This is a genomic window from Haloferula sp. BvORR071 (assembly GCF_000739615.1).
In the GTDB taxonomy this organism is placed as follows: domain Bacteria; phylum Verrucomicrobiota; class Verrucomicrobiia; order Verrucomicrobiales; family Akkermansiaceae; genus Haloferula.
The window spans coordinates 518,007-575,677 of sequence record NZ_BATP01000003.1 but is presented as its reverse complement, the minus strand read 5'-3'; the positions used below and the strand labels follow the sequence as shown (position 1 = coordinate 575,677).

Genomic DNA, 57,671 nt, shown 5'->3' with positions numbered 1-57,671 from the left:
GGCCGCGATCCGTGCCCGCGACCTCACCCGGATGATCGAGCTGGGGGTGTTGCCCGATAGTTCGCCGGAAATTATCAAGTTGGTGGAGCGCTACGACAAGGGCACCCGCGACGTGCGCCGCGATGTGATCCGCGAACTGCGGAACATGCGTGCCTTCCGCCAGATCCTGAAGCTCTACGCACTGGAGAAGGACCGCGAGACGCTGGCGATGCTGGAGGGCGAGGTGAAGGGCGTATCGCTCGACGCGGCCCGCGAATGCCTGAGTGCGCAGCCGCCGGACCTTGCCGGAGCTTTCGATTACCTGAAGATGGCGCGTCCGGAGCCCGCCGAGTTCATGGCGATGGCCAGCCTGCACCGGACGGCGGGGACCTTGGACAAGGCGATTGCCGATTCCGCCGCGGGCAAGGATCACATGCTACGCTTTTGCCTGCTGGCCACTGCCGGAAGGCTGAACGAAGCGGCAGAGGAGGCGGATCAAGCCGGCTTGGAGCAGATCGGCGCCCGCCTGCGGATGCTGGATGGCAATCCCTTGCCGTGGATCGCCGCCGCGCCGGTGCCGCCGCAAGCGCCTGCCATACCGGGGCTGGCCGCCTACCGCGAGATCAGCGCCAAGCTTTGGAAGGGCGAGCCGGTCGAGGGCGAGCCACTGGCCTCGCTGCGCCGTCTGGCCCGCACGGGCGATGAGGATGACCAGTCGCGGGCCCTGATGCTACTCTTCCTGTCCGGCGACCATCAGGAGGCGGAGACCCTGCTGGCCAAAAATTACATGACGGCGGCCTTCACCCACTTCGAGACGAAGGAGCAGGTGGACCGTGCGCTCAAGGTGCTGGGGCTTGATCCCGCGGCACCGGACTACACTGGTTGGGTGAAGAAGCGCTTCCGGATCTTCATCGAGGCTCCGGACTCGGAGAACGAGGAGATCGCCGAGTTGAAGACCTTGGGCTCCTTCTTGGAGCGCCGCGGTCTATTCAAGGAATTGGACGAAGCCTTCGGGCCGCCGCTGGCGGATCTCGCCGCGAAGAATCCGGACGATTTCCTGACGAAGCTCACGAATCTCTTCCCGCAGGGCTCGGAGGACCACTCCTCGCCGGTGGTCCGGCCGGTGCTGAAGGCGGTGGCTGCCTATGGCGGCGATGACGAGCTGCGCTGGGTGCAGGCCGTGGAGCATCTCTTCGACGGCTACGGTTCGCCGGCGCAGATGTGGAATTGGCTGACTGCGATGGAGCCGGCGATGAGCCGGAGCGAGCGTCTGGATCTGCTGTGCCGCATCCACATGATCCTGCCGGATCCCGCCGGCCAACGGGACGAATTTTTGGACAAGGCCTGGAAGGCGATCGAGAAGGCGGAGAAGATCGAGCGCAAGCGGCTGGTGGAAATGCTCACCGGCGCGCTGGTGCCATCGAAGGATGCCGAACTTTTCATGCGTTGCCTGGTGGAGTTGGAGGCCGCGAATGGCAGCCGCTTCGGCTGGGACCGGATCAAGGGCGATGCGCTGATGACCCAAGGAAAATGGGACGAGGCCGCCAAGCTGTGGCTGGAGAGTGCTTCGCGTGAGCCGGGCGATCCCTTCTACCGCGCGCATGCGGCAGCCTGCCTGCGCCGGGCGGGAGACGAGGCGGCGGCGGGCGAACAGGAGAAGCTGGCCGAGATGCTATCGCTTGGCGAGACCCGGGCCCTCTATCAGTGCGGCCATGCCTTTGCCTCGACCGGCGATTTCAAGCGTGCCCGCGAGTGGTGGCAGCGTGCGGCCAATCAATGCACGAGTGATTCGGGATTCTTTTCTGCGGTGCTTCACCAGCTTGCCGAAGCGGCCTGCTCCGATGGCGACTGGAAGGCCGCGTCATCGCTGCACGAAGCTTGGCTTCTGGATATCGCGACGAGCTACGACAAGACCGCCTACAGTGCCAGCCTGTGCCAGAAGTCGCGGGTGGAAGGTGACATGATCCGTGGCTTCGCGAAGCTGGCGGACGATCGTGCCGCGGGGGTGAAGATCATCCAGCCCTGCCTGGATCAGCCTTATGCGGAGACCGTGCTGGCAGACTATTTCTTCGGGCCGATGCGTGCCGCGGGCTTGACCGAGCTGCATGACCAGACCTTTGAGCGGAATTGGCAGAACATGACGGCGCTGATCGAGCGCTTCCCTGCTTGTGAGAACACCCGGAACTCCGCCGCCTGGCTGGCATCCCGCGCCAACCGCCGTCTCGATGAGGCCGAGAAGTACCTCGCCGAGACGCTAAAGACGAATCCCAATCAGGCGGCTTATCTGGATACCATGGCGGAGATCCAGTTCGCCCGTGGTGACCGCGAGAAGGCGCTGGAATTCTCCGGCCGGGGCCTCAAGGAGGAGCCGGACGACCTGCAATTGATCCGGCAATACCAGCGTTTCAAGAGCGCGCCTTTCCCGCCTAAGTAAAATCGCGCATCTGTCGCTCCGAGCTGCACCAAGGGGGATTTTTTCCGTGGCGTGGGGGCTGCTTGAGTGTCATCACCGCCGTCCCGCGACAGGGTGCCTCATCCCGGGCCGTTTATGGGCAACTCCACGGAATCAAACGGGTTTGATTCCGTGGAAGGGGATTTGGCGCATCGCCGCGGGAACTGGAGCATGAATGGATTCAAGAGATTGTGGGGAGGCGGGGCTGTCCGGTTCGGACTGGCCGCGCTGGCGGGTATCGGGATTGCGGATGCACAGGAAAAGGTGACGAGCCGCTATGCGCCCTATGCCGCAGTGGCGAATCTTACAGAGGGCATCTCGTGGCCGAAGGGGCAGGCTCTGCCGACCTTCGCCACACCCGCACCGAGCCTGGACACGGTGATGGTGCAGGATCTTTCGCAGGATGAGCTGATCACCTTCTCCGCACTGCAGGGGCGGGTGAACCGCAAGCAGCCGCGGATCCTGCTCGCGGAGGGCCGGGCGGAGGAAGGCCCCTTTACGTGGACCGATACGGCGGGGCTCAGCTCGCGCACGGCTTTCGAGCGCGACCGGCGCTACGAGCTGGTGGCGAAATATGCCGGCGAGCTCGACGGCGTGGTGCTCTACGATCCGGCGATCAGTCCGCACTACCGGAATCTCGCCGGGACCGTGGCGGCGCAGATGAATGCGATCCCGGTGAATCCGCAGGTGATGGAGGAGTTCAAGAAGGCCGGGATCAATCTCAAGGTGGCTGCCGATCTAACGGGACTGAAGTTCACCAAGCCGCTGGAGATCTATGGCCACATGCTGGAGCGCTACTGGCCGAAGGCGGAGAAGCGCCTGATCGTGAGCGCACGGCCCACTGACCGCGGAGACTACCACCACACGCGCGACATGGCTGCTGCCACCGGCGCGGCGGTGGTGTGGCTGGACACACGGGTGCCGGAGGAGCGGGATATGCTGCGCAAGTTCTTCTCCGGAATGAAGGCGGGCGAGGGGATCGCGCTGGGCTGGTATGCCACCGAGCGCACCGGCATCACGACTGCATCCGAGTTCGGTATCGGCACCATGCCGGCCGACTTCTTCGTGAGCTCCACCATCTACGCGGGCACGGATCATAAGATCCACATGCCGACCGTACCAAAGATGCCCGCGCTGGAGAACAAGGTCTACGTGGCAGTCGTCATCAGCGATGGCGACAACATCCAGTATACCCAGCACGCGATGCGGAAGAATTGGGATCGCATTGCCGAGAGCCGTGGCAAGGTGGCACTGAACTGGACCATCGCGCCGGGGCTGGTGGACATCGCGCCGGTGATCCTCAACTACTACTACGGTAGTGCCACGCCGCTCGATTGTTTCGTGACCGGGCCCTCCGGGATGGGCTACATGATGCCGACGAACACCCTGAACGAACCCGGCGCGCCCGTCGGGGATTCGCTCAAGGATCCGGCGATGATGGATGGCTACACGCGCATGACGGAGACCTACCTGCAGCGCTCCGGGATCCGGGTGGTGACGATTTGGGACGATGCCTCGCCGCCGCTGCGCAAGGCCTATGAGAAGAACTGCCGCAACCTCTACGGCGTGACGGTCCAGAACTTCAAGGACATGCGTTCCGTGGCGGGCAGCATCGAGAACGGGCGGCTGCCCTTTGACAAGCTGGTGATCCCTTATGCGGGTTCCTACCAGCACATGAGCGACTCGCTGAAGAAGGAGGTCCGCGATTGGGACGGCAAGGCTCCGCTCTTCCTCTCCTATCAGGTCGAGGCTTGGAAGGAAATGCGCGCGGACCGGATCGTGGCGCTACGCGATGAGATGGCCCGCGAGTTTCCCGGCAAGGTGGAGTTCGTGCGCGCGGATCACTACTTCAACCTCCACAACGAGGCCAAGGGCCTGCCCTTCAATCTTTCATTGACGGCTGGAGTCACAGCCAAAACAGACGGCGGCAAGACCGATGCGGCGGTGGTGCTCGATGGCTCGGCCTCCACGCTCTGGACTGCGGAGAAGGAAGGCAAGCAGCAGCTCGATCTGGACCTCGGAGGGGACTACTTGGTCAGCCGTTGTGTGATCCGTCATGCTGGTGATGCAGGCTTGGATCCGGCACTGAACACCCGTGAGTTTGCGCTCCAAGCGAGCACGGATGGCAAAAGCTGGAAGACGATTCACGTGGTGAAGGGCAACAAGGACCGGGTGAGCGATTGGGATCTGCCGCCGGTGAAGGCGAAGCAGCTGCGGGTTCTGATAAACAACGCCGGTGCTGACGGGAAGGCGCGGATCGGCGAGGTGGAGGTCTTCGGGAAGCGGGTTTGAATCCGCTTTCTCGCGCCGCGGAGCAGGTTCATGCTCCGCGCCGTGCAAGAGGAAAGCCCCGCGAGGACCGAGTGCTATATCTTCGCCCACGGCCCTTACCGGCGCGGGGCCTCGCAGGGGTATCAGCTCGCGGACGTTCACCTCTACTGCGCGAAGTCCCTGATTCACGGCCGGCTTTGGCAGGTCGGAGCGCAGGCGCTGCTGGTTCCCGATCCCCGTGGTGACAAAGACGCTCCATGGGTCATGGGGGATATCTACCGCGTTGATGAGGACCGGATCCGGATGATCGATGACTATCACGGGTTTCCGCTTGGTAGCACGGAGGCGGGGCACTTCCGGCGGGTGGAAGCAGAGGTTCAGCCCTTCTCCGGGGCCGGGGTCTCAATGAGGACATGGATCTGGGAATGGACCGGACCGTGGAGGAAGCCGTGGCCGTGCCCTCGGGAGATTGGACGGATGTGGAGCGGCCGAGGCAGCCGCCGACACTCACCAAGTTGGCAGCGGGCTGCTTGCTGGCGGCTCCGCTGTGTTTTGCACTCGCCTCGGTCAGAGCTTTGAGGGAGGAGGCGATGATGTTTGGAGTGATCGGATTGTCGGCACTGCCTGTCGCGGCCTTCGCGTGCTATTTCGCGGGCCGCAGGCGTGAGCAGCGCCCAGGCTTGCGGATCGTGCTGTGGTTCATCTTGGGTGGCATGCCGCTTCTCTTCGTGTTCTACATCTGGGTAGCCTTAGCTTGGTTCGGCAGATGAGATTTCTTGCGGACTTGAAGCTGGCCCGGAAACGGCTACAAGGCCGTATGAGGGACGCGGAGAGAAGGGACTTGGAGAGGTCCAGACCGCAAGTGCCGGCGCTCAAGGCAATCAATCACTGCTTGGATTGCCTTTTCAGTGACCGCCAGCGGGGTCTTTCGGACATGGTGGTGGAGAAGCTGACTTACGACGAGCTGATCGGCGCGCTGCTGGCGGCTCGTGATCTGGCGGACAACGAGGGCCGAGACCCCGGCTATGGGGGTAGTTATGATTGAGGGATGATGATTACTCCGCCATCTTGACTTGGCGGAAGACCGCGATGCTGAGGAGGCTGAGACTGATTGCGATCAGGCCCAGACGGTCGAAGTGCTGGATCTCGCCACCGGCACCTTTCACGACGATCGCTCCGCCGATGGCTGCGGTTGCGCCGGAGGCCAAGTCTCGCGCGCAGGACACGAGGCTCATGTAGGCGCCGCGCCGGGCGGGTGGCACCGCCAGCGAGATGGTGGCCTGGGCAGGGATGAAGCGGCCGCTGGCGAAAATGAAGAAGAGCGCGGCATTCAGCAGCGTGTGCCACAGCGGCAGAGGGCCCGAGGTGGAAAGATGATACACCACCGTGCAGGCGATCGTGATCATGATCGTGAAGACGAGGAAACGCCCGTGGCGATCGGCCATCCGACCGACGAAGGGGCCGGTGAAGATGGTGACGATCCCGCCGACGAGATAGACGAGGAAAAGGTGCTTCTCGGCCAGCCCCACATTCCCGACGAGGTAGGGCGAGAGGTAGGGGATGACCATGAAGTGGCCCATCACGCAGATCATCATCAGGGCGATCCCGGTCCACGCGTTGCCATCCTTCAGCAAGCGGAGGAAATCCTGGCGGTGATCGACATCGACACGGCCAAGATGGCCGCGCACCGGAGGCAAAAGCCAAGCCGAGAGCGACCACACAATTGCTCCAACACCGGCGACGACCAGGAAGGGTGCCTCCCACTTCCACCATTGGGCCATCATGAGGCCCAACGGGACACCCAGTGCGGCCGCGACGGAGAAGGCGGTCATGATGATGCCCATGCCGTGGGCCCGTCGCTCTGCGGGCACCACGTCAGCCACGATCGTGAGCAAGGCCGCGCTGCTGATCCCGCCGAAGGCCCCGCACATCGCCCGCGCGGCCATGAGCATGGCGGGTGAATGAGAAAGCCCGCAGACCAGCGTGCCCAGGGTGAAGCCCGCGTAGCAGAACAGCAGCAGTTTCTTGCGATCGAAGCGATCCGCGAAGGGAGCCATCGCCAGGCCGGCGAGGCCAGCCGCGATCCCGAAGGCCGAGATGATATTGCCGAAGGCTGCCGCCGAGATGTTCAGCTCGCGCATGAGCTGGGGGCCCAGCGGCATCATCACCATGAAGTCCATGATGTGGGTGAACTGCACGCAGGCGAGCAGCAGGAGAAGGGTGCGTTCGGAAACGCCGCGGCTGGAATCCATTATTCAAGCGCCCGTTTGAGCGCGCGGCTTCAGTCGCATTGGAAGAGGCGTGGTGCAAGCCCCGCACTGGTTCTTTTTGGCCAAGGCTGCGGAACAAAATGCCCGGGCCGGGGTTGTAATGCTCATATTTGCCTAACTTACTTGCTCTTGTTGCGACCTTTACCGCCATTTTTCACCCTGCCATGATCCTTCGTTCACTCGCCGTGTCAGCCTTCCTCCTCGGTTCCGCGTTGGCAGCCGATCCCATTTTCTCCGGCCAGCAGCCGGGAGAAAAAACCACGCCCTTCAAGATCGTCGAAATCCTCGGCGCAAACGCGGGCAAGGAGCGCGAGGTGATTGCCGACAACGGCGGTGGAGCTACGGCCTTGGTCTTCATGCACGGCATTGAGCGCTCGATGATGCCGCTGTTGCGGGTGGTGGATGAGTATGGAGCGCTGAGGAAGGATTCGCTGAAGACGGAGATCATTTTCCTGAATGCCGATCGTCTGGAAGGCGAGCAGCGGGCAAAGAACGCGTCGGGTTCACTGAAACTGCAGTCCCGCGTGGGACTCTCGCTGGACGGTGCCGAGGGGCCGGGCAACTACGGGCTCAACAAGGAATGCCTGATGACCATCATCGTGGCGAAGGACAATACGGTCACGGCGAACTTCGCCCTCGCGCAGCCGGGGATCGCCGATGCACCGAAGGTGCTGGAAGCGCTGGCCAAGGTGAGCGGCGACGCGAATCCGCCGACATTGGAGCAATTGAACGAGCGCCAGATGGCCCGCAACGGTGGCGGCCCGCGTGATGGTGGCGGTATGCGTCGCGGCGAAGGTATGGCACCGCCAGCGCGTCCGCCGGTGGATCTGAACCAGTTTGACTTGAACACCGAGGAGGGTCTCCGCGGCGCTGTGAAGGCGCTGATTGGAGAAGTGCAGAGCCTGCGGACCGAGCTTGCTACGCGGCCTCCGCAGCGCCCGGGTCCCCGTCCCGAACCTCAGCCGGCTAGGGCACCCATTCCCGGAGCCGTGCCGAGTGATCCCAAGTTGGAGGGATTGGTGCGGCGTTTCATCCGGCCCACGAACGATGATGCCGCAGTGGACGCCGTGCTGGCCGAGGTCCGCGATTATATCAAGGACAACGCCGATCTCAAGCAACAGGCGATCGACGGTTGGACCCGCGTCTTGCACTTCGAGAACTACGGCACCGAATACGCACGCAAGACGGGCAAGGCCTTCCTTGAGGAGTTGAAAAAATGAGGGCCGCTTGCGCCAATGCCGTTGCCTTGCTCGCGATGAGCTCCATCGCGGCAGTGGCCGCGGAGTCTCCGCCGGTATTCCGCACGGATGTGCTGCCGGTGCTGACCCGGGCGGGCTGTAACGCCGGGGCTTGCCACGGTGCGGCCAGTGGCCAGGGTGGTTTGCGGCTCAGCCTGTTTGGCTTCGATCCCGAGACTGACTTCGAGCGCCTGACGCGGGAATTTGGCGGGCGACGCATCGATCTAGCGAGGCCGGAGGACAGCTTGGTGCTGCGCAAAGCTTCGGAAACGGGATTGGATCACGAAGGCGGGCGCAAGCTGCGGACCGACTCCACCGGCTATGCCGTGCTTCGCGATTGGATCGCTGCGGGCGCTCCGGCAGGGGCGCCTGACCTGCATGTGACGGGTATCGTGGTGGAACCGCCGGATCTCTTGTTAGAGAATGCCGGTGAGTCGCGCCAGCTTCGGGTAACGGCGAGTCTCTCGGATGGATCGCGTCGCGAGGTTTCAGCGCTTGCGCTCTACACCTCCAATGACGATGCGGTGGCGGAGATCAGCAAGTCCGGCGGGCTCACTCTAACAGGGCGGGGCCTCACCAGCATCATGGTGCGCTACAGCGGGCAGGTCGCCGCGGTGCGGGTGGCGGCGCCGCTGGAGGGCACGGGCATGAGCGAGGGTGGCTTTCCTCCGGCGAACTGGATCGATGAGCAGATCCGCGGCGAATTTGTGAGGCTCCGGATTTCCCCCGCGCCACTCTGCGATGATGCCGAGTTCCTGCGGCGCGCATATCTGGACCTTGCCGGGCGCTTGCCAGATGAAGCCACCGTGCGGGCCTTCCTCGAGGAGCCCGCTTCGATGGAAAAGCGCCTGTGGGTCATCGATGAACTGTTAGCCAGCGACGCCTTCGTCGACTACTGGACGATGAAGCTGGCGGATCTGCTGCTGCTGAACGGCCAGGTGCCGGCGGCGAAGGCGTGGCATGCCTGGCTGCGCGAGCAGGTGGCTGGCAAGGCACCCTTCGACCGTGTCGCCCGCGAACTCATCACTGCCTCCGGTGACCCGGCGCGGAATGGTCCAGCCGGATTCATGCTGCTGGCTTCCGACCCCCGCGATCTATCCGAGCATGTGGGGCGGATTTTCCTGGGTTCGCAGATCGGCTGCGCCCGCTGCCATGCTCACCCCACGGACCGCTGGACACAGGAGGACTATCACCGCTTTGCGGCGTTTTTCGCTAGGATCAGCCGGGATGGAGATGTGATTCGCGCTAGTGAACGCGGCGAGGTGAATGACCCGAAGACGGGACGTCCGCTTGAGCCGCGGGCACTGGGTGGCGACGCAGTGGTGATCCCTGAGGGCAGCGACCGACGACTTGCGTTGGCCAGTTGGATGACGGATCCGGTGAATCCCTTCTTCGCCCGCACCATCGTGAACCGGGTGTGGAGACATCTTCTCGGCCGCGGGCTGGTCGAGCCGGTGGACGATTTGCGGCCGACCAATCCCGCCACCCATCCGGCGCTATTGGATGCGCTGGTGGCGGACTTCACGGCGCATGGCTACGACTTGCGCCGCCTCATCCGCCTGATCGTCTCTTCCCGAACCTGGCAGCTCGCCTCACATGGAGGATCTGCCGATGCCGCCGCCGTGAAGCTCTTTGCGCGGGCGCAGCGCAAGGCGCTGCCGGCTGCGGTCTTTGCCGATGCCGTGGCGCAAGTCACTGGCGTGTCCGATGTCTTTGCCGGTTATCCCTCCGGCACGCGCGCGGTGCAGCTCATCAGTCCAGCCACGCCTTCGCCGGCGCTTGATGTGTTAGGCCGCTGCGAGCGCAAGCGCGCCTGCGACAGCTCCTCCAACAGCGGCGGCGGCCTCGCCCAAGCACTGCACCTTTTGAACGGAAGCACCATTAACGACAAGCTTCACAGCGGCTTGGTCGCGGAGCTGCCCGCTCTAAGTAATAGGGCGATTGTCGAGGCCGTCTATCTGCGGGCCTTCGGCCGCTTTCCTTCTGCGGATGAATTCGACGCGTGGAATGCCATGCTGCCTTCGGATGAGCGGCGCGCGGAAGCAGTTGCCGACTTGCTTTGGTCCGCGCTCAACTCCCGCGAGTTCGCGGCCAATCATTAATTTGAGGAGCACGTCATGAATCCACGTTCCTTCCGAAGTCGCTGTGACGGTGTTTCCCGCCGGGATTTCCTGCATCTCGGCGTGTTGACTTCATTCGGCCTGAGTTTGCCAAGCTTATTGCGGATGCAAGCAGCAGCGGCGGAGCCCGGAAAGGGGACTGTGCGGGCGAAGTCGTGCATTCTTATCTGGCTGGACGGTGGGCCAAGCCATCTCGACATGTTCGACCTCAAGCCGGAGGCACCCTCCGAAGTGCGCAGCCAGTTCAAGCCGATCGGCACCGCGGTGTCCGGCGTGCAGATTTGCGAGCATCTGCCGCGGACGGCTGCGGTGATGAAGGATGTCGCGCTGATCCGCTCCCTGACCCATGAGCTGGGTAATCACGACACCGGCTCGCGCTTTCTCCTAACAGGTCATCGGCCGACCCCGGCGCTGGAGTATCCCAGCCTAGGCAGTCTGGTATCCCATGCCGCGGGGCAGGGTGGAACGATGCCGCCTTATGTGGCGATTCCCCATGATGGAGTCGGTGGCGATTCTTCTGCCGCGCGCTCCGGCTACTTGCCCGGGGCTTTTGCTGCCTTCAACACAGGGCGCGATCCATCGCGCGTGGATGGCTTGCAATTACCCGAGGGCGTGGGTTTCGAACGCAGCGCCAAGCGCCAGGCGATGCTGGAGAAGATGGACGCGCTCTCGCGACAAGTTGACCAAGACGCGGGCACCGCGAATCGTGATGCCTTCTATGAGCAAGCGTGGCGTTTGCTCTCATCGCCGGAGGCTAAGGCCGCCTTCGACCTGTCACGCGAATCGGCCCAGACCCGCGAGCGCTATGGCAGTGGAAATATCGGCGGGGGCTGTCTCTTGGCCCGGCGTCTCGTCGAGGCGGGCTCACGCTTCGTCACGGTGGTGGACCCCGGTTGGGACATGCACAGCCAGATCTTCCGCGAATTGCCGGACTCGCGCTTTCCTGGTAGTGGCAAGCTTCCCGCGCTGGATCGCGCCTATGCCGCGCTGCTGACGGACCTGCGCGAGCGTGGCCTGCTAGAGTCCACGCTGGTGGTGCTGATGGGCGAATTCGGGCGCACTCCCAAGCTGAACGCCATCGGCGGGCGCGACCACTGGCCGCGCGCAGGTTCGGTATTGTTGGCCGGTGGCGGGGTGCGGGGCGGGCAAATCATCGGGGCGACAAATGGCTTCGGCGAGTTCCCCGTGGACCGCCCGGTCGGGCCGCCGGATCTGGGCTTCTCGATTTTGAAACTTCTCGGCGTGGATCCGAGCGCCGAACTCATGACTCCCTCGGGCCGTCCAATGAAGATCATGGGCGAGGGGAGCTTCATCCAAGAACTCGTATGAGAGGAGCTGCGCGGTGCATCGTGGTAGGCGTGCTGGGGTGGCTGGCTTGCGGTGCCCGGTTGCAGGCTGTGCCGGTCACGGCGCTCGCCTTCAGTCCCGATGGCGGCGTGCTGGTGAGCAGCGGCGATCACGCCCTTGAGGTGCGTTCGCCGAAAGATGCCGTGGTCCAGCGCCGGATCGAATGCCCGCTGACGAAAGTCACCACCCTCAGCTTTTCCGCCGATGGTCACTGGCTGGCCGCAGCGGGAGGTGAGCCCGGCTTGCGCGGCGATGCGGTGCTGCTCTCATGGCCGGACGGCGTGTTGAGACATCGTTTCGGCAATCACGAGGATCTGGTCATGAGCGTGGCCATTGATACCGCGGGCAAGCGCGTGGTCACAGCCTCCGCGGACCATTCGGCGAAGGTCTGGACACTTGCCGAGGGGGCTGCGCCGGTGGAGGCCCTCACTCTAACTGGCCACTCCGCGGCGGTCCTCGCGGTGGCCTTCAGTCCGGGCAACGGTGACGTGGTGACCGCCAGTGCCGACCGTTCGCTGAAGGTCTGGTCCGCGGCGGACGGTAAACTCCTGCGTTCGCTCGGCCAGCACACCGAGGCTGTACAGGCACTGGCATTTCGGCCCATAGTTGCCGGCCCGCCAACCTGCGCCAGTGCGGGCGACGACCGCACCGTGCGCCTCTGGCAGCCGGAAATCGGGCGCATGGTCCGGATCGTCCGCAATCACGAGGGGCCGGTGCTGGCACTCGCTTGGTCAGGGGATGGCCGCCGGCTCTTCTCGGCCGGTCAGGAAGGCATCATCCGGGGTATCAACGGCGACAGCGACGTCATCGAGCTGCAATGGCGCTCTGGGCCGGACTGGGTCTACTCCCTGGCTGTTAGCCCGGATGGAAGCGCCCTTGCCGCTGGCGATTGGACGGGCAGTGTGAGGCTGCATCCGCTGCGATGATGCCCCGAAGGGAGCTTCAGTAGCGTTCGGACCCAATGCGCGGAGTGAAGAATTCTCCCCAAACCGCCCGAGAGGCCTTCGGGGGATCCTTGATAGCTCAAAGAGCGGAGGGGGTGGGATTCGAACCCACGGTCAGTTTCCCGACTTCGGTTTTCAAGACCGACGCGATAGACCACTCTGCCACCCCTCCTTTTTGTTGATCCTCAATTGCTTGAAGCTTTCCACTTTCCGTCGGTGTATACCTGATTTATGCCACTACCTGCCGCAACGCAGAGTAATCAGATGAAACAGGATGCAACCCGATGGGAAGCGACCGATACCCCCGGACTTTACGTCCGCCGGCCCGGCAACGGGTTTTACGCACGGATCACCGTGAACGGCAAGCGAACTTGGTGGGGCTCACTTGGCGGGGCTCGACAGGGCGTGCGCGGAGTGACCTTGAGCGGAGTGACGCTGCCTGCCAGCGCCCCGATCCCGGAGTTCAGCATAGCGCGCTCGGGAACGAATTGGAGAGTCTCCGTGCCGGCCTTGAGCGGAAAAAGCTATCGCGGATCGACAAGGCGAGGGCGACTGGCTGAGTGAAGAGTCGATTTTCCAAATCCCCGGGGATTTTGACTAGACGTGACGAGAATAGTCGATACGAGAAAAGTCGTGACGATTAGTCCTGTTGAGGTCTGCCGTGCGTTGGGTGATGCCACGCGATGGCGTATTGTCCGTTTGGTGGCGCAGGATGCTCTCTGTGTTTGCGAACTGGCTGAGATCCTGGGGATGCCGCAGTCGTCGGTTTCCAGCCATGTCCAGATCATCCGCCGGGCGGGTTTGCTGGAGTCGGAGAAGTGCGAAAAATGGACCTACTTCCGGATCGAGTCGAAGTACCTGAAGCTGCTGCGTCTTTTAAAGGGTGAGGGGGCCGAGGAGCCCCAATGGGCCAGCGATGACAAGAATGCAGCAGCGCGTCTGGCGGTGCGTGCTGGGAGCTGCTGCCCGGGACCGAAGCGCCTTGCGAAGTCACGAAAGACGGAAAGCGTATGACCCTTGCCCAACTCAAGGCCCTTTTGGCCGGGAATCCTGACCGGTATTTCCGGATCCGTCTCCCGGATGGCTCGCCCGTGCCGCTCTCATTCCACGTGACCGAGGTCGGGTGCGTGCAGAAAACTTTCCTCGATTGCGGTGGCACCTTGCGGGAAAGCGTGAGCTGCCAGCTCCAGGTGTGGGTGGGGCAGGACTACGACCACCGCATCGAGACCCGCAAGATGGCCGCGATTCTCGATAGGGCGAAAGGCTACCTTCCCGATGAAAGTGTTCCGGTGGAAGTCGAGTACGAGGACCGCGTCATTTCCCAATATGCCATTGCGGACCACGAGATCTCGGAGGAGGCCGTGGTGCTGGTGCTGGCCCACAAACATACCGAGTGCCTCGCGCCCGAACTTTGTGGGCTGCCTCCCATCGGTCGCTTGCCGGCGATCGGCTCATCTTCTTGCTGCGGACCCTCCGGATGTTGCTAGACCGACATAAACTCGTTGCCGAGTTCCTTGGCACCTTCGCCCTCGTCTTTGCTGGCACGGGGGCGATTGTCATTCATCAAGAGTTGGGTGGTGCCATCGGCCATGTGGGCATCGCGGCGGTCTTCGGCCTAGTGGTTGCGGCGATGATCTACACCTTCGGGGATGTCAGCGGTGCGCACATGAACCCGGCGGTGACGCTTGGCTTTGCCGTAGCGCGGCGTTTCGCATGGCGGGAGGTCCCGGGCTACATCGTCGCCCAATGCTTGGGAGCGATGGCGGCTAGCGGGCTCCTGCGATTTCTGTTTCCGGCCTCAGCGACCTTGGGGGCCACCTTGCCGGCAGGTTCTCCTGCCCAGAGCTTCGTCTTTGAGGTCGTTCTTACGGCACTCCTGATGCTGGTGGTGCTGAGTGTCTCCACCGGTGCGAAGGAGAAGGGCGTGACCGCCGGGATTGCGATCGGGGCCACGGTGGGATTGGAAGCGCTATTTGCCGGGCCGGTCTGTGGTGCTTCCATGAATCCGGCACGATCGCTGGCACCAGCCCTGATCAGCGGTCATTCTGAGCATCTCTGGATCTATCTGGTCGCCACCGTGGTTGGCGCGTTGCTGGCGGTGCCGCTTTGTTCGATCGTCCGCGGCCCTGGCTGCTGCGGTGGTGCCTGTTCCTCTACCTCATGAATCCCCGTCCACTCGTCCTCATTCTCTGCACCGGGAACTCCTGCCGTAGCCACATGGCGGAGGGCATTTTCCGTGCTGCCGCCGGCGATATCCTCGATGTCCGCAGCGCTGGCTCGAAGCCTGCCGGCTACGTTCACCCGCTCGCGATCAAGGCGCTGGCTGAGATCGGCATCGATATCTCCGCGCACCACTCGAAGCACATGGACGAATTCCTGGAAATGGAGGTAGAGACGGTCATCACCGTCTGCGGCAATGCCGACCAGGCTTGCCCTATGTTCCCGGGGCAGTTGAATCGCCACCACTGGGGCTTCGACGATCCCGCTCATGCCACCGGCAGCGAGGAAGAGCAGATGGCCGTCTTCCGGCGGGTCCGCGATGAGATCCGCCGCCTCTTCGAGGCTTATGCAGCGGGGCGGCGTGATGCGCTGAGATAGTCCCGAACCTCATCGGTAGTGAATCCGAAGGTTTCCTTTCCTGATGGCCCCCGGCGGAAAGGGGAGGGCAGCTCAGCCGCCTGCTTCCCCGGCCTGTTTGATCTCGGCAGCGATCTTGTTTTTGAACTTGGGCGTGACCACCTGGCCGGCCCAGCGGGTCGCCTCCTCCACCTGGCCATTAGCCAGCGCGAGGCGGGCGTAGGTTAGCGCCACAGCTTCATTTTGCTGGGGCGTGAGAGATGAGCCTTTCGCCTCATACCACTTGCGTGCGGCTTCGGCATCGCGTGTCACCCACTCGTTCATCCCGATTTCTATCCAATACGCGGCGTGTTGCGAGCTGCCGGAGACTATTGATTCGACCAGTTGCTGCGGATCATCCTTGGCCTCGGAAGTCACCATCCGCTTCTCCTGCTGCCAGACTTGGCCCTCGGCCTTTCGCCGGACTTCGGGATCTTCGATCTTGCCGACCCATTTCCAGCCTTCGGCGGGTCGGCCGTCTTCTCCCAGGAAGCGGGCGACGCCGTGAGCCACTTGGTCGGCCTCGCTTTTCGGCAGGTCTTTGCCGGTGTCGGCGAACCAGGCCTCCACCGCGCTAATGTCGGAGTTGGCCCAAGTGGCTCCGCCCTCCCGCAGCAGCGCCGCATACTCGCTTTTGCCGCGCATTTCCGTGATGGCGGTAAGTGCGCGCTTGGGGTCTTCGGCGAACATGTATTCGCTCAGCTCCTTCAGGCGCAGGAGCCGCCCATCTCCATCCAGCAGTCGCTCGTAGTGTTCCGACAAGGTCTTCCAGCACTCGAAAGGGGTGACATCGGCAGCCTGCATCAGGAAAGATTGGACCAGCCTCTCCTCCAACTGGGGGTAGGCGGCGCAAGCGTCCTTCAACAGGGCCTCCGCGATGCCGTGGTTGGCCTTCAGGTCCGCGGGGGAGAGTTCTTGAGTGGGTGTCTTCCGCAGATCGATGCTGGAAGAGATTCCGGCCCCGATCGCGTTGGCTTCATCCCCGGAGAGGTTTGGCCTCGCGGCGAGGAACGTTGTGATCTTCGACAAGCCGCCAGACCTGCCGATGTTTTCCTGGATCCCCCATAACAGGGCGTTGCGGTCGGCCTGCGAAAGGGAGGAGTCTCGTGTGCGCTCCAGCAGGCTGGCAAGTGCTTCAGGCGACCCGGCGGTCAATGAGGATACCAAGGCATAGCGCAACTCGCCCTGGCCATAGCTGGTGGCAAGCTTCATTGCCGCGTCAAACTCTCCGAGCTGAGTCAGCCGTTCGATGATTTCTCGCTGGCGCTCGATCTTCTCGTCCTTGCTCAGTCCGGCGGAATCCAGCGACTGCCAAAGGGCCACCAAGTCCGACGTCTGCAGGCGGCTCACTTGTTGCCGGAAGCCGTTGGCGCCACCCTGTGCCGGCAAACTTGTGGCCTGTTGCTTGGAAGCATTCCCTAGTCTCAGCGAAGACTTCTCCCTACCACTGCCGCTGTCACTAGGCTCGGAGTCCGACTTCTTGCAGGAACCCAGAGAGAGCATCGCGATCATTCCTGCGGCTCCGGCAGAGAGGAGGGTTGGCGATTTCATGACCCGTATCAGGATACCTTGTCTTGTGGAGTGAAGTGGAGTCGACCAGCCACTCCGCCGCCGTGGCGATGAAGAGGGGGGTAGTTCTCTGGCGTCGCAGTGTGAAGCTCTGATGTCGGTCTGGTGAATTCCTTCGTCCGGGACAGGCCTAGGCTTGCTGAAGCTCCGGCATCTGCGCGTCGTCTTGGCTTGGCTATCGCAGGGATTTCCTGCCGTTTTGAAAAGCCTTCTCCCGGTGGGGGCGCTCTGTTAGGCTGTGCCCGTCGTGACCGCCAAGCCCAAGCTAACTTTGCTTCTTTGTCTCGTCGGGCTGGTTTTCTTCCTGGTGATCCGCTTTGGGGCTGGTCCGCAGGAGAAAGAGGACGTCGGCGCTCATGGAGTGGGAGTAAGCACGGCTTCCCGGGATTCACACTCGAAGAACGACATGGAGTCGCGGGTCAAGGAGGCCATTGCGGAATACAAGAAATCGGAGCGCCCGAAATATTCCGATGCCGCGCCCTATCACCTCAGTGCCGCCGAGGTGGAGAAATTCCTTCAAGCGAGGGGCCGGACGGCCTCGTCCTTGTATTTCGTCCTGCTGTGCATCGAAGGCCGCAAGCTGGACGATATTGCCGCGCTGCCCGATTCCCCGCTCAAGTTCCAGATCCTGACGACCTATGCCGCCGATAACAGGGAGCGCCTGGCAATGGCACGCAAGTACGTGGAGATCGATCCGGACAACAAGATCGCCCACCTCATGCTCAGCCACGCGCTCTCGGAACTCGGCCTCACCGACGAAGCAGCGGCAGCTCTCCAGAGGTCCTCTTCTGCTCCGGACATCCGCTCAAGCCGGGATGATATCGCCGCCGAATTCAAGGCCGCCTGCGGGATCCTCGGCGACGATCGCGGCTACCAGATGCTGGAACTCCACTGGTACGACTATGCGGTCAATGTCGCGCATCGGACCGCGCGCGAGTATCGGGCATCTTTGGATCCCGCGTCATTTATTCACAGTGGCAAGGCCGATGTGGCGCTAATGATCGAGAAGATGGACGACTTTTTCCGCGACGTCGGCTTCGCCGAGGACAGGCGCGGTAACGAGGTGATGATGGCGGTCCGCTCATCCGTCGTGAGGATGGGGGAAAACAACGGGATCACGAACGCCTCCTTCGAGTTCGACCGCTTGAACCACGAGCTGGACGCCGAATTCATCGCCGGCTTCAAGCGTGCGACGGCCTTTGACAAACTCACTCCCGCGCAGCGGAACCAGCGCTTGGCGGAGAGTTATTTCAGCGGTTTTTGAGGTTTCCGGGGTTCAATAGGATTCGGAACTGCTCAATTGCTCCGCCATTCGTGTTCGGCGGGGTGTTCCTCCACGTGGCGTCGTAGACGGAACTGCCGCCGTAACTTTACTGTTTGTGATCATTCCGGTGCATATCCCGCTCTAACCTGTGCCTTGGCATCTTCCGTCAGCTCCAGCTTTGCCATGATCCTCTCAAAACCGTCTTGGATGCGCTGCCCTGATCTTGGATCGCTGGCCATGAGCTGCCGATAGTTTCCCGCGGCGGATTGGAGCGTGGCTACCTGCTGGTCGACCTTTAGATAACCTAGTGCCTGGATGCTGACCTGTTCTGACATCGGATTCATCCCGAAAGGATCGATGGCGCTCTTGGCTAGAGCGATGCGGTCTTGATCCCGCCGCAGGGCCTCCATTAGGGTTGCCACCCGTTCGCCGGTTCCGTTGCCGCTGGGCAGCAGCCAGCCGATCGCCTCGGCGCGGCGGTCCCCGGGCAAGGTGTCCACTTTGCCGGCGATCCATTGGGCTGCGGCAGCGTCGCCCTTCATCGCCGCCATGCCTTGGAGGATCGCGCCGAAGAGGGTCCCGGAACCGTCCTGAGCGGTCGCGCGTTCGCCCACACCTTGGAAAGCTGCATCGGGGTCACGTGCTGCCCAGAATTTTGCAATCTCGGACAGGGAGATAGGGCTGGCCGTTTCTTTGAGGTAACGCCTGAAATCAAAGTTGTCCGCGATCTCTTCCGGCCGGAAGCTGAAGCTGCCGAGTTGCCCTTCGTATAGCTTCTCGACCTCAAGCATGTCAGCGGCACTCCGGGCTGTGGATCCCTGCCATGCGGTGGCGCAGAACTGCTTCGCCCACTGCTCGCCCTTGGACGGGCGCAGCCGGTCAATCCAGGTTTTCGCAAAAGTTGGTTCTTCCTTAGCCGCGGTCCGCAGCAGTTGCTCTAAAAGGATGCTGCCCTCGGCCCCCAATGCTTCCGCCCACTTGAGGCTGCCTTCTGCATCCCGATGATAGAGTTCGCCTACCGCTGCGTCGCGGAGCGGCTCCCGCATCATCTCTTCGCCCATGCGCTTGGAGGGCTCGGTCGAGCTGGTGGCTTGGGATTCATTCCTGAGGGCGAGCAGCAATTCTTTCAATTCGGGCGCATCCATGCGCTCAATCGCTTGAGGCACTTCACCTGACAGGGTCTTTGCCCGGTCCCAGTGGCGCTTCAGGGACTGAAAATCGCGGGCTGCGCCTACTGCCACATCTTTTGGAGGGAGGGCGGAAACTTGGCGACCAGTCAAGGCGGGGCCGGTGATGGGCGGGTTAGTGGGCTCTCGCATTGCCGCAACCGCGGCCCAGCCCAGTCCTAGACCAGAGATCAGGGCGGCCGCGGCTAGCAGGGATTGTTTGATTGGAGGCGCGGTCATTTGAGGATCCCTTGAAGCCTGGTGATGATGTTCTCGGTCCTTTCCGGCGAGGCACCCCATGAGCCCAGCTTCTCGCGCAGGGAACTCACCTCTTCTGCTGTCATTCTGCCCCTTGGCATCAGCAAGGGGGGCAGGGGTTCGAAGGTTTCCAAGAGATCCAAACGCTGCGCCCCATCTCCATAGGCTTCGAGGTGGGCGAATGCAGTTTTCGCTCCGATCGTGCGAATTCCTCGCAGGGCACCGCTGTGGATTTGGTCGCGATCAGCGGGATCCTTCAAGGTCTTTCCAAGGGTCTCCAGCGCATCAGGGCGAACCAAGCAGGATTTGAGGATATCCTCGATTCGTTCCTCACGCTGGGCTTCGTCCGCGCCGTCGATCCAGCCGGCCAGCAGGGTGGTCCGTTCAGTGACCTCCGCCGCCGGCAGGACGGAGTTGAGCGTCAAGAGCTGTGCGGCGGGATTCTTGCTGGCGGCCGCGATGCAGTCGAATGCGGCGTTGCGGTCCTGCTTTAGCCAGGCCTCGGCGAAGAAAATACCTCGGCCCTTCTTCCAGAGCTCCTCGACCTCCTGACTATTGGCCAAGGTTTGAAAATCGAAATTCGCGGGGAACTGGAGATCTCCGCCGCTGATCGGTAGCTTGCTTTCACGGACCGTCGCTAGACAGGCTACGACGGCTTCCGGGCCGCGTTTGGCGGCGGACTCCAAGGCGCGGTGCACGATCTTCCAAGCGTGTGTGCCACCGTTCCCGGCGAAGAACTCCGGATGAGTCACAGCATAAGCCAAGCCTTCCTCCGCCTTGTCCAAGGGCCAGTAGAAGCTGACCGCGGAAGCCAACTCGCTCCTCATGGTCTCGGAAGGAATGGCCTCGAACCACGCCAAGGCCGATGTCAGATCGCGCCGCATCCACTCCGCGACGAGCATACGGGCCAGGATCTTGGAGGAGCTGCCGTCGAGCACGCAGTCGGGACTGGCCAAGGCCTCGTTGAGCGCCTTCTGCAGCTCGGCGTCGCTCCAGTCCGTAAGTTGTGGTGCCAAAAAATTGGAAGACTCGTCGAGCTCGGGTGCGTCGTTGATCAGATCGATAAAGTTGCGGACCTCCCATTTCTTGGGCGGTGCCTTCGAAACGGGGGACTGCGGGGCGCTAGCGACCCCGGGGACCACTGCCGGGGGGCGATTCTTTTGCCAAGCCACGGCTCCGCCCGTGATGAGACCGGATGCGAAGAGAGGCAGCAGGGCTTTCATGGATTAACTTTGTGGTAGAAAGTTTATTTCCTTTCGTCAATCGTATCGGCGATGAATTGCTCGAAGAGGCAACTTGACGGGGGATGTGCCGTAACTCCGGTTAAACTTTTGATCGATTGACGTTCATCCATTTTTTGCTCAGCAAACAGGTATGAATTTCGCCGGAGGTCTTGCGTCGGAGTAGCTGATGAACTCCGCCTGCAGGACTCCAGCCTGACCTGATATGAGACCCCTCCTTTGGGCCATTCCTCCGCTTCTTGGTGTCATTGGCTACTTCGTGGCGGCTGGCGAAGCTGGCATTTCACCCTCGGCGCCCTTGGAGATCCGGACGGCGGAGCGCGGCGAAGTGGCTGCGCGGAGCGATGTTGCGGCGGCGCTCGGCGAGTTCGAAAAGGAGTGGGATGCACTCCGGAAGGAAGCGGGAACTGAAAACGGCAGCCTCCCCGCCTCCGGGTTGCGCGAAAAGATCGCGGCGTTGAAAAAGGCACTCGCGGCGCTACCGGGAGATACCGAATGGAGCACCAGTGAAGACTTCGAGCAGCGGCTGGCCGCGGCGGCGAAAGAATTGGGCCGGCGTGAAGGAGAGGAAGCCATCCGGTGGCTCGAGACGATCGATCCACAGCTCTGCTTTACCGCGATGGATGGATGGGCGGACGCTGAGCCTGATGCTGCTTTCGAGGCAGTGGTTTCGAGCCAGAGGCCAGTGTTCTGTGAAAAGGATGCCATGCTGCGGATGCTGCAAGGAAAGGCAGCCTCCGGGAATGCTGCATTCCTTGCGGCATGTCGACAGGTTCCTTGGGAGCTCATTTTGGGAGCGCAGCGAGACCCTTTTGATGATGCTGCGCTTTATCTCGACGAGAAACAGGACATCGAACCGTGGCTCAGGAGTGGTGCTGCACTGGAACTCTCGGAGCAAGGGGTGAGAATTCGCAATCTCTTCGATCGTTGGGCCAAGATAGATGCCTCCGAAGCCTTTCAAGCGGCTTTGGCGTGGCCGCGAAGTTCCGATTCGGAGATTTTGGGCGTTCTCGGAGTTGCGATCAACGACCAGGTGAAGGGCGACGAAATCCGCAGTTTGCTCGATACACTACCGCCCGAGCAATTCCGCCAAGTGGCTGTTGCAGTCACCAAGTATTGCAAGCGGCCTTCGACCTTTGGCGAGCGCCTCGCGAGTAACTACCCCATGCTTATATCAGAAGATAGCGGGAAGGAGGCTGAATGAGGAGGTCGATGCAGCGAGTGATCTTTGTGGCCTCCTGCGGCGCGTCGCTGCTTCTCGGCTGCTGGCTGGGAGCGCGACGGTTCTCGACGGTTCCCCCTGTGACCGTAGGGGAGGTCCCTTCGACGCTGTCTTCCTTGCGGCATGAGACCGAACAAAACACCCCCGGAGACTCAACACAGGAGAAGGTCAATACGACAACCCGGCGTTTGGTGTTGCTGCGCCGTACCCTGGCGGCTTGCGAGACCCAAGCTCTGTGGCAATGGCTGGAGCAGAATCCAGAGGGAAAGCCGGAGATTTGCAGTGAGGTGGTCAAGACGCTCATTGACCGGCTCGGTTGGCAGGCTTGGAGCCAAGCGCTGGAGGTCGCGGACCCGAAGGTGCGGGAACGTGTCTCGTACCGGATACTCTACGAATTCTCTCTCCGTGATCCTTGGAAGGCCTACGAGGAGTGGAAGGCTCATCGCGCGGAATTCCCAAGCCCTGCCTGGGCCTCAGGGGTGATCAGCGAGTGCTCTTTGGCTGCCGCCAGCGTGTCTGCGGACAAGCTCATCGAGACTTTCCAGCAAATCCCGCAGGATGACTCCAACGAGATGATGATGGTTGAGTTCGCCAAAGATTTCGACTTCCGCAAGCTGCTGGACTATCTGGCGAACACCGAAAAACTCCCATATACCGAAACCGACGACACGCTGACGGCATGGGCGAAGCGCTCACCGCTGGAAGCAGCGGAGTGGCTGGCGGCCAATCCAAGGTATCTGGAGAAGGAGTATCACGAATCGGAGGTGAGCGGAACCTTGCGGGCCATTGCCAGCGCCGAGATGGATGATGCTTCGCGGCGCCAAGCGCTTGATGCCATTTCGCGCGTGAGGCCGGAACTTGTGGATCAAGCATGGCTCGCGGTGGCGGGAAGCTCGGAAGGGAAAATCTCCGCGCCAGCCCTTCAAACGGTGGACCTTGCGGGCCGACGCGGGGAGTACCTGTTCCAAGTGCTAGAGGAAACGCGCCTTGATAATAAGCTCGATGCCTCATGGGAGCAGGTGTCCTTGCCGGAACGGCAGCAAGTGCTGGCCGCAGTGGAGCATGATTGGGCGGAGCAGAATCCATCTCCGCTTAACGCAAAAATCCAGGCACGCTGGAGCAAGATGGTGAGGGCCGCGTGGGGAATCTCACCGTGAGGTACCTTTCGTCACTCCCTCTCGAAAAGCCCACCCGGGCCGAGAAGTGCTTTCATCCTCTCCAGCTCCTTCACCGTGTTTTCCGGCAGGTTATCCGCCGCCAGCAGGATATCGAAATCGTCTTTGTCGCGGGCATCGCGGGCGAGCGCGAGGACCAGTTGCGAGCGCTCTTCCGGTGACTCCACCGTGGCCAGCAGTTCGCGTTCGATGGCCGGAGTCGTGCCATTCATGGCCTCGCGAATGATCTCCAGTTTTGAGACATCCGCAGGCTCCCAATTCCGCAGCCAATGGATCGCTTCAATGGGATCCGTGTAGAGCCAGGGTTGAAGCGCTTGTGAGTAGACCGCGGCTCGCGCGCCCAGGGCATCGTCGCCCTTTCTGGGAATGGCCAAGCTGCCGGTGCGCGCTTCTGCCAAGTTGTCGTTGATGCTGTCGAGCCATTGCATCGTGGCAGCCGGATTGGCCTTCATCCAGGCTTGGGCCAGCGCAAGGGCAGGGGATGAAAGGTGGCCCGGGCTTTCCTCGATCTCGCAAGATCTGAGCTGGCCGATGGCTTCCTCCCAATCGCTGCCCGGTGGAAGAGACCGGAAATAGGTACCGAGCACCTGATCGGTTCTCTGCGCGGAGTCGAGCCGGCTGATGATTTCCCAAGCCTTGGCAGGGCTCTTCTGCGCAGCTCCTTCGAGGATTGCGAACAAAGGCTTGAGAGCATTGAAGCCGAACTCCTGCTCCGTATCCACGGAGAAGTCTTGCAGGTGATCCTTCCAGAAGGCGAAAGCGGCCTCCGGATCGCCCTTCGCTGCGCCGCGCAGTAGGTCGACGAAATCGAAGACCTTGAACCCAGAATTGTTGGCCGGCTTGTAGGTTTCCAGGTTCAGCACCTCTCCGGGGGCCAGTTCGCCACAGCGCTCGCGGAGGAACGAGAGGGCGATTGCAGCCAAGCCCTCGCCTTGTTGGAGCAGTTCGGAGTCATCTCGCAGCAGGTGAATGTGCTCCAAGTCGAGTTGACCGACGAGTTGCTTGAGGCGCTGGACGTCGTAGATCGATTGCAGGTCCTCCACGGAAGACTTGCCCGCGGTTTCCCGGCATACCCGCCGGATATCCGCGGCTGCCGCCTCTGGAGAAAGCTCCAAGATCGCAAGATTTCCCCGGCTGCGACCGGAGGACTTCGCCGTCTGCCCTCTGCTGGTTGGACTTTTGGATGGCCCGGAAGCGACCGCTCCACCGGCAAGATAGCGCGACTTGACGAGAAGGCATCCCGTCAAAAGCAGCAGGCCCAAACCGGCTTGGAATAACCGGGAACGCATGATCGGCGCGATCATATAATAGCTGTCACCCTAGCCGGATCATAGATGGGATAAAGATCTTACAGGGGAGGGGCCAGGGCCACCTCATTGTGGGAAGTCAGTTTCATGAGGATTTCAAGGGTTTGCTCGCAAAGGGCGGCGCGGATGCGGTTGCCGCGCATGGTGTTTTTGATGGTTTGCTCGGGGAGGGAATTCTCCGGTACATTCTTCATCGCGCGTTCTTCTGGAAGTCTTCTTGCGAGCCATCCGGTCCACTTAATCTGAGCGGATGTTTAGTAGAAGCCCGGATTGATGCCAGAATGAGGTCGCCCTGAGACCGCATACGAGGCTCATTGCTATTTCGAGGTAAATGAATTTATGTATCTAACTTGCAAGCAGCCCTGATCAGCAGTTGTATGAAGCTCAAGCGAACCGCCCGGTGGATCCGGATGGCTTTTGAAAACCATGAATAGAAAATGGAAGGTCATTGTGGCTGCGCTGATCCTTCTCATCAGTTGCGCACTTTTTAAATTCTATGGAGACGGGGTGTTGGCTTCGGCCGCCGGTACCGGGCAGCAGGAAGGAGCTCCAGGTGGAGCCAGCGGAGATCTGGAGTCAGCCTCCGGGGGGAAGGGCTCAAAGGACCAACGAGCGATAAAGTGGGACCAATCGAAGTACAACAAGTGGATTATGGATCTCTGGAAGCCGAAACTTTCGCTCGAGCAGGTCAATCGCTATCTCGATAAGGTTGGCAGGACTCCCTCCGCCTTGGTCTTCGCAACGTCGATCCACTGGAGCCCGGAGTTGATGGCGGAATTGAAAAAGCACTCGGATGATCCTCTGGCGGTCGCCTACGTCGCATCGAAATCGCGCGATCTCTCGGAGCGTCTGATCTGGGCTGAGAAACTCTCCATGCTCGAGCCAGGGAACTCCTTGGGCGGATTCCTGAAGGCGTCGGCACTTGCCGAACTCGGGCGCGAGGATGAATCAAAACTCGCGCTCAAGGCCGCTCTTGAAGTCGGCAAGCTGGATTTCCACGATGCGGAAATCGCCACCCACTACGACGGGATTTCGTCAGATGTGGGGGTGGATGCAGTGAATATGCAGTATCTCGCTTCCGGGAATTCGGTGGCCGGTGAGATTTCGTCTGCCGCAGCGGCACAGTTCTCGGACCGCCGGTTTTCCTCGGTGGAAGATATCGCAGGGTTTCGCAAGGCGTTTGAGCTCAGTAAATCCCTGAAGGAGTCAAATCCTGCCTACGCGGGTGCAACGGTTAGCTTGCAGGCAATCGGCAGCAGGATTCTCAAACGTGCGGACAAGGCGCTTTTGGAAAGCCCGGACGGAAAAGAGCTGGAGCGTTTGATCTCCGAGGCGAACCACGAGAATCCGGAAGAGGTCAAGCGCCAGGACTTCATGATGGAGAACTGGTCGGACAAGAAGCGGATGGCCCGGATCGGCGGAGTCGTAAGGACTCAAGGCTGGCCGAAGGCCGAAGATCTCAAGAATTACTAGCAAGGAACGGGAATGAAACCGATTCCTACAAGATGGATGCTGGCGGCTTTCACGATCCTTGCCGTGTCGCTTCTCGTCGTGCTCGCCAAGGATTGGGGAAAGAGCGGGCCGGACCGGACCGATGCCGCAAGTCCGCAGAGGAGGCCTGAATCGGTGACCTCGCCACCGCCAAGCCGCCAGAGCGATTTCGGCGGTCGGCGGATCGCCATGTCGATGATGGGGGACCGGGTGGCCTTACCCCCAGAGATCGTGGGGAAGATGCGTGAGGAACTGTCGAAAAAGCAGGATGTCGTAGGCCTGGCCTCCTTGTTCCTGCTGAGCGGGGACACTGCCACCCGGCAGCTCCTGAAAGAGCATCCCGAAGATCCGACGGTGTGCCGGGTGCTTGCCCTGGCGGGTGAGACGCCGGAAGACCGGCTGAAGTGGGCGGAGCAATTGCGGAGTGTGGCTCCGGAGGATCCATCGGGCCTTGTCTTCCAAGCCTCCGCCCTGTTTGACGCCGGGCGCACTCAGGAGGGGACGGAGCTCATCTTGAGCATGAGTAGCGATGAAAAGCTAAAGCTCGCGGACCCGGCCTTGCTGCAGATGCAGCAGACGCGGTGGAAGGAAGCGGGTGAGTCCGATGCGGATGCGGGTATCTTGGCGGCGGAGAGCGGCTACGGGCTGCGTTTGCTCAATAACATCTCGACCCTGGTCGCCCGCTTTTCCGCGGAGGGCGGAGATGCCGATTCCGGGCACAGCGCCGCGGTCGCGACCAAGAGCTTGGATTTGATCGCCGGCCTCCGGGAAGAATTCGGCAAGCCGAAGTCGATCCCCGTCGAGAAGCGCTTGGTGGAATCCGAGATCCTGTCGCTGGAAAACTTGCCGCCGGAGATGAAGTATGGGGAGAACATGACCATCGGCGACCGGCTGAAGGAACTGAATCACCGGCGGGCTGGTCTGGATATCGCGCATCAGTTCATCTCCTCGACCCTGATCCAATCGGACTCCAAGCTCGTGGAGGAATTCGCCGAGGAGGTGAATCGGAACGGTCTCTCCTCCGCCGCGAAGAATGTGCTGGGTGCCCCCGATGACGTGGTCAGATCCTTGGCTAGGGATTGACTACAATTCTCGTCCAATCGGCGGAAGGTCTCGTCACTCGGGGTGCCATGCTGCAGTTCAGACCTTCTTGCCAGCCGTCTGGCCCACTTAATCCGAGCCGATGTGTAATATAAGCCCGGGTTGGAGCCAGAATGAGATAGCCCTGGGGGAAGATGCTACCACTCAACGCTGCTTGAGCGCCGGAATTTTCATCGGCGGGTAGTTCATGCTCTCGAACCAAGGATCGCGCGGCACACTGACGGTGCCCGCCTCGCGGTCGATGACAAACGGCTTGCCGGTGTAGGGCTCGTTTGGGATTTCGCCGCCAGCCGCTGCTAGGAACGCTGCTTGAGCAATCGCCGCATCGGTCTGGGCTCTGGTCCAGCCCTTGGACCAGGCGCTGGAGCCAACGAAGAGTATATCCAAGAGCGAAGCGCCATCTTCGGAGATGCCAGTCTTGTCGGGCGGAACTGCGGAAAGCGCCGCCAGTCCACCGAGGTCGGAGGATCTCATCTGAGACATCAGACCGGTGAAGTAGCGGATGTGGGCTTCCACCACGGCGTCCGGATCGCTGATTCCGGTCTTCACGCCGGGAAGATTGGTTGGGTCACCGAGGAGGGCCGGTAGTAAGAAGCTGCGAGCAGTGTGGTTCCATTCGCCGAGGAAGACCCTAGCGAGATCCGCCGGTGTCTCCGGATTCCCGGCGAGGAGATCCTGCCATGCCTGAAGGTCGGATGCAGGCCCTCCCTCCGAAGCGAGCAAGTGGTCGAGGATGGCTTTCCGCGTGTTTTGGCGGATCAGGATGGAAACCGTTTCCGATAGGAGGGAGGGAAGTTCCATCCGGTCCATGTGATCGGCAAGCCCCAGCGCCGCACGTGTGCTCTGCAAGGCACCTGCCTCGTCGCCGCGTTCCATCGCCAAGTGGGCTTGGGCGAGAAGCAGCTTGGAGCATTCATTCGGGAGCCGGGCGCTGAAGAATTTGATCCGCTCCATCTCGATGCCCTTCGCCGATTGCAGGGGAAGGAGGCCGATCGCCATGATCTCATCGATCAGGCCGCGGTTTTCCTCAAGCCACTTCGCCATGATGGCAGCGTCCCATGGACTTTTGCCGCTGACCATGGCACTGATCTCTTCAGGCATCGGGAGCCCGTCCGAACCATATTTGCCGTGGCGCTCGGTGAATTCGAGAAACTTCAAGAAGCCATTCTGCGCGTCCGGTACATCCTTGAAGCTAACAGCCAGTTCCGGATGCTTGGCGAGGATCTGCTGGTACCACTGCTCTGCCAGGCGGTTGATCTCCCTTTCAGATCGTGCCGGTTTGTTCCGCCTTTCATCAAGTTTTCCGGGCAGCAGACCTGTGGTCGCTAGCTTGCCTTGGTGCCGGGATACTTCCGGTGAACCGTCGCTTTCGTTCAAAAGGACGAATGTGCCGGTCGCCAGCAGCAACAGCAGGCCGACTCCTGGCAGGATCGCTCGTTTGGTGGGCCTGATTACCACTCCGCCCGAAGTATCTCCAGCCGAGGCGGCAACTCAAGACAGAAGGATGCCGCATTGAGATGAATGAAGAACTCGTGAAGAGAGCGCCTTAACTTGACCGCATCCAGCTGCTTGCTCCAGTGCGGATCACGGTGAACCCACCTTCTAACAAGCTGGTAATGTGCTGGGCTCTGGCCGCGATGGCGGGAGTCGCTACGGGTCTGGGGATCGCCAGCCAAAAGGGGAAGACCGCTTCTCCCGACACTGCGAAGGCTGAACCGGAGCCCGTCTTGGTCCGGCCAGCTCTACCCGATGATCCGGCCGTACAGAGACTCGCGGCCCTTGCGGGACGCACCGCGGAGGCCCGCTTGCAGCTGGCGGAACTCGTCCGGGCGGGAGCGGATGATGAGCAGATCGTCGAGTTGCTCGCGCCCGTGCTCTTCGCCGATCCGACATGGCTCGATGAGTTCATCCTAACGGTGCCGGAGGAACGCCGGATCGAGCTTGCGCGGCTGGCGATCAGTCGGGTGGGTAGTCTTCATTCGGATGCCTTGTGGGAGCTCATCCGGAAGTCGACCTTTGCTTCCATGGCGGTGCGGGCACCATGGACGCAGGAAAAGCTGAAGGTTCCCCCCGGGATGCTCATGCTCGCCTCTCATATGAATTCGCCCTTGGTGGCCGAAGTTCTCTTCGATCCTGCCGTGGGTTTCAGCAACGAACAGATCGCCGAGTGTCTGAGACGCGGTTCGCGGGATGTGACCACTTGCAAGCGGGTGCTTGAAGAATGGTTCAAGGGCAGGTGGCCGGGAGCCGCCCCCGACTTCGTTCGCACAGCGTGGCTCTCCTTGCGATGGGAGGACGAGTCGGCACTTCGCGAGATGGCGGCCAAGGTGCCCTTCGAGCTGAAGTCGGCCGCGGATGCATTCGAGACTTTCGGACGGATCCGCGAGGTCCTGAAGCCGGTCAGAGGCGAGCCAGCTCTGGAAGACCTTGCCATCCTGAATGGCGGAGAACTGGCCGAACTCATCGAGGACCGAGCCATGGCAGGTGCGCCATTGTCCCTTGCGACACTCGCCAAGCTGCCATCGGATAAACGCTCTGGAGCCTTCGAGGACTACTTCGACTGGCTCTATCCATTTTCGGTGGACCAGGCCCATGCCGCGCTTGAGAGCATTGACGATCTCAATCTGAGTGCTGGTGAGAAGAGCGCCTTGCTCGCCAATGCGGCCAGCCATGAATGGAGTTCCCAAGGGGATTTCCGTCGTGCTTTCGCTTTGGCTGAGAAGATGGTGGCAGGCCCAGGTCGTTCGAAGTTGGAGAACGAGATGATCGAAGAGTTCGCGCAGTATGATCCCCGGGATGCGCTGAACTGGGCGGGGACCCTGCCGCCCGGTGAGCTGCGGGAGAACGTGGAGAAACTCGCCACGGAGGCACTGCCATGAGAAGCTCTGCTATCATGGGCACTCTCGTTCTATTCGTGGTCTCTCTGACGGCGACCTTGGGAGTGGCTCTTTTGCTGGGCCAGAAGGAGAATCCGCGGATGCCGGCGGAGACCGTCGCCGATGCTCCCGCCAAGTCCAGTCATCGCGAGGCCTCTTCCTATGCCATCATCCTCGAACTGCTGCGGTCCGGGAACTTAGACAAGGCCCGCGGGGAGCTTGCCCAGCTCGCCAAGCGTGACCCGCAGGTCTTCTTCGAGCTTCTGGAGAAACTGCCCGGGATGCCGGGGCTCGAGGACTGCATCAAGGAAGCGGCGGCCGGGCTACCGTGGAAGGACATTGCTGCGGCAGGACTTCTCAACCGCATTGCCTCGGCAGAGTGGTGCGATCTTGCGTGGGGGGCCTACACCGGTGCCCGCGTTGGCGTGGTGCCGGATGAAGAGGTCTTCGATGTAGCCGGGCGAGCCCGGGTCGCAACTTCCTTTAGCAATATCCGGTTCTTGCTTGAAGACGCCGCGGCGAAGCGCCCGCGGGAATTCTTCGATATGCTCAATCGCAAGGGCGGGACCTCCTTCCGTGAGGAGTTTATCGAGCTGGTAATGAAGCAGCATCCGGAGCTGGCAGGGGAGCTTTACGCTTCGATTCCCGATGGCAGCCGGGGATGCAACTACGACCGTGCCTATGTGCTCCAGGTAAGGTCCAGGCTTCTGCCCACCGCGGATAACCTGCGCGATGTGTTGGATGACATTGGTGAACGGGGAACCTACTCAAGCGATTTTGCGTTCCTCTTCGTCATGCAGGCTTGCCGGGGTGCTTCGCCTGAGGAGCGCGGCAAGATCACCAACTTCATCTCTACCCAGCCTTCCTTGGCAAAGAACCGGCTCCTCAGCGGCATGCTCGATTTTGATGAGAAGAAGCCGATGCCCGTGGAGGAGTTCACCCGTCTCGTGGGTCTCTACGATTCTGGCTACCTCCAGGCCGAGGCGCTTGGTGGATGGCTTGGCTCCCACAAGGAACTCGAGCCCACCGATCGCGACTGGATCGAGCAGCTACCCACCGAGAAGCTCAAGCTGAAGGCAGCCCAGATGCTCGACGAGCGTGCCGCAGCGGCGAAGGCAAAGTAATGGATGAATTGTGCTCTCGGAGCTGCGCTTGCTCCCTGATAGCCTTCCCCCCCCGGAAGGCTCGATCTCCTGCCCACACAGAGCGCCCGCATCTCTATTCTTGAAGTGTCAGGTGAGGAGCATGCAGGCTGACTGGTAGCAATGAAACGCCGCTCGATTCTCCTCTGCGTTTTCTTTCTTCTGCTCGCAATCCCGCTGGTGGGGCGGCTTTCCCGTGGCGACGGTGACTCTGCTGCGGCGCGATCAGGTGAGGGCAGCCCCGGTGGCCAGTCACCCTCCGCGGCAAATGATGCGGGGAAGGACTCGCGCAGCGGAGACCGCGGCCCGGTCGACTACTCGGCCAAGGCTGCGTCCATGCTGGAACTGAAGGCCGGCGAGTTGGGAGTCCTGCCCATCAAGGCGGACTTGGTGGATGATGTGTTCGGGGGGAATACTGGACCGAAGGATGTGCCACTTCTCCGGGGCTTGATCCACAAGCAAGTGGCCAAAGAGCTTCTTGAGAAGGCTCTCAAGCAAGGCAACTCCGTGCAGGTGAAGATCGGCGAGGGAAAACAAGGTGTGGACTGGAAGGTCGCGGAATTCGGGGTGAAGGCAAGCTTGGGCGGGGATCGGGAGGGGGAGGGCTTTCCGGATCTTCTGGTGGAGTCTTCTCCGGAATGCGGGGAGGTAACCAAGCAATCCGTGACAATAGCTACCGGGACCTGCGCTTTGGTACGCTACCCTTCTGGTGAGTCCCTGCTGATTGTGATTGGCGGTGGATTTCCGATCGGGGGCTTGATGAAGGAGGAACCCTGAATTGGGTGGACTACTCGCGGAGGCCAGAGTTTTGGTTCGCCAGTATGGTTTCTTCGATGCTCCTCTTCGCCTCCACGGAGAGCAGGGGCGAGTTTTGGAGATGCCTGAGTTCTTCGGTCTCCATCCCGTCGCCCATGTTCTTCATGGTTTGCTGCGCGGCGGCCGTCCTCGCGTCGGGGGCGGAGATTAGCTCGAGAAGACCGTCCACCATGCGAATGTCACCAGCGCCGCCATAGACGAGAACATTGGCGAAGAGGCGGTCACGGTCCAACCCATCCGGATTCCAGCTTCCGAGCCACTTGATGGCTTGGGATGGTTCGCGCCACATCCAGCACCGGATGGCATCGAGATAGCCGAAGCTCGAATCCTTGGATGCTGCGGCCAACCATCCGAAGGCAGCATCCGGATCGGAACAGGCCCATCTTCCCGCCAGTGAGCCGGAAGCCCCCTCTTCGAAGCCGGGAAGCCCACTTTTGAGTTGGTCAATCTCCGTAGGCCAGTCGGTCCCCTGCGGAAGTGCGCCGACATATGCGAGGTAGGCCTCGCGTTGTGACAGTTCGGGCATGGAAAGAATTGCCCTGAAAGTCTCTTGCTTGGAATACTTGACGAGCGAGGGCATGAGGCTCTCCAAGCTGTAGATGATCGAGGATTCAGTGACCCTTTCAGGTAGATCGCCTAGGAAGTGAAGTGCCAGAGCCGGGTCGGCTTTGGCCACTCCTATCAAGGCTGATCCCGTGTGCTCGAAACTCGCTTCCGGTTGCGCTCCTATGGTTGCCAGCCGATCAAGCGCCTCCTGTGGCGAGAGCTTGCCGAACTGTTCCCAAAGGAAACTCCCAAGCGCGTCCCGACGAGGATAGACAGGATTTGGAAATCCATCGTCCCGCTCCGGGCCTTGAATGTCCTTGATGAGGGCTGGATCCGATAGCAGCAGCCTGACCGCGCCCAAACCAAGCTGACTGACCATCGCCCGCTGGCGCATCGTTTCATTCTGTCCTTCAGGGCTGGTGTCCTTCAGCCACTGCAGCACGCGGTCAATGCGGGCCGCCTCGTCAGTGGCGAAGGCCATGCTGATTGGGGTGGTGACCGAGGTGTTGCCGGGATGGTGAGTGGCCGCCGAGCTGGCCGGAGGAGCACTAGGTAGCGCGGACGGAGTAGTGGATTGGAAATAGGCTTTGCCTGCCGCTCCAGCAGCCAGAAGCAGAATCACCGCTGCAAGGACCTTTTGAGTGGAGTTCATGGCAGTGAAATAGGAAAAGAAGGAGGCTGACGAGGCGGTGCTGGCAGCAGCGGTGACCGTTGCGCGAATGCCGCTAGAAAGCATGGGAGGCACAGAAGTGACCGCCTGAAGCGGCAGGCTGCTGGCAAGCATTGCGGCGCTCGCCGCAATGCCGCGCGCACCAAATGCCGCTCTCATTTTCTCCAACGCCCGCGCCAGGCGCATGCGGACCGCATCTTCGGATAGGCCGGCGGTCAATCCGATGGACGCCAGCGAATGGCCTGCGAAATAGCGCGCCAAGACCAGTTGCCGGTCGCGGGCCGGAAGACCTTCGATCACCTCATCCAGCATCGCCAAGGCCTCGCCGGACAAGGCTTCGCTATCGTGACTGGCATCTGCCATCGCCGAACGCTCGCGCCGCTTCCGGGCGATCTCCGAGCGGATCATATCGATCGCACGATGGCGGGCGCCACGATGAAGCCATGCCAGGAGGGCAACCTCTTTCTTCATGACGGCGGGTGTGCGAATCAGTTCGAGAAACACGTCTTGGGCCGCTTCGGCGGCGAGTTCGGGACTGCCGGAAACTCGCAAAGCCACGGAGTAGACCAGGGGCAAATGGCGATCCATCAGGGTCCGCAGCGGCCGCTCGTCCCGCGTCCGGAAGAACTCCCGGAGAAGGTCGCCGTCGTCGATGGTCGTGTGTTGGCTCATAGGGAAGGGAGGCAGCAGGTGGCGGCACCCTGAATCTTCAACAGCTACGCGGAGACACTGGCGAAAACCGAACGGAAAAAATCGCCAAATTTTCGGTGGCCACCGGTGCTGCGGCCAATCCGTTGGAATGGCATTGACGCTGCCGCCCTCGCCCGGTTGAAGAAGATGCGATGTGGAGATATCTCTTGGTGTTCGCTCTCAGCGCCTTCGGCGGTGGGATTGTAGGACGTGGGACGGGAGCAAAAACTTCGGTAGATCCTCCCATAGCGCCGGAGCCCGCCCAGCCGCGACGTGAGGCACCCGCCAAATGGGGGAAGGCGGATTTCCAGAAGGCGTCCGCCGAGATGATGGCGGCGCTCAAGGCGCGGACCTATGATCCCTACAAGGATTTGTGGGCCACTTGGACGAATGCCGAAATCCGGGCTGCGCTGGACCAGAGCCTTGTCCATCCGGAGTGCCTGACGACCACCGGAAGTGGCATGGGCGTGGTGAATTCGCTTCTGAAGGAGCTGTTGAAGCGGGATACTGATGCCGCGGTGGCTTGGTTTGACAGTATCGCTTTCGAAGGGGCGAAGAAGCGGTTTGTCTACACCATTCCCTCCGCCTGGCCGGAGGAACGGGCAGCGGCCGGTCTCGACTTTCTGCTCGGTCACCGATCCCTGTTCCCGGGCAGCGTCGGATGGTCGATCCTGGCCAAGAACATCCAGGCCTCAGCCACCCAAGGGCCCGCAGGGGTCGAGGGGATGCTGACGAGGCTCAAGCAGGAGGGGTTCAGCTTGGACTTCGAGAACTCCCTCCGCTTTCCCGAGGGTTTCGACTTCAAGGGCTTGTTTGAGGGACAGGTGTGGCAGGGGCTGGACGAAGGTGGCGTGCGCGAGTCGGCCGTCCGCGCATTCCGCCAGCAGGATCCGGAAGGGGCCTTTGCCTGGCTGCTGGAGAAGCAAGGCGTGGCCGGACTCGGCTTGTCCGAGTGGTATGGTTATGAGGATCCCGGGTCCGAGCGTTTGGCTTGGCTGGGCAAAAGGATTGAAGCGCTGGATGCGACACAACAGTCCGAGTACTTCGAGAAGACGCAGGCAGAGTGGGTCCGGATGCCCGATGCCGCTGTCACGAGTTTCGCCAAGGAAGTCCGCTCGCCGGCCATGCAGGAGCTTCTCCGCAAGGCCGTGGTGCAACAGATCTACGCTGGGAATACCCGCGGCTCCCTGGCCGCGCTTGAGGCCTTGGGCGAACCAGCGGAGCGCCTTCGCGCGCTGGAGGAAGCCACTCCCGGTGAGCTCTTTGCCAGCGGACACCGGCCGATGAGCCCGGCAGATGAAGCATTCATCCGCAGCAAGCTCACCGCATGGAATGCAGATGCGGCGCGCATTCAATCAATCGTGGATCAACTCAAGAAATGAAGCAGGCGATCTCATTCACGGGTGTCGCGGTGGCAGGAGCCTTGGTGGGCTTCCTGGTGATGCGTGCGAAGAGTCCTACTGGCGGGAATCCGCCTGTATCGCCCACCACGCAGTCGAAGGTAGCGGGCAATGCACCGGCCTCGAAGACGGCCGCTGATCCAGACGAAGGACCGGCCAAGCACGACCTTGTCTCGCTCCTGAAGTGGAGCCGGCAGCACGAGTCCTCCGGTAATCCGGTCGCCCGGGAGATGGAGCGTCTCGACAAGGGCGAGCTCCGCGCGCTCTTGGTGGACTTGGCGAGGGATGAACACGCGGATCCGCAGACCTCTGGGATCTCTGCTCAGGCCGCAGCGAAGGAGCTGTTCAAGCGGGAGGGTGCGGCGGCCTTCGACTGGGTGGCGGGATTGGGCGATGGAGTCCGCAAGGCCCTCTATCCCCGGATTCTGCAGGCGGCACTCGAAGCGGATCCGATCGCCTACAAGGCGAAGTTCGACGACTACGCAAAGGAGTTCGGCGAGGGTGCCGCGAAGTCATTCATCTATCCGATGATCGGCGGAGCAACGGATCGTGGTGCGGAGGATTTGATCAAGCTACGGGAGACTTACGGCGACCTGCTGAATCAATTCATGCTGCCCACGGGCACTTTGCCGGAGGACTTCGACTTTCACCGCTTCTTCACTGGCATGCCTCCCGCATTCAAGGAAGGGATGCGCAATACCTTCCAGTATTGGTCGGCGAAGGATAGGGAGGCCGCGTGGTCCGGCTTCAAGGAACTGACCAATAGTGGTGCCGCGGGAGCGGGCGGATATTTTCCCTGTCTCTTCGATGGAGTGGCAGCTGTAGCTGGTCCCGCCAAGGCGGCGGAATGGTTGGCGCCCAAGCTTGCTGAATTGACCTCAGAGCAACGCAACAAGGCGCTCGGCTATTTCGGACTGAATGGCACTTTGGAAGTCGAGACCGTGAGAACGCTGATCCCCTTGTTGGGTAACGATGCGGACCGCATGAAGCTCGCCCAACGAGCCGTGGCCGCCAGCAGCAGCGGCTCGCCGGCAGGTGCTGCGGCGCTGGCTGCCTTGGATTCTGATCAGCGGCGGACCGAAGTCTTGCTCAATCACGTCCGGACCTTCGGATTCGAGAAGATGCCGCCGAGCTCCCGCGACCGGCTCCGAGGGGTGCTCGAAACCATGATGCAGACCGTGAAGCTCCCCGAAGCCATGCGCAATCAGGTGACGGCGGAGATCGAGAGCCGCAGTGGAGGAGGCAAATAGGTTGCAGTTGGGGTTGAGGAAAGGTGCGGGCCTCGATCGGATGTCGTCGCGATCTTTGGCATACGCCGTGCCGGACCGGCCGGATCCTAGGGGTGGGGCATTGTCCGCAGCGGTTTGAGGCAGGCTGGTCGTGTCGGTCAGAAAAGAGGCAGGATCGGAACTCCGTCTCTCGTTGGGGCGGAAGGTGGGACTCCGACCTCCTCGATCAACGGCGCGGCGGCGAATTTCTCCCATGCTTGACCAGCTTCTGTCAGCGCGGCTAGACATGTGGCTGATGTTGTCGTTCCACGGAATGAGGGGTGTGGGGTGGCTTGTCGTCGCTGCTATCCTTTCCGGGCTGCTGGGCTGGGCGGTGGCCCGGAAGTCTCAGCTATCCGCCGCGACCAGTGAAGGCGGTGAGCCGCTGGCGGTCAGATCATCGCAGACCGGTGAGCGCGCCCACCTTACTGCCGGGGAGTTCAGGGAATGGGTGGATCGTCAACTGGCAGAGGGGCCGGGCCGGAAGGAGAGGATGGCGGCTTGGGATGAGAAAGAGCTGAGGTCTGCTTTGGAAGCAGGCATGAAGGATCCTGAGCTTACCCTGAATGGTCCAGCGATCGCAACACTCCAGATGCTACTGGAGGAATGGACCTCCCGGGATCCGGAAGCAGCCGCGGAATGGTGGCAGTCGATTCCTTCCCAGATGACCCGTGCCCGCATGGCTACGGCGATTTCCTCCGGCTGGCCAAGGGAACGAGCCGCGGAAGGATTGGATTTCGTGGCGCAGCATCGCGACGCATTCCTCGGGCCGGATGGGAGCAAATGCGGCGATATCATCGGCAATGCCATGACCGACGCGTTGGGAAAAGGGCCGGAGATGGCCGACGAGTTTTTGGCCCGCCTGAGGGAGGAGAAGCTGCCCTTGATGTCGGGCAATACTGGATTTCCCCCGGGCTTCGACTTCCCTGCGTTCTCCCGGGCACCGGAGATGTCGCGATTGATTGCCGAGAACCGGGCGCGCTTTTTCAATCAGGCATGGCTGAAGCAGGATCCGGAGACCGCCTTTGCCGCCATGATCGAGCTTCATCGCAGTACCGGCGTGGATCCTAAAGAATCGATCTTTGCCGGCTTTTATCCCGGGCTTCGCACCGATAAGCCTGACTTGCCAGAGAATGCCGGAAGACTCGGGAAATTGATCGCCACCCTGGATTCCGACGAGCAGCTCGACATGGCAATGAAGGGAGCCGAGATCATGGGCTGCGAGCCCGCCGCCGTGGAGGCCTTCGTCGAATCCCTGACCGACCCACTCGCCAAGGCTCGCGCTTCGGTGGCCTCCGCGAAGCATGCGATGGGCGAAGACGTGGGAACGGCCATGCGCCTGTTCGCTGCAGAGGGCGATTCAGAGCAGCGCTTGGAGCTGGTTCAGGCAGCTCTTGAATATCGCCGAGATGATGTCGGCAGACCGATCTCCGCGGCGGACGAGCAGGCTCTGCGGAACGCTTTGGCGGGATGGGCTGTAGCACCTGAGCGCATCGACGAATTGGCCGCATTGGCGAAGAAGAAAGGCGGGCACCAGTGAAAAAAGTTTGGCGTCAGGGAGGATTGCTGGTGGTGGCCTGCGGCGTTGGTTTCCTACTGGGTTGGGGACTTGGAGCAATGGTGCCCGCATCACGCCGTGGGGAAGCGGTGATGCCCGATGCCGCGGCAAAAGTCCGTCGCGGGCCGGTGAATTCAAGCGCCCAAAGCAAGGCGCATGACTACCGGACTCTGCGGGCCGACGTGAAAGAACAACTGGAAGGTGGGGAATTGATCGGTGTCATCGAGCGGATGAAGGATACGGAATTGCGGGCTCTTCTGGAAGGATGGGAGGACAAATCATGGCTCGACGTGCAGCTGCGCAAGCGGATGAACATTGCGGTGAAGCTTGCTGCCGCCGAGTTGTTCAAGCGCCAAGGGATTCCAGCTTTGGAATGGGCGGAGCAAAGTGGCAGGCGAGAGATGTTTTCTGCCATGGTGGAGGCCGCCGCGTGCCGGGAGCCGAAGGTGGCGCGAGAATGGGTCGATCGTCTGGCGGCAGCTCACGGTAGGGTCCATGGTGACTACGTTTCGGTAGCGGCCCGGCAGGCGGCCCGCATGCGCGGCAGTTCAGATCTGTTGGAAATCGAGCAACTCTACAATTCCAAGATGTTCGGCAAGGTTCCCGAATTCGCCGATGGCTTCGACTTCACGGGTTACATGCGGAATTCTGCGGATGAGTTCTCGTGCCGCAGCACGCTCCGCTATCTGGCGGCCGCTGATCCAGAGGCTGCGGCACAGTTTCTTAAAGATGGTTTCGCGGAGAAAGGAAAGGTGGATTGGTTGGTTGTAGGTGCGGCGGCACTGGACGGACGCGCCTCCATGACTTCCGAGGAGGAGGCGACCCGTTGGATCGGCGAACTTGCAGGAATGATCGATGAAGGCCGTCGCGGGGCCTTCACTCTCAGCCTGGGAGTCCGCGCGGCGAGCGACGAGCGCATCGGGGCACTGATAAAAAACCTGCCGGAGGATCAGGACCGCTTGGATCTGGCGCAATACTTCATGTTGAAGTTGGAATCCGAGGGCAAGGCTCTTACCGCTTTGCGCGCCATGGACAGTGAATCTTTGCGCGTCCGTGCGCTCGAGCGTCGGCTGCGGTCATATGATCCTGCAGAGCTTGCCGACCCGGCCAAGCGCTCTGAGGTGGGCGGGAAGTTCGAAGCCTTGATGGAGAATCTGCAGATGTCGGATTCCGGGCGTCAGCAGGTGAGGGCGCTTCTGCCCGAAGCTCGATAGGGAATTGTAGCAGGCCGAGACGAAAGGGAAGCCTCTCCTGCCACCATCGCTGCCCGACCGCTTCCGGTCATCCCCAATCAGGGAGGCGATTTAATATTTCCGAGTTGAGGGATCGGTATGTGGCTAGCGGGAATGACCAAGGTCCGGAACAATCTTGTTGCTCACTCAAGTCACTTGTTTGGCTTTAAGCCGTGAGTCGGAGCGGAAGTGGATTGAGATTATAGACGAACCTGCGATCCAGGAAAGGTCGCTAAGCACGCTTGGCTTCTAAGAATTTGCCGTTATTGGGAAGCTGTGGCTTGGCCTCATCAGCCCTCTCTGATGGGTCCCGTGGCCACGCGCCACAGAGGGCGAAGGATGAGGTTAACACGAGGCGCCTTGGGTCTACTGCTTCGCAGACATATTCTAAGGCCGGTGGTTTTAGGAAGGATGAATCACACGACAGCATTATGGCATCATCACGAAGGGGTATCGTTGCGTTCGGAATTCTGGTGGTGAGCGCCGCCTTGGTTGGTCTGTTCCTGTGGCAAAAGGCAGGTAGCGCAAGAACACGGGATGCAGGAATGACTGTAGAGCATTCGTCATCCGCTGGCTCCGGCAAGACCACTGACCGCCCATACGCCAAGCTTGATCACGATGCGATCCGCGAGGCCGCGAAGCGTTGGCACGCCGAGTTGCTGGAGAAGTACCCGGAATTCGCGATCACCTATCGCGACGTTCCCGATGAACAGAACGGCCATCTGCAACTGATCTTGTTCCTGGAGAAACTGGCTGGAGGAGGTTTTCCCGGCTTCGATGCCTTCCGGGATGCCGCTATGGAGGGCAAAGAGTTTGACCAAGCCGCTGCAACCCGATGGTTCGCCGAGCACAAGGACATCCTCGAACAACTCCTGCGAATCGGGGAGCTTCCCTCCCAATCGTGCAAGGGCATCTCGCGCGATCGCTTTGACAGTGCGATGCGTGCGGGCAGGGGAGACCAGGAATTGCTGCTGCTCTTGCACGCCCGCTACGCCGCGGGCGCAGGCGATGCTGGCGCAGCCGCTCGCAGTCAGGCTGCGGCCTTGGGGTTGGCGAACCACTACGATGCGATTGAAGCTCCGTCTTTGAGTGTGGCGGTGACTGCTGCGGGAATCCGGCACCGCGTTGCTCGCGATCTGGTGGAGTTCGGACTACCCGGGCTTGCCGGAGACGCAGAAGGGCTCGCCAGGGCCCGCGAGCTAATGGGCCGCGCATTGAAGGAGGACGCAGATCTCAATCGCATCGCCCTCGGCGAATGGAATGTCGGGATGCTGGAGTACTTCCTGCCGCAGTTTCTCGGTGCAGACCCTTTGGGGACTCAAAAATTCCCGCATCCGGAAGAGATCATCTCTTTTTATTCGGAACAGATGAAGTTGGTCGCGAAGGCTGGGCAGGAGGCCGGTTGGGCACAAGTGGCAGCGCCAATCCTGACAGAAGCTTCCGCAACAAGCCTCACGGAAGACGAGCGTTCCCTTCTCTCGATGAGCTTGGGTGATAGCTTCAATAGCTGTTTCAAGGGCTTTCTGATCGGTCGCTCGCAGCAGGCGATGCGTACCGCGGCCTTGGCCATCGTGGCGGGCGAGGATCCTTCGGTGGAGCCCCTGACGGGTGACCCATTCGTGTGGGATCCGGCAACGCGGACCTTATCGGCACCCGCAAAGTTCAAAGAGGCGAATGCCAGGCTTGAACCGATCAAGGTTCCCTGAGCTGGTCATTAAGCCTCCAGTGGGCGGGCGATGCCCTTCCGCCTGAAGTACCTCACCAGCCAGGGGAGTTGCCAGAGTCCGGCGTAAGCCAAGAGGATGAGCCAGTGCGGTATGGAGACATCATGCCCATAGGCATTGGCCAGATTGTGGGGCGATGCATGGCTGGGGAGCGGGAACCACTGGGCTCCGGGGCGTGGAGCCTGTGTCCGCATCAATAGCTCCCATGAAGCGGAGGATCGGAGGTAGGGCTTGGCCCAGCTTACCGAAACATGGCCTCCCCAATGGGAAAGATGCACGGGCTTACCCGCGATCGACATCTCAAAGAGGGTGGTCCGATACATGGAATCTATCCAGGCCCAGACGAGGAAGACAATGACTGGCAAGCCGAACCAGAAGACGAGGGAACGATACCAAGCGGTGCGCATGAGCCAAGTGAAGTTAAGTTCCCAAAAAATCAGCGGTGAGAAGCGATCCGGGCCTGGCTTCTTGTTGAGGATCCGAAGCGTGGAGAGGCCATGAGAGGTGGTGTTTTACGACCCGCGATAGCCTAGTCATTGAGACGGAAATTTTCCATGCGCCTGGCCAGAGCACGAATCTCAACGATGCTGGGCCACATTGCAGCGTGATATTGAGTGGGCTGTTGCATTGCGACCCAGGACAGGGATTTTAATAGAATATCAGCGTGGGCAGGATGGTTGCGGGAGATCTGAGCGATCGCATCCGCAAATGCCCGTGCGGAAGCAACTCCGGCCCCTGCTGAGTCGCAGGACCAGAGTGCGCAATTCGCCAGCAGATGGCTGCTCTCCCTCTTTGGGTAATCCCTCGCGGGGTCTTGGAGAATTTTCGCCAGTTGGTGCAGCTTGAGGAGCCAATCCTCGAATGTTCCTTTGGCTGAGCAGCCCATCTGTCGAAACGAGAATGACGCTATCATTCGAAGCTGCTCGAAAGTCGGGTCTGTGAAGCTGCCGAAGTCGAGCTTCAGAAGGGCGTCCGAAAGCCGTTCAAAATGGACTCCCGGCGCGGCGTCGGCAGAAAGGTATGCAGCGAGGCCGATCCAAGCCTCCGCTCTCGAAGGATTCTCATGAATGAGGTCGAGGTATTCCGATACTTGAGATTCCACCGCCGTCTTGGAAATTTGATCCAGACTTGCCGCAGGGTTGCCGGCAAAATTGGCTTCAAAGCTGATGTCTCCGAGAAAAGAGCCTAGGCTGTTCTTTGCACCCAGTCGCTGCTTGATAAGAAAGATGAGGGAGTCGGTCGAAAAACACGACTTCTCCAAAAGGGCAAGAAGCTCCAAACGAGCTGCTTCTCCTAGTTGCGCGCCAACTAGGCTAGCTGAAATCCCTGAAACCAGAAAGCGCAGGAAATTGAAGGCTCGAGGATGGGACACATCCGCGGAGCCTTCCTCATCCATGTCAAACATGCGTGCCCCAAGTGTCGGAGTGTTACCGCGGAAAAGTTTGATTAGCTGGGCCGGGTTGTCGCCAACCGACAGCAGTTGGAATAGGCGGGCCGAATGAATCCAGGTCGCGGCGATCAGCGACGTGCTGCGAATCAGTTCTCTTTTCTCACGCAGCCGAAGTTTCTGGATCGTCCACGCAAGAATGGCCTGAAGAAGCAGCCACCTGTCCGCGAGCTCCGGTTGGAAAAGCTTCGAGAGAAGCGCCAGTCCTTGGTTCTGGTCTGCATCACCGCCTCTGAGTAGCAGAAGGGCGCCCTGGAACTTCAAAAGAAGAGAGGTCTCATTGAGGTCCAAGTGGCTCGTGAACTTCTGTTGTGCCTCCGGCCCAAGCTCCTCAAAGGAGGAGTAGATTGCCTGCGGCATTGAAATGGGGAGAGTTGCTGCCCGCGCGAATGCTTCCTCGAAGCCCTCGTCTTGAACGAGCAAGGAGATGCCATCATTGAAGAGTCCAGGAAGCTCGTTGGTGCCGATGGTCGGAGGGAGACGAAGATGGTTAAGGATGGATGCGATACCGTGGGGTTCAGCAGCGGCGAGGTCGATTTGATTCTCTTCTCGGATCTGGGTAAGGAGGCCCTGAATTTGGTTAGTTTCCGAGCGATCTAGCAACGATAGCGCCTCTCTCACCCTCAGGTCGACGCGCCTTGCTTTTGAAATTCTGCGGAAGTGCAGGTCAGCCTGCTTCGAAGATTGATCGAATCTTCGCCGTAGCATCATCATCGATTTGTACCGCGTCTCGCTGTCGTCACTTAGCAGGCCGTGAATCCCGGGAATGGAAGTCTTGAAACCCTTTCCACCGCCCAGCGGGGCAAATGCCAATGACTTATTTCCATCATTAAGAAACGAAAGTGAGAATTGGGAGCCAGAGGGTTGCTCGGATTTGATCGTCTGAGGTTTACCCTTCTGAGCCAGTCGGGCAGCTGGCCAAAGGGTTTTGCCGTCGAAACTGATCTCCCCGAGACAAACGGGATCGAACCTTTTGAGATTTACGAGTTTCAGCTCGGCGGGAGTGAATTCTAGGGCTTCGCTTATCGAGCGGGGAAGATTTTGGAGCAGGCGTGCGGCAATGCTTTGTCGAGCCGCTTCTTCGCCGGGCTTTCCCTTTGTGGCGAACTCGATCAGATCTTTCTTGAAACGAGAGGCGAAGCCAACTGTGCGGGCACCGTCAAGACCCCATCTGGAAAAGACCCATTCTATAAAAGACTTCGATTCCTTGCCGAAGTCCCCACTGAGGAATAGCAGGTGGCTCTCGCTCATGCCATGCAGCTCAGGGTTGGATGGTAGCTTGTTTTGAGTGGAGAGTGCAAATATTGACGCAACGTCGATCCAAAGAGCGTCTAGAATCCAATCGCTTCCCGCACGCCGGGATTCTTCTTTGAGGGACTTGTCCTTCCAAAGGATGCCAATGGCCTCGCTTGCGGCGAGATAAAGGCCGCTCAAGAAAAGGTTTTCTGTTAGTTTTTCTATTTCCGGGGTGCCTGGCGGAAAGCTCTGGAAAGAATCGGAGTCGAGAAGGCATGCGGCCACATAGCGACGGATTGTGGCGAGTTCAGCATTTTCGATGAGTTCACCTCCAGCGACTCGCGCTCTTGTGAGATGAAATACGATCTCGCGGGCTGACAACGGAATGTAGCGGACATTCCCGGCTCTCAGCCGATGAAGTATTTGAAAGAGTTCATCTTCGGGAAGTCGCTTTCGGCGGTGGAGCAGCCACAGAATGTCGAACATGCCGACGATCGGCGATTTCCCGATCGTTTCGAACCTGCCGATCAGACGGTCGTCGCAGCAGCTCAGAGTATCCTTGGCCCGACCTTCGTTCAACAGGTCGTGGAGGCACTTGATGATCGGTGAATCGAGTTCCTCTGCTGCTTTTCCCGCGGCCTCTGGATTGGGTGCCAACCTAAGCTTACCCGTGGCCAGATAGCCCGCGACTTGGTCCTTAAGAGTCCGAATCCACTCTGTGTGGCCTTCCCTTTCCCGTGCTCCGGCCAGTTCAAGACGCATCTGGTTGACTTCGTCCGAGCGCAGGAGAACCCGAACCTTCGACGCAACACGCGTCAGCAGACCTGCTGACGCCAATTGCTCGGCAATCCCGGTTTCCAAGATGATCGAGGAACACTTGCTGAAATCCAGCGTAGTTGTTTGGATCTTCCCGACTTCGCCCAGGCGTTCCTTTGCGAGTTCGATCTGGGTGGCGGTGAGGTCCCCAGTCGCTTCAACGGCTTCGAGTATGTCTCCGGAACTTCTAACGCGGATCAATGCGTCGGAGTCGAGGGTCACAGGTATCATCTTGGCGTCGTTAGACGTCAGTGGGAAGAAATCGACGAGAATGGCTCCGGTTCTTTCTGCAAATTCGAAAAGCTTCGCCCACTCTTCCCCTAGAAGCTCCGCGATTCGCGAATTGGCTGCGGGCGACAGCTCGGCACTTTCCAGAAGGCTAATTTTTCTGTCATCGCACAACCTCAGGACTTCTTCCTTTGGTGGTATCCGCGAAGGCTGGGCTGAGGTAAGCTTCTCAAGTTGATTCCCCAACGACGCGACAACCGATGGGGAGACCTCTACCGAACTGAATTCGCCGATGATTTTCTCCAACAGGTTGAGATGAGCGGCGAGAAGGATGGATGTGATGTCGAGAAAGATGCTGAAGTTTTTGGTAGCCCCAAGCGACTTGGGTCTCCGCTTCGATCCGTGTCTCGCTCGCAAGCTCCATCTTCTGGCCGGAACGGCCTCGCTGGTCTCGATTTCGCTAGGAGCGATGTGGAAGAACAGGGCGAGCGGTTCTCTCAGGCTTTGTGAATAGGCGTGGACAGCAATCCTTCCATTCCGATAGTCCTGCTCAATCGTGGACCTATTGTTCTGCCATTCGCGTTGGTGCTCCAGAAGTTCCTCCATCGTCAATCCGATCATCGGGGAGCCCGGCGTTCCCGCTGAGGCGATCGCTTCCTTCAGGACGCCGGTCACTTGGTCATCCAGCCCCAAGGTGAATCCGAGATTCATTGCGAAGGCGGCCTCCTGAGGAGATTGAAGGCCGCGCCGCATCACTTGGTCGAAAGCCGCTTTTGCGAAGTTCGGGTTTTCAGAACTGAGTTTCCCGGCAACATGCAATAGCATTCCGCTAGTGGCCTCCGGGTCTTGAAGAATGGTGGTAGCCGTGACCGTGGCCTTGGCAACTTGACCAATATCGAGTTGAAGTCCAAACAGGAGGAGTTGGTCTTCCAAGGTGGGGTCGCTTTTTACCAGCAGCTGAAGTTCTTGTTCCGCTTCCAGAAGCCGGCCCTGCTTCCTGAGGCAGATGGCGTGCAGACGTTTCACCTCCAGAGGGAAATCCCCATTTTGGAAGACGGCTCGGTATTGCTCCATCAGTCTTTCGCACAGGCTGTAGTCGGCGGCAGCTGAGGTGGCTTCAATCGCTAGGCGGAGCGCGGGTTCAGTTCCGAATCTTCGCATCAGTTCGTCCGCGTGCTTTACGACGAAAGCGGAAACGCCCGCGCGATGGTGAGCGATACAAGCATCGAATAGGCTTACGTCGGACCCCGTTCGTTCAAACTCGTCGGCTAGTTGGGCAGCTAGCTCGGGTGTCCATCCGTCGTGATCTCCCCGGTAGCGAACGATTGCCCCCTTGGCTTCGGTGATGGCTTCACCGGAGATCCCGCTGACCACTTCCTCCGCCCTTTCCACATCTCCCTTCAAAAGGAAAGCTTGGGCTTGAAAGGCGAGATACACGTCGTGCAGCTCGTCCCGGTCAAAGACAGATTTCTGCTGCTCGATCAGGGTGAGCGCGGCTTCGTGATTGCCGGTGGTTGTCAGCAGGCTGTAGAGAGCTTGCACATGCTCCAAATCGGGAGTGCCTTGGCAAATTCCTTCAAGCTTTGACAAGGAGGGGCCATGCGGGAAATCGAGGCCTCTTTCCGCTGCCCACGCAATCGCTGGAACCCACGCAGGATCGCTCGAAAGCAGTTCGTTTGCGATGGCTTGCGCCGCAGAGTGTGCGTCGGGAATGTTGGCCGTGGCGGCTAGCTGCCAAGTCTTGGCCCAGAGCCAGTGTGTGGAATGTTGAATTTCGCTCTTCGCGATCTCCTCGAACCGGTCGGCGGCTCTCTGGAGCATTTCGCGGCTCCCTAGATCGCATTTCACATAACGCCAGGCGGGAGGAAAGGGCCAAAGCCAGTTCGTCCAATTCCTAAAGCTGGGAGAAAGCGCACTTCGGTAGTCGACTATTCCCGCTACCATACGGACTTGGTGTTGTTCAGAGCCCAAAGACAGGGCGGAGTCTGAGGACTTCCGGGCATTTAATATTTCGTCTTTGAGCAGGTAAACATGGGTGAGCAACCGGTAGGTCTCCGCGTCAGGCTCAAATGACGGAGATTCCAGTAACAATCGCGCTTCCTCGATTTTGTTGGCGTTGAGGAAGAGCACTGCACGGGTATGCCATTCCTCCCGATTCGCGGGCTCTGCCATCAGAGGAAGCGCCTTCTCGGCACCCTCCGCAGCTTGGACAAGCAAGGCTTCCGCAACAACGAATCGCCCTGATGGATCGACTTGCTTCGCCTCTTTTATCAGCAATGCGGCCTCCTCTTTGTCTTCCCTTCGATTGAGAATGAGAATGGCAAGCGTGCGGAGCGCTCGGCTTTGAACTGCGGCGGGTAGAAAGCTCCAGGCGCTGGAAGCTTTCATCGCCCTTAGTTCCTCCTCGGCCGATGCTTCATGACCCTCACGCATCCGTTTCCGGATGGTGTCGAGCTTGTCGCTTTGGGCCGCGCCAAATTCATCCAGAAAATCCGCGGTGAGATGCAGGCTTGAGGAGCGGGGCCTTTGGATGGGCCCCTCAAACCCGCCGTCCGAACTGGCACCCACAATGGTGGTGCCCTCGATCAGCTTCTTGAGGAACGGAACAAGATCGGAATGTTGTTCTCCATAAGGAAGAAGCTGAAGCCAGGGGGCGATCTTCAGATCCTGTTGCAACTTTTCCAGTTCGCTGGACCGGCAGAGCAAAAAGTGTCGAGGGGTAACATCATGTAAAGCGGCGCCCGCCCACTCTAGCAGGCTTGAGAAGTTGGGATCCGAAAATGTGGCCCCACAACCTACGAAGAGGAGAGTTTTGCTTACCGCGAAATGTCGGAGGACTGCTTGTATGTGGGCATCCCCCTTCACGGCCTCGTAGGAGCTAATGCCCAAAACGACTGAATCAGGCTCTTCCCACAAGCCATGCAGGTGCAGGACGCTTGGAGGAAGGTCGCCTCGCAGAAGGTTTGCAGTACCTTCAGCATTTCTCCAAGTGATGGATCGTCGTCCAGTAGCTTGTTCGATTAGGCTATCGTAGTTCAACGTGGCCAATATCCCGGGGATGCGATCGAGGATCTCGATGATTTCTCCGTTCGACGAGCGAAGGGCGCCAATAGTGTCTTTCAACCAGCCCCTGAAGACCCCAGGGCTACGTCCTTTTAGAATCTGCGTAATCTGTTCGGCAACTGTGATCAGCGAGGTGACGTCGCCTACTGCTAATCGGGATTGGAGTTGTTTTGCCACCTCTTCGCTAGCGGCCCCAATTTCCCTGCAATGCTTGATCCCGTGGAGAATGAGTCCTGTCCACCTCGATACCTGAAGCCCTTCGACCGCTTGGTCTTGGCAGGCCGTGACTGAAACTCCTGTGCCGGTGACTGTGACCACCAGACGCCTAAGAAGAGCGTCCCTGAGTTTGTTGATGAGGGTTTCGGTATCCATTTCCTGCCGCGCAGGAGATGTTGCACAATGCCCGCAGATATCCAAGGGTAACTGTTCGAAAGCGCAGTTGATGCCGCCGACAAGTTTGACTTGAAACGAGAGGCAATAATGGGGCCAAGCTCGCCTCACGGGTGCCCGCTGCCAGGCATCGTTCTAGCTGGCCTATTTTATCGTCAGGAGCCTCAGCGGTTTCGGCCACTCTCTTTCTCCCAATCCTGCCGCCAGCCCTCGGCAGTCTTCTTTAAGGCCGGATCGGTGATCTGATCCAGCGCCCAGCGCGATGCCTCCGGGTCGTTGTGCCGGCGCAATGCTTGCTGGGAATACTCTGCCAGGCCGCGTTCGCGGTGCCAATCGCCCGGCTCCATGGACTCCAGCCATTCCTTGGCCCGCGGCATGTCATCGCCGATGTAGCGGTCCACCGAGCGGTGGAAGAACTCGACCGTTTCCGGCCGCTCTGGCAGATCAAGCGCCCACTTGGCCATCTTCAGCGGATCTGCCTGCATCGCATAATAGCGGAAGTCCTCCGTCGCCTTGTCCTTAACGAAGGACCATTCGCCCGCCTCCATTGCCAGGCCGATCGCCGTCAGCACCTCCTGCGAAGTGGCATTCATCGGCAGGAATATCGCTTTCGCCGCCTCCCCCCGTTGCTCGGCCGGGATCTTCTCCCACTCGCTCCGCAGCGTTGCCGCATTCGCACGCTTCAGGCTAGCGCCCCAGCTCATCAGCGCCAGGGTTCGTGGCGCTCCATCCGGCAGTGCCGCCCATTCCTCACGCAACGCCGCCGGATCCCCACCATCCGGCAGGTGCGCCGCGGCAATCTTTATCCAATCTTCTGCTTCCGTGCCGACACCGTTTGCAGCCAGCTTCGCGAGCATTTCTTTCATCCGCGCGGGATTGGTCTCGAGTTCGTTCATCGTAACATTGATGGCGTACTCCCGGAGGCTTGGCGGCAGCTCCCCGAGCATCGAGATCACCAGCCCGCCATCCGTCTTGGCCATTGTGCTGATCCACTCCCGGCGTAAGAACTGGGAGCCAACCCCGAATCTTCCGCTCGCGATCAGTTTCCACGACTCCAGCGGCCGCTCAGAGAATGCCGTGTCAAAAGCTCCGATCAGCACGTGGTCGAAGGAATTGAAGCCCGGGTTGTAGTCATTGTCCCAAGCCTCGGCCATCGCGGCTTCCAGCGCGCCCTGCAGATCCACTTCGGCCCAGCGTTCCAACAAGCTCATTTGGGTTGAGCGGCGGTCGAGGATGTTGTGCTCCTTCGCCGCCAGCGCTTGCCAGGCGCGGCGGTAATCTTCTGCCTTCGGCTTGCGGGCTGCAGGTGTCCGGCCGGGCTGCGATTCTTGGGAGACTGCTGCGCTTTTGCCGGAGTCCGGCGTTGCGGCGGATGCTTCGGCCGGGCGCTTGGCGAGTGCCGCAGCGAGCGCGATACCCACGGCAGCTGCGGCGGTGTGACTGAAAATGCGTGTGAGTGATTTCATCGCCCTTCCTCCAGGCGTTGCTTCAGGGTGACATCCGTCAGCTCGCCGCTCAGTTCGGCAGCGAGCGCGGCGTCCTTTGTCCGCACGCTCTTCGCCAGTGAGAACAGAGCCATTTCGCGGTCCAAGCCCGGCGGCAACTCGCGAACCCACGCGGTATAGTCCTCAGCGAGGCGCAAATGATCGCGAACCGTCTTCTTCGTCCACGCCCCCAGACGCGCATCCCAAAGTTCCGGCGTGTCTGTGGGGATCTTGCCGAGCGCGGTGAGGAATTGATTCGGATCGATGTTCCCGAAGGCGCGGCCTGCTGCATCCATCGCGATCTGCGCCTTCTCCGCCTCGGGCAGGCCGTCCAACAAGGACATCGCGCGCTCCGGGTCTTCTTCCACCAGTTCGGTGAAGAGGCGGTTCCGCAGGGCGTCCGGGGCGCGGGCGGCAAGTTCCGGCAATTCCTTGGCCATCGCGGCCAAGACCTCGGCGGCATCCGCCTCGCCGTGGCGAATGGCATTCCGCCAGTCGCGGCCATTTTTGAGGATCGCGCCGAGGTCCTTCGTGGCGATCTGGTCGTAGAGCTCGGATGATGGCGTCTGGTTCTCGCCGGCGAGTAGCTTCACCCGCTGGTCCAGCGGCATGGTGCTATCGTCCCTCACGTAGTCCTTCCAGGCGGCGCTATTGCTCAGCTGCTCCTTGAAGGCTGGGTCGAGCGAGTCATCCGCAAGCTGGCCGCCCAGCCATTTCATGCCCTCTGCACCGTGGCGCTTGGCAAATTCCATGAGGATTTCCGGCTGCTTGTCGGCGATGGCGACCTTCGCCAGCGTGTCCTTTTGGGTGAAGGGCCAGCTCTGTTGAAATTGCCTGCGGACTTGCTGCCATTGGTCATCCGTGAGGGTGGACTTCAGCGCGAGCGCCTGTGCAGGGTCTTCGCTCTCTGCCAGACCTATTGCGATGGCATGGGCCGCAAACAAGCTCCCCCATGAATTGCCCACCCCGCCGGCGAGCACGCCGGGCCCCTTGTCTCTTACCGCCTTGGGGAGCGCCCACAAGGAATGCCACATCATCGCCTCTCGGGTCGTCGCATCGGTCTCCACCCATTTCATCATCCCGGCGGCATCACGGCTCGCCCAATGATAGAGCAGCGCCATGATCATGGGCGAGGGCTTGCGCCGGTCCCTGTCATCCTTGATCCATTCCGCGATCTCCTTGTTGAGCGCCCCGGCTAGATCCTCGGGTACTTCCATCGTCGCCAACAGCCGGTCAAGTTCCTCGTTCTGCTTCGCCTCGGCCTTGAGGGCTGAGTTGTTGGCCGATACCGGGCTGAGGCTCGCCAACAGATCCTCTGTCGAAATCCCGGTGCCCTTGCTTGGCGTCTGGGGCGATGTCCCCGTAGCCTCAAGCCCCGTCCCGCGCTCGGCTGGTGCCTGCCAGTGGCTCCACGCCAACCATCCCGCCGTCAGTGCGATACCGTGGGTCAGACAGGTGATAGAAAGACTGCGTCGATGTGGCATGAGGATATGCTAACAAACCCGGTTCGCGCGCTTTTCGTCCATGGAATTGACGGCGGCTCTCAATCTTCAAACAAGGCACGGTCTGTAGAGGGAAGGGATTGAATCCATTCCCGGGCACCTGCGGCATCGATGGTTTTCCAGAAAGCGTGCATCGCCCGAAGGGAATCGTCCCGCATCACTGGATCCGCAATGCTTGAGCTGAAGCGGAGGGCTTCCTCGAAGCGGCCGCTCTCGGCAAAGGCGCAGACGCCGTGTTCGTAGAAGGAATCCCGGAGCTGTCCGGTAGGCATGTGCTCAAGCCAAGCGCTCATTGCTTCGGTGTGGTTGGCCAAGGCCAAGCTGAGCGTGGAGTGCGCTTCCTGCGGGAATGAGTCCATTCCAGGATTGCGTTCGAGCCATTGGGCAAAGGCGGGAACCGGAGCTTCATAGGCATGGGCATCGAGCACGGAGATATCGAGGCGCTTGCGCTCGGAGGCATCGAGATGAGTTGCGGAATCGAGCTGATCCAGCGCGGCCTGTGGATCGGCTTTCGTGGTTTTCAGGAGGAGGTTTTCCTCCGCGGCGCTCATCTTTCCCTGGGGTGTGGACTCCCGGGCAACCGCGAGAAGCTTCTCCAGTTGCTCTTTCTGGTCGGATGCCATCACCACGAGATCCCTGGCAATCGATAGACGTTCTCTCTGATCCAGACGCGGCAGCTCGTCGATGACGCGCGCCAAGTCGGTTCTCGCAAGAGTGCCCAATAGATTGGCACGCAGTATCCGCCCGAGGTTAGGCTCCGACGGCAGATCGGCGCTGTGCAGCCAGGCCAGCGCAGCATCCGGGTCCGCGTCACACCATGCGCCAATGGCTCGCGCCCTGCAGTAGGTGTCACTGTTCAGACCGCTCGCGCAGTTCAAGACAGCCGCCGGGCCATCCTTCCGTGCCCAGGCTTTCAGCACCTCCAAGCGGAAAAACACATGCGCAGGAAGCCCGCCGGGTGGCGGGAGCTCCCCGAAGAAGTCGGAAAGCTCACTGGCTTCCAGGCCGGCGAGCAAACGGTGGGTCTCGTTGTGAAGCTCAAAGTTGATCGCATTCTCGGGAGTGCTCAGCCAGAGATTCTTGAGCCGCTGCTTCAGCGTCTTCACCCGCTCGGCTCGTTCCGCAGGCGATTCGGAGGATAAGGTGGATCCATTCCCCAACGTTGAGCCGCCCGGGCCTTTCCCGCCGGTTGCCGTCAATCCGCGGTGCCGGAGTGAAGCTGTTGTGTCTTCCTTGCCGTTTGGGGAGAGTCCTTCGCTTGCTGTCTGAGGCCGCCGGTAGCCCAGCCACCCGGCGAGCGCGAAGGCAGCAATGGCGATACCTCCGCGCTGCATCATCTGGCGGGTTCTACTATTCATCGTGCAGCTCCGGGATGATGAATTCCGAAACGTCGGACGGCAGTTTTTCCAACCAGCGTGCCGCGGGCTCCGGTTCGAGTGCCTGCCAGCGGAGGTAGTAGGACCGCATGCGCTCCCCTTGAAGCGTCCGCGACGTCGTTTCGACATTGCTGGAGAGCATCTTGAGATTAGCCGCTTCCAATGCCGCCGCGAGGATCGAGGCCGGCTCCGCTTGCTTCTCTAGCCACGCGTCCGCGGCGGCTGCATTCTGGCTGCCCCAATCGTTGAAGGTAGAGCCTCGTAGCTCCTTGCCTCCGATACCGGACTGGCTTGCCAGCCATTCAATTGCCTCGCCCGGCATCTGCCGGGCGTAGCTCGTGACAGTCGAGGTCATGGCCCTTTGCCGTGCTTCCTCGCTCATCGGCAGCGTCTCCAGCAGATCAAGCGCCTCGCGGGCAGACCGCCGGGTCATGGTTTTCACCATGGTTTCCGCGGCGTGGAGGCGATCGCTCTCAGCCATGCCGGCTAACAGCTCAAAGCAGCGCGTCCGGTCCTGCTCGCTCTCCATCATGGTTTGGGCAAGCATGCCAACCACATGTTGCCGGACCTCAGGGGGCAGTTGGCGGGCTTCGGCGAGCGCGGCGGCGGGAGGCTGTCCCAAGATCGTGGCCGCGCGCATGCGGTGAATCCTTGCCATCTCGATTTCCTCCGGATGCGCCTGCGCCCAGCGGATGGCGGCGTCCGGATCCCTTTGAATCCAAGCCCCGACGAGATTCATGACAAGGCCCTCCTTGTTGTCGTGCCTCCGCCCCGCAAGGGAGCCGAGCGCAGCCTCGGGCTCCAACTCACCCCATCGGTTGAGCAGCATGGAAGCGACGAGGTTTTCGGGATTATTTCCCAGCGGTTCGCCGGCAATCTGCAGCGCCTCTTGGACTTGCTTCAGAGAGAAGCCGCGGATGTGGTCCCATGCTTCGAAGTGCGGGGTGTTCCCCGGGTCTTTCGGGAAGCTCGCGATAAGGTCCCGCACGAGCGTGGGGATGTCCTTCTCAGCGCTGCGGGTGCCAATGTCCTGCCGTGCCGGGGTGGAGTCGGGCATTCGCTTGTCCTTTCCGGCCGGAACGGAGGGGGCGGGCTGAGTCGGGTGCAGACGGCTGCCCGCCCACCCGCAAAGGAGGACTCCGCCGAGAAGAAAAAGAAGATACGGCCGGGAGAACAACACGGGACAAGTCCATAACCTTTATGGAAAGTCCGGCCCCGGTGGTCAAGTCATCGGGACAGGTATCATTATCTTCCCCCGAGCCATCTCAGGATGACGGGGCGTCCTGCGACATGAGCGACAGTTGCTTCCTGAGCCGCCGCCGCCTCCAAGCCAAGAAGGCAAACCAGCCCAAGGTATAGGCGGAAACGATTGCCCAGTAGGGAATGCGCAGGCTGTGGATTTGGAATTGCTCGTTGTGCGTCCACTCCAAGGCGGCGAACCAAGGAGCACCCGAGAACTTGTGGAGGTAGGTCCATTCCGGTGTCTTCGGGAAGTCCGGGGCGATCCAAGAAGAGAACCAAACGACTCCTTCAGCACTGCCAAGCCCGAGATAGGGCTGCATCGCGGTGCGATTGGAATTGCGGTAGAGATCGTCGGGCCGCAGCTCAAGAGGCCGGTGGGGAGCGAGCGGCATGCGTTTGTCCTCGGGAATGCTCGAATTAAAGTAGGCCACCTCCTTCCCGAACTCCTCCCATGCCGGGACGTCGAGGGAGGGAAGATCAAGGTTCGGTTCGTAGGCGAGCGGTACGGAGGGCGTCGCCGGGCTTGGCATGCGCTCAAGAGGCGGCCAGGCCATGACGAAGGTCTTGCCGTGCTTCAGATTGAACGCGAACGAGTGAACCATGGAATCGCGCCAGGCCCAGAGGAAGAAGATCAGCACCGGCAGGCCGAGCCACAAGGACAAGAGGCGCGGAAATAGAGGTGGGCGTGTTCGCTTGCTCATGCAGGTCCAGGAGTGTCCCGCTTCTAGATAAATCCTCTGCGGGCGGCCCGCTTTTTTTTCCGTGGTGTTGGGATGCTTCAGTTAGGACAGGAGGCCCTGAGAAAAATGGAGAAAGAGCCAGCCTCTGCTTGCTGGAGGCGACCTAACTCTCCATTAGGTAGCCATGACAAAGATGCGGGCCCGGCTGGTGGTGCTTGCAAGCCACCTAGGGGTTTTGGCTCTGGGATGGTGGGGTGGCCGGCTGGCATTGGATCGCCGGGACGCCAACGAGCTTCAAGCTGCGGAAGCGCCAGCGAAAGCCAGTGAACGCATGGGAACTCCCGCTGCCACCCAGAAGGAGACACCGGATGGCAACCCCCAACTCGCAGCCAAGGAATTCGAGCGGCGATTCTCCGCTCTTGCAGCTCCCGCCGACATTCCCGCCGCCTTGGAGGATGCGATGCGAGAGTGGGCGACCGGTGAGTTCGGGGCGGGCCCGCCATCGCCTGAGGTGACGAAGCTCCTTTATCTGTGGATGGAGCAGGATCTCCTCGCTGCCTTCCGCTGGGCGGGCTCGGGCAAGTCCAAGCTCAATGAGGAGGCTTTCACACGCCACGGGATGTTGGCATTTGCGCGCTTTCTGGAGAGCAAGGGCTGGCGCGCCGGATTGCAGGTCATGGGACAATCGGTATTCGATGGCTTCTATGCGAAGCTGCAAGTGGCACGGGCTTTTGGCGCGAATCCGGATCCAACTGCCTACGCCGAATTGGCGAAGCTGGTCGATGGCGGGAATCGGCAGTACTTCGATGCCGCGATAGGAAGCAGTTGGCCGGTCGCCCGCCTGAATGAATTGCTGAAACTCGCCACGGAGGAGAAGCGTCCTGGCTTGCTGACGGGACTGGGTGGAACCATGCCCTCGGCGGACTTGGCGCGTTGGGTGTGGCGGGTCATGGGAGATGACACGGTCCCGGAGGACTTGCGAGCCGCCCTGCGTTCCAATCAGGATTTCATGACGAAGATCCTCCAGCAGCGCGATCTCAGCATTGAAGAGCGGGCGAACTTCTTGAAAGAGCGCATGGGAGACTCGGCTCCGGAATTCATCGCGGGTCACGATGTGAACGATGTTCTGAACGAAGGAAGGGACTGGCGCTATGCCTTCCGCCGTGGCGAAGCAGGCGTGGAGGAGATCCTCGCTGTGGTGAGCAAGAGATTGCCCGCTTTCGCTGCGGAGGATCCGGCGGAACTGAGGAAGCATGTCTATTTCCAGTTGGTGGAGGAAGATCCGGTGAAAGCCCAAGAGCTGCTCAAGGGCCTTGGCGAAGAGGATCGCTACAAGCTGATGCTCGAAGCGGGGAGCCATTCGCTCAAGAATATCGACCCGGACATTTTCCTGAAGGCGATGTCCTTGGTGCCGGCCGATTCGCCCGAGCTTTGGCAGGGACGCTTGGATGCGTGGCTCAGCAATTCGTCGCTGAACTACGAGCGTATGGGCGACGGCTACACGGCATGGATCCGGGGCTTGCCGGCGGGCCCTGACCGCGACATGGGGCTGTATGGTTTGGCCACGTCCTTCTCCGAGGAAGGCCAAGACGACTCAGCGAAGGAACTCATCGACGAAGTGAAGGACCCCAAGCTCCGCGAGCTGTGGGCATCGGCAACTCAAGGCGGGAAATGAGATGAAACGGAGCACCCTCATCCTGAGCCACCTCGCGGCCTTGGCGGCCGGCATTGCTTTCGCGGTGATAGCGGTTGGTCCGAATGCGGATGGAAACCAAGCCCCGAACTCTCCCGGAACAACGCAGCTCGACTCCCATCTTCAGACCCAACTTCACCCGGAGTCGGTGGCCAAGCGGGCAACTGGCGGAAGCCGATCAGAGCAGTTCCGCGAAGCCTGGCGTCAGCTCCGCGCAGGCGATCAAACCGTGGAGGAACGCCTGAAGAAGCAGAGGGAGCTTCTTGAAGAATGGGCCCAAGTGGATCTCGCCGCGGCTCTTGATGCCGTGATGGCAGAAGCCTGGGACGACGATCTGAAAGGAACCAATGAGCATCCTCTGCTAGGTGCATTCCAAAAAGCCTTCTGGAAAGATCCGCTCGGCGCCTGGAAGCTCATTCAGAGCGGCCGCTATGATCCGGGCGCACAGATCATCCTGCGGGAGTGGATCAATTCGGTCGCGTATTCGGATCCGGTGCTGGTGGTCTCGATGCTCGGTGAAATGCCGCGTGGACTGCTGCGCGAGGCCGTGTCCTCCGCGCTGGTCGGGGCTGGGCAGAAACCGGGAAGCCTCGACCAGATCGTCGAAAAGCTCACGAGTCTCCCGCCAAGCCAGGAGAATTTCCAATGGCTGATGATGGCCTGCAATGCGATGCCGACAGGCGGCGATAGCAATGCACTGCGTGAGAAGTGGACCGCGATGTCCTCAGGGCGCGAGAAGATAGCAGCGCAGTTTGCGTGGGCAGCGAGTCTCCGGGAAGCGGATCGAGCTACCATGGAGGCTCAGTGGTCTGCTTTGCCGGAAAATGCCAGGCAGCAGGCTTTGAACTCTCTATTTGCCCAGTTGTATCCCGATTCGCCTGCTTTGATTCCAGCGCTTGATCTTGCGATGGAGAAAGGAGAATGGGGTGTGGTCGCGACCCTCGGGGCTGGGAAGCTCGACGAATACGAGATGGACCCCAAGGAGAAGGCCGAGTGGGCGATGAAGCTACCGGAGCGGTCCGAGACGCAGCGCATTTTTGACGGAGCTGTGGCTGGGCTCCTCCGTGACGATCCAGAGGCGGCCAAGGAGTGGATCTCCGGCATGGATTCGGATGATTGGCGGAAGAAACGCGCTCTGCTCCAGTTTTCCAGGCTGGCTCTGGACTCGCATCATTCCATGGAAAACTTCCGGTGGGCTTACGGGCAGATCACCGATCCTGCGACGAAGAAGTCGGCCGAAGGTATGCTTCAGGTCCGGGGGCGGGAGCTGGAATGGACGGATCCTGATGAATGATCCGGAGCAGGCAGCGGCCGGCAAAGGCTGGATTGATTCGCATGAAATTTTTCCAAGGATTTTCCGCCCAAGGTGTCTTTTATCAGATATCACCCGCACGGAATCATATGATGCAGTCGGCAAAATGGCCCTTCGGGTTCGCAGGCATCCTGCTCGCGCTTGTGGCGTTTGTGATGTGGGAAGCTCGCCAAGAAGACGGTGCTGAATCTTCCGAGAGGCTTCCTCCACTGGCCTCGTCTCCGGCTAAGACAGGTGCCCGGCAGGATA

At 60.7% G+C, this 57,671-nt stretch carries 43 protein-coding genes and 1 tRNA gene (2 of these 44 cut by a window edge); 28 read left to right on the top strand and 16 right to left on the bottom strand.

The window, feature by feature from the left end; translation table 11 throughout:
- The 4 genes from BV071_RS03230 to BV071_RS35115 form a co-directional block, all read left to right on the top strand.
- Positions 1 to 2,413, top strand: partial view of a hypothetical protein gene (locus tag BV071_RS03230; RefSeq protein ID WP_035601846.1) — the 3' portion only. Its footprint begins 233 nt before the window's first position; the window shows 2,413 of its 2,646 coding nt (coding positions 234-2,646); its start codon lies off the left edge, out of view; its stop codon occupies positions 2,411 to 2,413.
- Positions 2,414 to 2,602: 189 nt separating this feature from the next.
- Positions 2,603 to 4,723: a discoidin domain-containing protein gene (locus BV071_RS03225; RefSeq protein WP_035602119.1), complete on the top strand. Its 2,121-nt coding sequence runs from the start codon at positions 2,603 to 2,605 to the stop codon at positions 4,721 to 4,723.
- A gap of 404 nt (positions 4,724 to 5,127) precedes the next feature.
- Positions 5,128 to 5,472: a hypothetical protein gene (locus BV071_RS35120; protein WP_265594018.1), complete on the top strand. Its 345-nt coding sequence runs from the start codon at positions 5,128 to 5,130 to the stop codon at positions 5,470 to 5,472.
- A gap of 122 nt (positions 5,473 to 5,594) precedes the next feature.
- Positions 5,595 to 5,747: a hypothetical protein gene (locus tag BV071_RS35115; protein WP_265594017.1), complete on the top strand. Its 153-nt coding sequence runs from the start codon at positions 5,595 to 5,597 to the stop codon at positions 5,745 to 5,747.
- Positions 5,748 to 5,757: 10 nt separating this feature from the next.
- Here the strand turns inward: BV071_RS35115 and BV071_RS03205 are convergent, their stop codons facing one another.
- Positions 5,758 to 6,954, bottom strand: a complete 1,197-nt coding sequence (locus BV071_RS03205; protein WP_035601834.1) for an MFS transporter — start codon at positions 6,952 to 6,954, stop codon at positions 5,758 to 5,760.
- Between the two features lie 182 nt (positions 6,955 to 7,136).
- On the opposite strand from BV071_RS03205, the gene BV071_RS03200 reads away from it, so the two are divergent.
- The 4 genes from BV071_RS03200 (at position 7,137) to BV071_RS03185 (ending at position 12,603) form a co-directional block, all read left to right on the top strand.
- Positions 7,137 to 8,192 (top strand): hypothetical protein, encoded by a 1,056-nt coding sequence (locus BV071_RS03200; RefSeq protein ID WP_035601831.1) that lies wholly within the window; start codon positions 7,137 to 7,139, stop codon positions 8,190 to 8,192.
- Positions 8,189 to 10,312, top strand: coding sequence for a DUF1553 domain-containing protein (locus BV071_RS03195; protein WP_052572809.1), 2,124 nt, complete (start codon positions 8,189 to 8,191; stop codon positions 10,310 to 10,312). Before BV071_RS03200 ends, BV071_RS03195 begins: the two co-directional genes overlap by 4 nt.
- 216 nt (positions 10,313 to 10,528) lie before the next feature.
- Complete coding sequence (locus BV071_RS03190) at positions 10,529 to 11,659, top strand: DUF1501 domain-containing protein (protein WP_265594016.1); 1,131 nt, start codon at positions 10,529 to 10,531, stop codon at positions 11,657 to 11,659.
- Entirely contained in the window at positions 11,656 to 12,603 is a 948-nt protein-coding gene (locus tag BV071_RS03185; protein WP_081885751.1) for a WD40 repeat domain-containing protein, read from the top strand. Before BV071_RS03190 ends, BV071_RS03185 begins: the two co-directional genes overlap by 4 nt.
- Positions 12,604 to 12,708: 105 nt before the next feature.
- Here BV071_RS03185 and BV071_RS03180 read toward each other — a convergent pair.
- Positions 12,709 to 12,793, bottom strand: a tRNA-Ser gene (locus tag BV071_RS03180).
- A 431-nt stretch (positions 12,794 to 13,224) separates the two neighbouring features.
- Here BV071_RS03180 and BV071_RS32430 point away from each other — a divergent pair.
- The 4 genes from BV071_RS32430 to BV071_RS03160 are packed head-to-tail and all read left to right on the top strand — an operon-like array spanning position 13,225 to position 15,219.
- Positions 13,225 to 13,635 carry a metalloregulator ArsR/SmtB family transcription factor gene (locus BV071_RS32430; RefSeq protein WP_075090825.1) on the top strand — a complete coding sequence of 137 codons (411 nt, stop codon included), beginning with the start codon at positions 13,225 to 13,227 and terminating at the stop codon, positions 13,633 to 13,635.
- Positions 13,632 to 14,108 carry a DUF6428 family protein gene (locus BV071_RS03170; protein ID WP_035601822.1) on the top strand — a complete coding sequence of 159 codons (477 nt, stop codon included), beginning with the start codon at positions 13,632 to 13,634 and terminating at the stop codon, positions 14,106 to 14,108. The genes BV071_RS32430 and BV071_RS03170 overlap by 4 nt, the downstream gene beginning before the upstream one ends.
- Positions 14,099 to 14,785 (top strand): aquaporin, encoded by a 687-nt coding sequence (locus tag BV071_RS03165; protein WP_265594014.1) that lies wholly within the window; start codon positions 14,099 to 14,101, stop codon positions 14,783 to 14,785. Before BV071_RS03170 ends, BV071_RS03165 begins: the two co-directional genes overlap by 10 nt.
- Positions 14,782 to 15,219, top strand: a complete 438-nt coding sequence (locus BV071_RS03160; RefSeq protein WP_035601819.1) for an arsenate reductase ArsC — start codon at positions 14,782 to 14,784, stop codon at positions 15,217 to 15,219. The genes BV071_RS03165 and BV071_RS03160 overlap by 4 nt, the downstream gene beginning before the upstream one ends.
- Positions 15,220 to 15,291: 72 nt before the next feature.
- On the opposite strand, the gene BV071_RS03155 is transcribed toward BV071_RS03160, so the two are convergent.
- Positions 15,292 to 16,788 carry a hypothetical protein gene (locus BV071_RS03155; protein ID WP_265594013.1) on the bottom strand — a complete coding sequence of 499 codons (1,497 nt, stop codon included), beginning with the start codon at positions 16,786 to 16,788 and terminating at the stop codon, positions 15,292 to 15,294.
- Positions 16,789 to 17,053: 265 nt separating this feature from the next.
- Here BV071_RS03155 and BV071_RS03150 point away from each other — a divergent pair, with 265 nt between their 5' ends.
- The gene (locus tag BV071_RS03150; RefSeq protein ID WP_265594012.1) at positions 17,054 to 18,070 is read left to right on the top strand and encodes a hypothetical protein; all 1,017 of its coding nucleotides are present in this window, start codon (positions 17,054 to 17,056) and stop codon (positions 18,068 to 18,070) included.
- A 119-nt stretch (positions 18,071 to 18,189) separates the two neighbouring features.
- Here BV071_RS03150 and BV071_RS03145 read toward each other — a convergent pair whose 3' ends face one another.
- Both BV071_RS03145 and BV071_RS03140 read right to left on the bottom strand, forming a co-directional pair.
- Positions 18,190 to 19,215: a hypothetical protein gene (locus tag BV071_RS03145; RefSeq protein ID WP_035601809.1), complete on the bottom strand. Its 1,026-nt coding sequence runs from the start codon at positions 19,213 to 19,215 to the stop codon at positions 18,190 to 18,192.
- A 257-nt stretch (positions 19,216 to 19,472) separates the two neighbouring features.
- A complete protein-coding gene (locus BV071_RS03140; RefSeq protein ID WP_035601806.1) occupies positions 19,473 to 20,717 on the bottom strand; it encodes a hypothetical protein in 1,245 nt (414 codons plus the stop codon).
- 316 nt (positions 20,718 to 21,033) lie between these two features.
- Between BV071_RS03140 and BV071_RS03135 the strand changes: the two genes are divergently transcribed.
- Entirely contained in the window at positions 21,034 to 21,939 is a 906-nt protein-coding gene (locus tag BV071_RS03135) for a hypothetical protein (RefSeq protein WP_265594011.1), read from the top strand.
- A gap of 8 nt (positions 21,940 to 21,947) precedes the next feature.
- Positions 21,948 to 23,114, top strand: a complete 1,167-nt coding sequence (locus BV071_RS03130) for a hypothetical protein (protein WP_265594010.1) — start codon at positions 21,948 to 21,950, stop codon at positions 23,112 to 23,114.
- Positions 23,115 to 23,125: 11 nt separating this feature from the next.
- Here the strand turns inward: BV071_RS03130 and BV071_RS03125 are convergent, their stop codons facing one another.
- Both BV071_RS03125 and BV071_RS35110 read right to left on the bottom strand, forming a co-directional pair.
- A complete protein-coding gene (locus BV071_RS03125) occupies positions 23,126 to 24,247 on the bottom strand; it encodes a hypothetical protein (RefSeq protein ID WP_265594009.1) in 1,122 nt (373 codons plus the stop codon).
- 233 nt (positions 24,248 to 24,480) lie between these two features.
- On the bottom strand, positions 24,481 to 24,633 hold the full coding sequence (locus BV071_RS35110; protein ID WP_265594008.1) for a hypothetical protein: 153 nt from the start codon (positions 24,631 to 24,633) through the stop codon (positions 24,481 to 24,483).
- Between the two features lie 457 nt (positions 24,634 to 25,090).
- Here BV071_RS35110 and BV071_RS03120 point away from each other — a divergent pair, with 457 nt between their 5' ends.
- Together BV071_RS03120 and BV071_RS03115 are read left to right on the top strand one after the other, a co-directional pair.
- Entirely contained in the window at positions 25,091 to 25,912 is an 822-nt protein-coding gene (locus tag BV071_RS03120) for a hypothetical protein (RefSeq protein WP_265594007.1), read from the top strand.
- Between the two features lie 12 nt (positions 25,913 to 25,924).
- Complete coding sequence (locus tag BV071_RS03115; RefSeq protein WP_265594006.1) at positions 25,925 to 27,013, top strand: hypothetical protein; 1,089 nt, start codon at positions 25,925 to 25,927, stop codon at positions 27,011 to 27,013.
- A 162-nt stretch (positions 27,014 to 27,175) separates the two neighbouring features.
- Here BV071_RS03115 and BV071_RS03110 read toward each other — a convergent pair whose 3' ends face one another.
- Complete coding sequence (locus BV071_RS03110) at positions 27,176 to 28,489, bottom strand: hypothetical protein (protein ID WP_035601790.1); 1,314 nt, start codon at positions 28,487 to 28,489, stop codon at positions 27,176 to 27,178.
- Positions 28,490 to 28,620: 131 nt separating this feature from the next.
- Between BV071_RS03110 and BV071_RS03105 the strand changes: the two genes are divergently transcribed.
- From BV071_RS03105 to BV071_RS03095, 3 genes are all read left to right on the top strand, one after another.
- Complete coding sequence (locus BV071_RS03105; protein WP_265594005.1) at positions 28,621 to 29,910, top strand: hypothetical protein; 1,290 nt, start codon at positions 28,621 to 28,623, stop codon at positions 29,908 to 29,910.
- A gap of 14 nt (positions 29,911 to 29,924) precedes the next feature.
- On the top strand, positions 29,925 to 31,031 hold the full coding sequence (locus tag BV071_RS03100) for a hypothetical protein (RefSeq protein ID WP_035601788.1): 1,107 nt from the start codon (positions 29,925 to 29,927) through the stop codon (positions 31,029 to 31,031).
- Positions 31,032 to 31,172: 141 nt separating this feature from the next.
- Positions 31,173 to 31,826 (top strand): hypothetical protein, encoded by a 654-nt coding sequence (locus tag BV071_RS03095; protein ID WP_035601786.1) that lies wholly within the window; start codon positions 31,173 to 31,175, stop codon positions 31,824 to 31,826.
- Positions 31,827 to 31,836: 10 nt separating this feature from the next.
- On the opposite strand, the gene BV071_RS32425 is transcribed toward BV071_RS03095, so the two are convergent.
- Positions 31,837 to 33,669, bottom strand: coding sequence for an RNA polymerase sigma factor (locus BV071_RS32425; RefSeq protein WP_265594004.1), 1,833 nt, complete (start codon positions 33,667 to 33,669; stop codon positions 31,837 to 31,839).
- A 428-nt stretch (positions 33,670 to 34,097) separates the two neighbouring features.
- On the opposite strand from BV071_RS32425, the gene BV071_RS03085 reads away from it, so the two are divergent.
- From BV071_RS03085 to BV071_RS03065, 5 genes are all read left to right on the top strand, one after another.
- A complete protein-coding gene (locus BV071_RS03085; RefSeq protein WP_035601782.1) occupies positions 34,098 to 35,153 on the top strand; it encodes a hypothetical protein in 1,056 nt (351 codons plus the stop codon).
- A complete protein-coding gene (locus BV071_RS03080; RefSeq protein WP_035601779.1) occupies positions 35,150 to 36,421 on the top strand; it encodes a hypothetical protein in 1,272 nt (423 codons plus the stop codon). The genes BV071_RS03085 and BV071_RS03080 overlap by 4 nt, the downstream gene beginning before the upstream one ends.
- A gap of 232 nt (positions 36,422 to 36,653) precedes the next feature.
- Positions 36,654 to 37,979: a hypothetical protein gene (locus BV071_RS03075; RefSeq protein ID WP_035601776.1), complete on the top strand. Its 1,326-nt coding sequence runs from the start codon at positions 36,654 to 36,656 to the stop codon at positions 37,977 to 37,979.
- The gene (locus BV071_RS03070) at positions 37,976 to 39,211 is read left to right on the top strand and encodes a hypothetical protein (protein WP_265594003.1); all 1,236 of its coding nucleotides are present in this window, start codon (positions 37,976 to 37,978) and stop codon (positions 39,209 to 39,211) included. Before BV071_RS03075 ends, BV071_RS03070 begins: the two co-directional genes overlap by 4 nt.
- Positions 39,212 to 39,471: 260 nt before the next feature.
- A complete protein-coding gene (locus BV071_RS03065) occupies positions 39,472 to 40,935 on the top strand; it encodes a hypothetical protein (RefSeq protein ID WP_265594002.1) in 1,464 nt (487 codons plus the stop codon).
- An 8-nt stretch (positions 40,936 to 40,943) separates the two neighbouring features.
- Here BV071_RS03065 and BV071_RS03060 read toward each other — a convergent pair whose 3' ends face one another.
- From BV071_RS03060 to BV071_RS03030, 7 genes are all read right to left on the bottom strand, one after another.
- Positions 40,944 to 41,360 carry a hypothetical protein gene (locus BV071_RS03060; protein WP_035601767.1) on the bottom strand — a complete coding sequence of 139 codons (417 nt, stop codon included), beginning with the start codon at positions 41,358 to 41,360 and terminating at the stop codon, positions 40,944 to 40,946.
- Positions 41,361 to 41,482: 122 nt separating this feature from the next.
- Positions 41,483 to 48,115, bottom strand: a complete 6,633-nt coding sequence (locus BV071_RS03055; RefSeq protein ID WP_035601764.1) for an SIR2 family protein — start codon at positions 48,113 to 48,115, stop codon at positions 41,483 to 41,485.
- 182 nt (positions 48,116 to 48,297) lie between these two features.
- Complete coding sequence (locus tag BV071_RS03050; RefSeq protein ID WP_035601761.1) at positions 48,298 to 49,599, bottom strand: hypothetical protein; 1,302 nt, start codon at positions 49,597 to 49,599, stop codon at positions 48,298 to 48,300.
- A complete protein-coding gene (locus tag BV071_RS03045) occupies positions 49,596 to 51,101 on the bottom strand; it encodes a hypothetical protein (protein ID WP_265594001.1) in 1,506 nt (501 codons plus the stop codon). The genes BV071_RS03050 and BV071_RS03045 overlap by 4 nt, the downstream gene beginning before the upstream one ends.
- A gap of 59 nt (positions 51,102 to 51,160) precedes the next feature.
- Entirely contained in the window at positions 51,161 to 52,225 is a 1,065-nt protein-coding gene (locus BV071_RS03040) for a hypothetical protein (protein ID WP_035601755.1), read from the bottom strand.
- A gap of 244 nt (positions 52,226 to 52,469) precedes the next feature.
- Entirely contained in the window at positions 52,470 to 53,552 is a 1,083-nt protein-coding gene (locus BV071_RS03035) for a hypothetical protein (RefSeq protein WP_035601753.1), read from the bottom strand.
- A 208-nt stretch (positions 53,553 to 53,760) separates the two neighbouring features.
- Positions 53,761 to 54,399, bottom strand: coding sequence for a hypothetical protein (locus tag BV071_RS03030; protein ID WP_035601751.1), 639 nt, complete (start codon positions 54,397 to 54,399; stop codon positions 53,761 to 53,763).
- A 349-nt stretch (positions 54,400 to 54,748) separates the two neighbouring features.
- On the opposite strand from BV071_RS03030, the gene BV071_RS03025 reads away from it, so the two are divergent.
- From BV071_RS03025 to BV071_RS03015, 3 genes are all read left to right on the top strand, one after another.
- Positions 54,749 to 56,092 carry a hypothetical protein gene (locus BV071_RS03025; RefSeq protein WP_265594000.1) on the top strand — a complete coding sequence of 448 codons (1,344 nt, stop codon included), beginning with the start codon at positions 54,749 to 54,751 and terminating at the stop codon, positions 56,090 to 56,092.
- 298 nt (positions 56,093 to 56,390) lie between these two features.
- Positions 56,391 to 57,404, top strand: a complete 1,014-nt coding sequence (locus BV071_RS03020; protein WP_265593999.1) for a hypothetical protein — start codon at positions 56,391 to 56,393, stop codon at positions 57,402 to 57,404.
- 107 nt (positions 57,405 to 57,511) lie between these two features.
- Positions 57,512 to 57,671, top strand: the 5' end (the start) of a protein-coding gene (locus BV071_RS03015) for a hypothetical protein (RefSeq protein ID WP_265593998.1). The gene runs 1,094 nt beyond the window's last position; 160 of the gene's 1,254 nt are visible here — the first part of the coding sequence; its start codon is at positions 57,512 to 57,514; the stop codon falls past the right edge of the window.

Bases quoted from the DNA above. Each gene is read 5' to 3' on its own strand.
- BV071_RS03145 (WP_035601809.1), bottom strand. From the start codon at position 19,215: ATGGATGCGCCCGAATTGAAAGAATTGCTGCTCGCCCTCAGGAATGAA.
- BV071_RS03100 (WP_035601788.1), top strand. From the start codon at position 29,925: ATGGGCACTCTCGTTCTATTCGTGGTCTCTCTGACGGCGACCTTGGGA.
- BV071_RS03170 (WP_035601822.1), top strand. From the start codon at position 13,632: ATGACCCTTGCCCAACTCAAGGCCCTTTTGGCCGGGAATCCTGACCGG.
- BV071_RS03055 (WP_035601764.1), bottom strand. From the start codon at position 48,115: ATGGATACCGAAACCCTCATCAACAAACTCAGGGACGCTCTTCTTAGG.
- BV071_RS03190 (WP_265594016.1), top strand. From the start codon at position 10,529: ATGTTCGACCTCAAGCCGGAGGCACCCTCCGAAGTGCGCAGCCAGTTC.
- BV071_RS03155 (WP_265594013.1), bottom strand. From the start codon at position 16,788: ATGAAATCGCCAACCCTCCTCTCTGCCGGAGCCGCAGGAATGATCGCG.
- BV071_RS03025 (WP_265594000.1), top strand. From the start codon at position 54,749: ATGGGAACTCCCGCTGCCACCCAGAAGGAGACACCGGATGGCAACCCC.
- BV071_RS03120 (WP_265594007.1), top strand. From the start codon at position 25,091: ATGGATCTCTGGAAGCCGAAACTTTCGCTCGAGCAGGTCAATCGCTAT.
- BV071_RS03045 (WP_265594001.1), bottom strand. From the start codon at position 51,101: ATGCCACATCGACGCAGTCTTTCTATCACCTGTCTGACCCACGGTATC.
- BV071_RS35110 (WP_265594008.1), bottom strand. From the start codon at position 24,633: ATGAAGAATGTACCGGAGAATTCCCTCCCCGAGCAAACCATCAAAAAC.
- BV071_RS03160 (WP_035601819.1), top strand. From the start codon at position 14,782: ATGAATCCCCGTCCACTCGTCCTCATTCTCTGCACCGGGAACTCCTGC.
- BV071_RS03075 (WP_035601776.1), top strand. From the start codon at position 36,654: ATGCTTGACCAGCTTCTGTCAGCGCGGCTAGACATGTGGCTGATGTTG.
- BV071_RS03130 (WP_265594010.1), top strand. From the start codon at position 21,948: ATGCAGCGAGTGATCTTTGTGGCCTCCTGCGGCGCGTCGCTGCTTCTC.
- BV071_RS03165 (WP_265594014.1), top strand. From the start codon at position 14,099: ATGTTGCTAGACCGACATAAACTCGTTGCCGAGTTCCTTGGCACCTTC.
- BV071_RS03140 (WP_035601806.1), bottom strand. From the start codon at position 20,717: ATGAAAGCCCTGCTGCCTCTCTTCGCATCCGGTCTCATCACGGGCGGA.
- BV071_RS03205 (WP_035601834.1), bottom strand. From the start codon at position 6,954: ATGGATTCCAGCCGCGGCGTTTCCGAACGCACCCTTCTCCTGCTGCTC.
- BV071_RS35120 (WP_265594018.1), top strand. From the start codon at position 5,128: ATGGACCGGACCGTGGAGGAAGCCGTGGCCGTGCCCTCGGGAGATTGG.
- BV071_RS03050 (WP_035601761.1), bottom strand. From the start codon at position 49,599: ATGAAATCACTCACACGCATTTTCAGTCACACCGCCGCAGCTGCCGTG.
- BV071_RS03115 (WP_265594006.1), top strand. From the start codon at position 25,925: ATGAAACCGATTCCTACAAGATGGATGCTGGCGGCTTTCACGATCCTT.
- BV071_RS03060 (WP_035601767.1), bottom strand. From the start codon at position 41,360: ATGCGCACCGCTTGGTATCGTTCCCTCGTCTTCTGGTTCGGCTTGCCA.
- BV071_RS03200 (WP_035601831.1), top strand. From the start codon at position 7,137: ATGATCCTTCGTTCACTCGCCGTGTCAGCCTTCCTCCTCGGTTCCGCG.
- BV071_RS03185 (WP_081885751.1), top strand. From the start codon at position 11,656: ATGAGAGGAGCTGCGCGGTGCATCGTGGTAGGCGTGCTGGGGTGGCTG.
- BV071_RS03080 (WP_035601779.1), top strand. From the start codon at position 35,150: ATGAAGCAGGCGATCTCATTCACGGGTGTCGCGGTGGCAGGAGCCTTG.
- BV071_RS32425 (WP_265594004.1), bottom strand. From the start codon at position 33,669: ATGGATCGCCATTTGCCCCTGGTCTACTCCGTGGCTTTGCGAGTTTCC.
- BV071_RS03225 (WP_035602119.1), top strand. From the start codon at position 2,603: ATGAATGGATTCAAGAGATTGTGGGGAGGCGGGGCTGTCCGGTTCGGA.
- BV071_RS03095 (WP_035601786.1), top strand. From the start codon at position 31,173: ATGAAACGCCGCTCGATTCTCCTCTGCGTTTTCTTTCTTCTGCTCGCA.
- BV071_RS03195 (WP_052572809.1), top strand. From the start codon at position 8,189: ATGAGGGCCGCTTGCGCCAATGCCGTTGCCTTGCTCGCGATGAGCTCC.
- BV071_RS03085 (WP_035601782.1), top strand. From the start codon at position 34,098: ATGATGGCGGCGCTCAAGGCGCGGACCTATGATCCCTACAAGGATTTG.
- BV071_RS03035 (WP_035601753.1), bottom strand. From the start codon at position 53,552: ATGCCCGACTCCACCCCGGCACGGCAGGACATTGGCACCCGCAGCGCT.